43 protein-coding genes are annotated in these 40,841 nt (G+C 45.6%); 25 read left to right on the forward strand and 18 right to left on the reverse strand.

What is annotated here, in order from left to right; all coding sequences use genetic code 11:
* Nucleotides 1–615: 615 nt before the first annotated feature.
* A complete protein-coding gene (purL, locus tag OGH69_RS17160; protein ID WP_265175726.1) occupies nt 616–4,272 on the forward strand; it encodes a phosphoribosylformylglycinamidine synthase in 3,657 nt (1,218 codons plus the stop codon).
* 91 nt (nt 4,273–4,363) lie between these two features.
* Nucleotides 4,364–5,131, forward strand: a complete 768-nt coding sequence (locus OGH69_RS17165; RefSeq protein ID WP_265175727.1) for a hypothetical protein — start codon at nt 4,364–4,366, stop codon at nt 5,129–5,131.
* A 378-nt stretch (nt 5,132–5,509) separates the two neighbouring features.
* Here OGH69_RS17165 and OGH69_RS17170 read toward each other — a convergent pair whose 3' ends face one another.
* The 4 genes from OGH69_RS17170 to OGH69_RS17185 form a co-directional block, all read right to left on the reverse strand.
* Nucleotides 5,510–7,036 carry a T9SS type A sorting domain-containing protein gene (locus OGH69_RS17170; RefSeq protein ID WP_265175728.1) on the reverse strand — a complete coding sequence of 509 codons (1,527 nt, stop codon included), beginning with the start codon at nt 7,034–7,036 and terminating at the stop codon, nt 5,510–5,512.
* 417 nt (nt 7,037–7,453) lie between these two features.
* Nucleotides 7,454–7,936, reverse strand: coding sequence for a hypothetical protein (locus tag OGH69_RS17175; protein WP_265175729.1), 483 nt, complete (start codon nt 7,934–7,936; stop codon nt 7,454–7,456).
* 12 nt (nt 7,937–7,948) lie between these two features.
* Nucleotides 7,949–8,440, reverse strand: coding sequence for a zinc-ribbon domain-containing protein (locus OGH69_RS17180; protein WP_265175730.1), 492 nt, complete (start codon nt 8,438–8,440; stop codon nt 7,949–7,951).
* A gap of 9 nt (nt 8,441–8,449) precedes the next feature.
* A complete protein-coding gene (locus OGH69_RS17185) occupies nt 8,450–8,743 on the reverse strand; it encodes a hypothetical protein (RefSeq protein ID WP_265175731.1) in 294 nt (97 codons plus the stop codon).
* 118 nt (nt 8,744–8,861) lie between these two features.
* Between OGH69_RS17185 and OGH69_RS17190 the strand changes: the two genes are divergently transcribed.
* The 4 genes from OGH69_RS17190 (at nt 8,862) to OGH69_RS17205 (ending at nt 12,115) form a co-directional block, all read left to right on the forward strand.
* Nucleotides 8,862–9,047 (forward strand): hypothetical protein, encoded by a 186-nt coding sequence (locus tag OGH69_RS17190; protein WP_265175732.1) that lies wholly within the window; start codon nt 8,862–8,864, stop codon nt 9,045–9,047.
* Nucleotides 9,048–9,097: 50 nt separating this feature from the next.
* Entirely contained in the window at nt 9,098–10,012 is a 915-nt protein-coding gene (locus OGH69_RS17195; protein ID WP_265175733.1) for an alpha/beta fold hydrolase, read from the forward strand.
* A 71-nt stretch (nt 10,013–10,083) separates the two neighbouring features.
* On the forward strand, nt 10,084–10,935 hold the full coding sequence (locus tag OGH69_RS17200; protein ID WP_265175734.1) for a hypothetical protein: 852 nt from the start codon (nt 10,084–10,086) through the stop codon (nt 10,933–10,935).
* A gap of 73 nt (nt 10,936–11,008) precedes the next feature.
* Complete coding sequence (locus tag OGH69_RS17205; RefSeq protein WP_265175735.1) at nt 11,009–12,115, forward strand: hypothetical protein; 1,107 nt, start codon at nt 11,009–11,011, stop codon at nt 12,113–12,115.
* Nucleotides 12,116–12,119: 4 nt separating this feature from the next.
* Here the strand turns inward: OGH69_RS17205 and OGH69_RS17210 are convergent, their stop codons facing one another.
* On the reverse strand, nt 12,120–12,701 hold the full coding sequence (locus tag OGH69_RS17210; protein ID WP_265175736.1) for a dual specificity protein phosphatase family protein: 582 nt from the start codon (nt 12,699–12,701) through the stop codon (nt 12,120–12,122).
* Nucleotides 12,698–14,623, reverse strand: coding sequence for an LTA synthase family protein (locus OGH69_RS17215; protein ID WP_265175737.1), 1,926 nt, complete (start codon nt 14,621–14,623; stop codon nt 12,698–12,700). Before OGH69_RS17215 ends, OGH69_RS17210 begins: the two co-directional genes overlap by 4 nt.
* 137 nt (nt 14,624–14,760) lie before the next feature.
* Here OGH69_RS17215 and OGH69_RS17220 point away from each other — a divergent pair, with 137 nt between their 5' ends.
* A complete protein-coding gene (locus OGH69_RS17220) occupies nt 14,761–16,542 on the forward strand; it encodes an AMP-dependent synthetase/ligase (protein ID WP_265175738.1) in 1,782 nt (593 codons plus the stop codon).
* 86 nt (nt 16,543–16,628) lie between these two features.
* On the opposite strand, the gene OGH69_RS17225 is transcribed toward OGH69_RS17220, so the two are convergent.
* Nucleotides 16,629–16,979: a hypothetical protein gene (locus OGH69_RS17225; protein ID WP_265175739.1), complete on the reverse strand. Its 351-nt coding sequence runs from the start codon at nt 16,977–16,979 to the stop codon at nt 16,629–16,631.
* Nucleotides 16,980–17,133: 154 nt separating this feature from the next.
* Between OGH69_RS17225 and OGH69_RS17230 the strand changes: the two genes are divergently transcribed.
* The 4 genes from OGH69_RS17230 (at nt 17,134) to OGH69_RS17245 (ending at nt 19,266) form a co-directional block, all read left to right on the forward strand.
* Nucleotides 17,134–17,457 carry a hypothetical protein gene (locus OGH69_RS17230; protein ID WP_265175740.1) on the forward strand — a complete coding sequence of 108 codons (324 nt, stop codon included), beginning with the start codon at nt 17,134–17,136 and terminating at the stop codon, nt 17,455–17,457.
* An 84-nt stretch (nt 17,458–17,541) separates the two neighbouring features.
* On the forward strand, nt 17,542–18,408 hold the full coding sequence (locus OGH69_RS17235; protein WP_265175741.1) for a bestrophin family protein: 867 nt from the start codon (nt 17,542–17,544) through the stop codon (nt 18,406–18,408).
* A 142-nt stretch (nt 18,409–18,550) separates the two neighbouring features.
* Nucleotides 18,551–18,718 carry a hypothetical protein gene (locus OGH69_RS17240; RefSeq protein ID WP_265175742.1) on the forward strand — a complete coding sequence of 56 codons (168 nt, stop codon included), beginning with the start codon at nt 18,551–18,553 and terminating at the stop codon, nt 18,716–18,718.
* Between the two features lie 50 nt (nt 18,719–18,768).
* Nucleotides 18,769–19,266 carry a metallophosphoesterase family protein gene (locus OGH69_RS17245; protein ID WP_265175743.1) on the forward strand — a complete coding sequence of 166 codons (498 nt, stop codon included), beginning with the start codon at nt 18,769–18,771 and terminating at the stop codon, nt 19,264–19,266.
* Here OGH69_RS17245 and OGH69_RS17250 read toward each other — a convergent pair.
* The 5 genes from OGH69_RS17250 to OGH69_RS17270 all read right to left on the reverse strand — a co-directional run bounded on the left by OGH69_RS17250 (nt 19,263) and on the right by OGH69_RS17270 (nt 22,390).
* Complete coding sequence (locus OGH69_RS17250; protein ID WP_265175744.1) at nt 19,263–19,892, reverse strand: porin family protein; 630 nt, start codon at nt 19,890–19,892, stop codon at nt 19,263–19,265. The two genes, OGH69_RS17245 and OGH69_RS17250, sit on opposite strands and share 4 nt — an antisense overlap.
* Nucleotides 19,893–19,894: 2 nt before the next feature.
* Complete coding sequence (locus tag OGH69_RS17255) at nt 19,895–20,596, reverse strand: hypothetical protein (RefSeq protein ID WP_265175745.1); 702 nt, start codon at nt 20,594–20,596, stop codon at nt 19,895–19,897.
* 17 nt (nt 20,597–20,613) lie between these two features.
* Nucleotides 20,614–21,222, reverse strand: a complete 609-nt coding sequence (locus tag OGH69_RS17260) for a hypothetical protein (RefSeq protein ID WP_265175746.1) — start codon at nt 21,220–21,222, stop codon at nt 20,614–20,616.
* 1 nt (nt 21,223) lies between these two features.
* Nucleotides 21,224–21,853 carry a transthyretin-like family protein gene (locus OGH69_RS17265; protein ID WP_265175747.1) on the reverse strand — a complete coding sequence of 210 codons (630 nt, stop codon included), beginning with the start codon at nt 21,851–21,853 and terminating at the stop codon, nt 21,224–21,226.
* Between the two features lie 114 nt (nt 21,854–21,967).
* A complete protein-coding gene (locus tag OGH69_RS17270; protein ID WP_265175748.1) occupies nt 21,968–22,390 on the reverse strand; it encodes a DUF4293 domain-containing protein in 423 nt (140 codons plus the stop codon).
* Nucleotides 22,391–22,577: 187 nt separating this feature from the next.
* Here OGH69_RS17270 and rho point away from each other — a divergent pair, with 187 nt between their 5' ends.
* On the forward strand, nt 22,578–24,419 hold the full coding sequence (rho, locus tag OGH69_RS17275; protein WP_265175749.1) for a transcription termination factor Rho: 1,842 nt from the start codon (nt 22,578–22,580) through the stop codon (nt 24,417–24,419).
* Between the two features lie 80 nt (nt 24,420–24,499).
* Here rho and OGH69_RS17280 read toward each other — a convergent pair whose 3' ends face one another.
* The 3 genes from OGH69_RS17280 to OGH69_RS17290 all read right to left on the reverse strand — a co-directional run bounded on the left by OGH69_RS17280 (nt 24,500) and on the right by OGH69_RS17290 (nt 26,441).
* Nucleotides 24,500–25,117, reverse strand: coding sequence for a hypothetical protein (locus tag OGH69_RS17280; protein ID WP_265175750.1), 618 nt, complete (start codon nt 25,115–25,117; stop codon nt 24,500–24,502).
* Between the two features lie 69 nt (nt 25,118–25,186).
* A complete protein-coding gene (locus tag OGH69_RS17285; RefSeq protein WP_265175751.1) occupies nt 25,187–25,831 on the reverse strand; it encodes a hypothetical protein in 645 nt (214 codons plus the stop codon).
* Between the two features lie 85 nt (nt 25,832–25,916).
* Entirely contained in the window at nt 25,917–26,441 is a 525-nt protein-coding gene (locus OGH69_RS17290) for a GNAT family N-acetyltransferase (protein ID WP_265175752.1), read from the reverse strand.
* Between the two features lie 186 nt (nt 26,442–26,627).
* On the opposite strand from OGH69_RS17290, the gene truA reads away from it, so the two are divergent.
* From truA to OGH69_RS17320, 6 genes are all read left to right on the forward strand, one after another.
* Nucleotides 26,628–27,362 carry a tRNA pseudouridine(38-40) synthase TruA gene (gene truA / locus OGH69_RS17295; RefSeq protein ID WP_265175753.1) on the forward strand — a complete coding sequence of 245 codons (735 nt, stop codon included), beginning with the start codon at nt 26,628–26,630 and terminating at the stop codon, nt 27,360–27,362.
* A 16-nt stretch (nt 27,363–27,378) separates the two neighbouring features.
* Complete coding sequence (locus OGH69_RS17300; RefSeq protein ID WP_265175754.1) at nt 27,379–29,148, forward strand: ABC transporter ATP-binding protein; 1,770 nt, start codon at nt 27,379–27,381, stop codon at nt 29,146–29,148.
* A gap of 19 nt (nt 29,149–29,167) precedes the next feature.
* The gene (locus tag OGH69_RS17305) at nt 29,168–29,455 is read left to right on the forward strand and encodes a hypothetical protein (protein ID WP_265175755.1); all 288 of its coding nucleotides are present in this window, start codon (nt 29,168–29,170) and stop codon (nt 29,453–29,455) included.
* 73 nt (nt 29,456–29,528) lie between these two features.
* Entirely contained in the window at nt 29,529–30,917 is a 1,389-nt protein-coding gene (gene lpdA / locus OGH69_RS17310) for a dihydrolipoyl dehydrogenase (RefSeq protein ID WP_265175756.1), read from the forward strand.
* A gap of 90 nt (nt 30,918–31,007) precedes the next feature.
* A complete protein-coding gene (locus OGH69_RS17315; protein ID WP_265175757.1) occupies nt 31,008–31,712 on the forward strand; it encodes a hypothetical protein in 705 nt (234 codons plus the stop codon).
* A gap of 70 nt (nt 31,713–31,782) precedes the next feature.
* Nucleotides 31,783–32,322, forward strand: a complete 540-nt coding sequence (locus tag OGH69_RS17320; protein WP_265175758.1) for a nuclear transport factor 2 family protein — start codon at nt 31,783–31,785, stop codon at nt 32,320–32,322.
* A gap of 73 nt (nt 32,323–32,395) precedes the next feature.
* Here the strand turns inward: OGH69_RS17320 and OGH69_RS17325 are convergent, their stop codons facing one another.
* Nucleotides 32,396–32,638 carry a hypothetical protein gene (locus OGH69_RS17325; protein ID WP_265175759.1) on the reverse strand — a complete coding sequence of 81 codons (243 nt, stop codon included), beginning with the start codon at nt 32,636–32,638 and terminating at the stop codon, nt 32,396–32,398.
* A gap of 273 nt (nt 32,639–32,911) precedes the next feature.
* On the opposite strand from OGH69_RS17325, the gene OGH69_RS17330 reads away from it, so the two are divergent.
* Nucleotides 32,912–33,112, forward strand: coding sequence for a hypothetical protein (locus OGH69_RS17330; RefSeq protein WP_265175760.1), 201 nt, complete (start codon nt 32,912–32,914; stop codon nt 33,110–33,112).
* Nucleotides 33,113–33,130: 18 nt separating this feature from the next.
* The gene (locus OGH69_RS17335) at nt 33,131–33,568 is read left to right on the forward strand and encodes an SRPBCC family protein (RefSeq protein ID WP_265175761.1); all 438 of its coding nucleotides are present in this window, start codon (nt 33,131–33,133) and stop codon (nt 33,566–33,568) included.
* On the opposite strand, the gene OGH69_RS17340 is transcribed toward OGH69_RS17335, so the two are convergent.
* Nucleotides 33,565–34,836 (reverse strand): retropepsin-like aspartic protease, encoded by a 1,272-nt coding sequence (locus OGH69_RS17340; protein ID WP_265175762.1) that lies wholly within the window; start codon nt 34,834–34,836, stop codon nt 33,565–33,567. The two genes, OGH69_RS17335 and OGH69_RS17340, sit on opposite strands and share 4 nt — an antisense overlap.
* A gap of 159 nt (nt 34,837–34,995) precedes the next feature.
* Between OGH69_RS17340 and OGH69_RS17345 the strand changes: the two genes are divergently transcribed.
* From OGH69_RS17345 to OGH69_RS17365, 5 genes are all read left to right on the forward strand, one after another.
* A complete protein-coding gene (locus OGH69_RS17345) occupies nt 34,996–35,850 on the forward strand; it encodes an aldose 1-epimerase family protein (RefSeq protein ID WP_265175763.1) in 855 nt (284 codons plus the stop codon).
* 69 nt (nt 35,851–35,919) lie between these two features.
* Nucleotides 35,920–36,327 (forward strand): hypothetical protein, encoded by a 408-nt coding sequence (locus OGH69_RS17350; protein ID WP_265175764.1) that lies wholly within the window; start codon nt 35,920–35,922, stop codon nt 36,325–36,327.
* A 101-nt stretch (nt 36,328–36,428) separates the two neighbouring features.
* Complete coding sequence (locus OGH69_RS17355) at nt 36,429–37,577, forward strand: ABC transporter ATP-binding protein (RefSeq protein WP_265175765.1); 1,149 nt, start codon at nt 36,429–36,431, stop codon at nt 37,575–37,577.
* Between the two features lie 12 nt (nt 37,578–37,589).
* Nucleotides 37,590–39,209: an MraY family glycosyltransferase gene (locus tag OGH69_RS17360; RefSeq protein WP_265175766.1), complete on the forward strand. Its 1,620-nt coding sequence runs from the start codon at nt 37,590–37,592 to the stop codon at nt 39,207–39,209.
* A gap of 154 nt (nt 39,210–39,363) precedes the next feature.
* Nucleotides 39,364–40,341 (forward strand): hypothetical protein, encoded by a 978-nt coding sequence (locus OGH69_RS17365; protein ID WP_265175767.1) that lies wholly within the window; start codon nt 39,364–39,366, stop codon nt 40,339–40,341.
* Here the strand turns inward: OGH69_RS17365 and OGH69_RS17370 are convergent.
* Nucleotides 40,336–40,569, reverse strand: coding sequence for a VF530 family protein (locus OGH69_RS17370; protein ID WP_265175768.1), 234 nt, complete (start codon nt 40,567–40,569; stop codon nt 40,336–40,338). The genes OGH69_RS17365 and OGH69_RS17370 overlap by 6 nt on opposite strands.
* Nucleotides 40,570–40,841 lie beyond the last annotated feature (272 nt).

Genomic DNA, 40,841 nt, shown 5'->3' on the forward strand with positions numbered 1-40,841 from the left:
CAGGCAGAGGACTAATGCGGAACATAGTTATTACAACTAGCAAAGTCTGTAGTTCACCTCTGCTCTCCTTTGAAAATTAATCAATTTATATCACACTTCAAAGTAAAGGCAAAGTCTCCCGACTTTGTGGAGGTGTTGAAAGGTCTCCGACCTTTTGTTTGCATGTCAGAGACATGCCATCGCTTCCGCAAAGTCGGGAGACTTTGCAGAGCGTGCCATCCGGGTGAAGCTCGCGTGAGGGATAGTAGTGGAAAGCCTTTATGGAGCTTGCGGAATAAAGCTTGCAGCGGATAGCCCGACGCGTAACGCAGTGGAGCGGCACGCCCAAAAGAAGTTTTCAGTCGCAGTCGCAGTTTTCAGTTTACAGGGAAAGATCGCTTCGTGCCCTGCCTTTGCCGGCAGGCAGGCTCGCGATGACGATGCGGAGAGAATTCGTGTCATCCCAGTCCCTTTTCATATTACAGGACAGAAAATGAGATTTCTCCACTCCGCAAGCTACGGTCGAAATGACACAGAATCACGTCATCCGCGTTCCAAATTCATGCAAAATATTATCTTGTCACTTTGGTAACAATTGCCTAATTTTGCACCTCACAACTACAACACGACGACACAATGATCCATTTCTTCGGAAACCAGACCAATACGGTTTTTGCGGTACAGGCGCAAGGCGAACTTTCGGCAGAAGACACATCAAAATTAAACTGGCTTTTTGGCAACGCACATAAAATAGAAAAATCCGCACTGACGGATTTTTTTGTTGGGCCCCGTGCCACCATGATCACCCCGTGGAGCACCAATGCCGTGGAAATTACCCAGAACATGGGCATTCAGGGCATCATCCGCATTGAGGAATTTGAGAAAACGGAGGAAGCCGATGCTAAGTTCGACCCGATGCTTTCGCAGAAATACAACGGGCTTACGCAGGATATTTTTACCATCAACATAACGCCGGAGCCTATACTCGAGGTAACCGACATTGCCGCCTATAATGACAGTGAAGGGCTCGCCTTAAATGCCGAGGAAGTGGATTACCTGCGCAACCTTGCGATAAAGCTGGGCCGTAACCTGACCGACTCGGAAGTGTTTGGATTCAGCCAGGTGAACAGCGAGCATTGCCGCCACAAGATATTCAACGGCACGTTCGTGATAGACGGTGAGGAGAAACCTTCGTCGCTTTTCAAAATGATCAAGAAAACGTCCCAGGAAAACCCGAACGACATCGTTTCGGCCTACAAGGATAATGTGGCGTTCATTAAAGGGCCGCGCGTGGAGCAGTTTGCGCCAAAGAGCGCCGACAAGCCTGATTTCTACGAGATAAAAGAATTTGATTCGGTGATATCCATCAAAGCCGAGACCCATAACTTTCCCACCACGGTAGAACCTTTCAACGGTGCCGCGACGGGTTCGGGCGGTGAGATCCGTGACAGGCTTGCGGGTGGGCAGGGTTCGCTTCCGCTAGCGGGAACAGCCGTGTACATGACGTCCTACTCGCGCCTTGAAGAGAACCGCCCCTGGGAAAACGGTATGGACGAGCGCAAGTGGCTCTACCAAACCCCGATGGACATCCTGATAAAAGCATCTAACGGTGCCTCTGACTTTGGGAACAAGTTCGGGCAGCCGCTTATTACGGGTTCTGTATTGACCTTTGAACACGAAGAGGACGCCCGCAAACTGGGCTTCGACAAAGTGATCATGCTTGCAGGGGGCATCGGTTATGGGAAAGAAAACCAATCGAAAAAACAAAAGCCGCAAACCGGCGATAAAGTCGTAATACTTGGTGGTGAGAACTACCGCATCGGGATGGGCGGCGCAGCCGTTTCATCGGCTGATACAGGTGAGTTCAGCAGCGGTATTGAGCTGAATGCCATACAGCGCTCCAACCCCGAAATGCAGAAACGCGCTGCTAATGCCGTTCGCGGACTGGTAGAGAGCGACAGCAACCCCATCGTTTCGATTCACGACCATGGCGCGGGCGGGCACCTGAACTGCCTTAGCGAACTCGTGGAGGAAACGGGCGGAAAAATAGACCTTGACAAGCTGCCGGTGGGCGACCCTACACTTTCGGCAAAAGAGATCATAGGCAACGAATCGCAGGAGCGCATGGGCCTTGTGATCGGCCAAAAGGACATCGACACCCTGAAGCGCATTGCCGACCGTGAGCGTTCGCCGATGTATGAAGTGGGCGATGTAACAGGCGACCATAGGTTTACTTTTGAGTCGGCCACCACGGGTGTAAAACCGATGGATTTTGCCCTCGAAGACATGTTCGGCAGTTCGCCAAAAACGATAATGACGGATAAAACGGTTGCCGCAATCTACAGCGCACCGGAGTATTCGCAGGAAAAAATACATGAGTACCTTGACCGGGTGCTGCAATTGGAAGCCGTAGCCTGTAAGGACTGGCTTACCAACAAGGTAGACCGCTGCGTGGGTGGAAAAGTCGCCAAGCAGCAATGTGCCGGGCCACTGCAATTACCATTGAATAACGTAGGCGTTATGGCGCTGGACTATGCCGGGAAAGAAGGCGTTGCAACGACCATAGGCCACTCCCCTATTGCCGCGCTGGTAGATCCTGTTGCGGGCAGCCGCACTGCCATTGGCGAAGCGTTGAGCAACATCATCTGGGCACCGATGAAGGACGGCCTGAAAAGCGTATCGCTGTCGGCTAACTGGATGTGGGCATGCAAGAACGAGGGCGAGGATGCAAGGCTGTACGAGGCCGTGCAGGGCTGTTCGGAGTTCGCCATTGAACTGGGCATCAACATCCCTACGGGTAAGGACTCGCTTTCGATGAAGCAGAAATACCCTGATGGCGACGTGATTGCGCCGGGAACGGTGATCATATCGGCGGCGGGCAACTGCAACGACATCACCAAAGTGGTGGAGCCGGTTCTGAAGCGCAATGGCGGAAACATTTACCACATCAACCTTTCGGGGGATGCTTACCAACTGGGCGGTTCGTCATTCAACCAGGTGCTGAATAAAGTGGGTAATGAAGTACCGGGCATAAAAGATGCGGCTTCGTTTAAAAATACTTTCAACGTTATACAGGACTTAATAAAAGCAGGAAAAATAGCGGCAGGCCACGACATCGGAAGCGGTGGGCTTATTACTACCCTGCTGGAGATGAGCTTTGCCGAAGTGAACCTTGGCGCGGAGTACGACCTTACCGGACTGGGCGAGGCCGATACCGTAAAAGCCCTTTTTGCCGAGAACATTGCCATCGTGATACAGGCAGATGCTTCGGTTGAGGCAGAACTGGCTGCACAAGGCGTGGCATTCACCAAAATAGGCCAGCCGAAAGAAGGTAATACCGTTACCGTGAAGAACGGGGATACCTCACTTGAATTTGACATTACCAAAACACGTGATACGTGGTTCAAGACCTCATACCTGCTTGACCAAAAGCAAAGCGGGAAAGAGAAAGCGACTGAGCGTTACAACAACTATAAGAGCCAGCCATTGGTGTATGAGTTTCCGGCTCACTTTACCGGAAAAGTCCTCACCCCCGGCAACATCAAAAGGCCGAAAGCGGCAATCATCCGTGAGAAGGGTTCGAACTCAGAGCGTGAGATGGCGAACGCCATGTACCTTGCCGGCTTTGACGTAAAGGACGTACACATGACCGACCTCATCTCAGGCCGTGAGACACTCGAGGACATCCAGTTCATCGGTGCGGTGGGTGGTTTCTCGAACTCGGATGTACTAGGGTCAGCCAAAGGATGGGCAGGCGCGTTCCTGTATAATGAAAAGGCTAAGACAGCGCTTGAGAACTTCTTTAAGCGTGACGATACATTGTCGGTGGGGATATGCAACGGGTGCCAGCTGTTCATCGAGTTGGGCCTCATTAACCCTGACCACGAGCAGAAGCCGCGCATGCTGCACAACGACAGCCGTAAGCACGAGAGCGGCTTCACCTCGGTAACAGTGCAGGAAAACAGTTCGGTGATGCTGTCAACCCTTGCGGGAAGCACACTGGGCGTATGGATATCGCACGGCGAAGGGAAATTCGACCTCCCTTACTCCGAAGACCGTTACGATGTGGTTGCCAAGTATGCCTACAACGGCTACCCGGCCAACCCGAACGGCTCGCACTTCGACATTGCCATGATGGCCAGCAACGACGGCCGCCACTTAGTAATGATGCCGCACATTGAGCGCTCGATGTTTCAATGGAACTGGGCCTACTACCCTGAAGGCAGGAAGGATGAGGTGAGCCCGTGGCATGAGGCGTTTGTGAATGCACGTTTATGGTTGGAAAACCGTTGATTTGTTGATAGGTTGATTTGTTTATTCGATATAGGAAACGCTCTCAGGAATGGGGGCGTTTTTTTATTATATTTGAAAAAATTAAGGCACTATGTCAACTGATGTTTACTTTGTAAAAATGAACAAAACCCTTTTAAAGTCAAGAATTCCTGATTTTAAAGTCGAAGAGGGAAGTTTCATTTCATTTCAACAATATGTATTACACAGTAATGAAGTACTCGGAAGAAGAGATTATTTTAAACTTGATTTCACAACTATTATAACAAAAATCGATTCCGACCCTAACAGTCTGACTGAAGAAGAAATTGATGACATTATAGGATGGATACATACATCATATTTTAAAGAATATCTTCACTATAGCTGGTACGATGATGATGTCCTGCCAATTTTAAAAAACTTCGGTTTTGAATTAATAGAAGAATTCAGGGACAATAATCATTCTTTCCTGTTTCCGTTTGGTGATTTTATGTATTACTGTTACAACGATTTTGAAGGACAGAAACGTAATACTCATAATTTGACAGCAGAAGAATTTTATACTATGCTCGATTATATGCTTTACTTTTATAGCTTGATCCTCGTACATGAGAAAGAAAATGATGATTACGGAGATTATGAACAAATTCAACATAACATAAATAGTGTTACAGATGAAAAAATAAAAGATATTGCAACGACTAACTTCAAACATTATATTGAACAGGCAATCATAGACAAAGATGGGTTTAAAAATTTTGATCCAAATAATACAAGAGGTATATATTCAGGTGACATTTGGCAGAGGAACTTCTACTGCGAAAATCTCAAAAAAATCAAACTTGAAGAAGATGACAATGTAGCGATAATCGTTGGATAATAAGATTTGAACAATACATTTCACCTTGCTAGCGCGAGCTTCCAGCTCGTGCAGGCAGGAGTAAGCCCATTTTCATCGGCACAAGCAAGACACAGCTGTTGTGAAGTGTAAAGATTGCTTCGTCGTTCCCCCGCTCGCGCGAGCTTCAAGCTCGTGCAGGCAGGGCTAAGCCAGACATTACCGGCACGAGCAAGATGCTCGCGCTAGCCTGAAGAGTCCATGATCCCGTTCGGCCAATATGAAGATTGCTTCGTCGTTCCTCCTCGCGATGACAGTGCGTGTAGCTTACTCATCCCAACAAAAGTCAAAACCATTCACTCCAAAAATAAAAAAACACCTGCATTGCTACAGGTGTTTCCCTTATCATCTAATCCGGAATTACATTTTTACGAATTTGGCCGAAGCGCCTGTCGCATCCATTTTCAGTATGTACATGCCTGACTGCAGGCTGCCGATGTTGATAGACGCTGCTGCGCTTTTCAGTACGGGGCGGCCATTCATGTCGTATATCGTGTAAGCTCCCAACTCCTCTACTGAAATGTTCAATATATTGTTAGCAGGGTTCGGACTCAGGCTGATGGCATTTTTACCAAAATCAGCAACACTGTTTGTCGCGGCTGTCCCTAAATAACGGGCAACGGCAAAGTCGTTACCGGTATACCCTACTGCCACAATCTTGTTGTCGGGCTGGATAACAGCATCAAAAGCTTCGTTCATCGTATTGGCACCAAACGTTGTGGTCACCTTGCCATCGGTATCAAATGAATTGTCGATGGTATAATCGGCATTAACCCGCGATATGGCAAAAGTCTTTGCTGTAGCCATTCCGTTTGAACCGGCCATTACAAATTTACCATTAACGTCAAATTCAACGTCATAAGCAATCGCATCGTTCAATTCTGCATAAGCAATGTTTTCCTGGCTGGAAGTCCCGGCTGCCGCACCTGCAGGGGTCATTTCGAACAGGGTCATTGAATAGTTCAGGTCGGTTACATAACCGCCACCCGCGACTACCATACTATTATCATCTTTCAGTACCAGGCCGTAAGCCCTGTCATGCCCGTTGAAGGTACCATTGAGCGTATTTTCACCATCGGTTGAGAAGGTAGTGTCCATAGAGCCGTTGCTGTTAATCCTGTACAACCTGTAATCGCTGTCCCAGGGCAGGCTCGGGAAATCAAGCCATCCCACGGCCGATATCTTTCCGTTGGTTTGCACGGCAATATCTTCTATCGTCATCAGGTATTGTTGGTCGTTTGTGCTAAGCCAAAGGGGTTTTATGCCGGTTGTATTAAAATTGGTATCCAACATGCCTGCAGCCGTATAACGCGCTACAACCGGTTTCGCCTTTGTAGAACTTACAGCAGCATTACCACCAACCACAAGGTTTCCCGTAGCCGTATGGATTTTTATTACTTTGATCTCGCTTGCTAGCGTGCCTTCAAACGAAGTGTAAACCTTACCGTTAGTCCCAAAATCTGTATCAACAGCACCGGTAGAAGTATAGCGCACCAGTGCCGCCTTTTTTTGCGAGCCATCGTCGCTGTAGCCCGCAAGTATGATCTTTCCGTCGGCCTGAAGCGCCATGCTATAAGCAACATCATCGCTGCCGCCCTGAAGGTCGGTAGTTACAATACCGTTTGTACCGAAATTGGCATCAAGGGAACCGTCTGCATTGTAACGTACAATTGCGAAATCCTTCCCGGTTGCACCGCTTGTAGTAAGTCCGGCAACCAGTATTTTGCCATCGGACTGCAACGCAGTTGAATATGCCTTGTCAGCACCGGTGTTTATCGAGGTTACTACTTTACCGCCTGTCCCGAAAGAAGTGTCCAGGGAACCCGGGTTTTGTGCAAACGCAAAAAGGGAAAAGAGCATCATGCCCGTAAGTACAATTTTTTTCATATTCTTTATTGGTTTTTTTAACGCCACTAACTTATTGATTTTTTAGAAACAATTCTAACAATATTTTTCTGAAATTTTATAAAATTGACTGCATGGTTAGTAAAATCAAGTTTATTCACAAAATACCTCCCTTCAACATCACAGATCGTTTCGAGTCTCTCAAATAACAAACGTCTAGTCCAACGTTCCAAACGCACTCCATCTCTACACTTTGGGCCCTGAATGCAGCGGCATCCCGCGCCTTTTTCGGCGCTGATAGAGCGAGAAGCACGAATTACGATTGCTGAAAAAGCCCAAACCGTTCGCTCCTTAAAGATTGCTTCGTCGTCCCTCCTCGCAATGACTCTGCGGGTAGCTTACCCGAAACCAACAAACTCCACCATAGCCGAGCACTGAAAATCTACATTCATTCCTTAATTACCTCAACACCCTTTTGCAGTCATCCATCCAAAACAATATCAGGAAAATGATGGCCGGGATGATAAATATAGAAGAAATGATCCATACCAATATGCGGTCGCTGTCAGTAACATCGTCCAGGTAAACCGATGTGGCCCAAAAGCACGTAAGGAGGTAGATGGCCTGCCCTGCGGTATATACATACAGCCCTTTCAGCTGTTTTTGGAACATCATTATGGCGCCGATGATGGTCACAACGGCGGTAATTGAATAAATCCATCCGCGGATATATTCGTTATTATTATCGGCATTGGCTACCATTTCATACAACATCCCGCGGAACATTTGGAATACCGACCCGATAACCGTCAGGATGCACAGCACCATCAACAGTGTGCTGCTCTCTTTTTCCCTGCTGCCGAAACGCTGGTCGGCTCCGCAAACAGGGCAAAAATTGGTTTCATTTTCAAGGGTAGCGTTGCAACGGTGGCATACTTTCATAAGCGGTAATTTTTAAGACAGCTGTCCCCTGTTCACTTTCAGCCAGTACATTACCAGGAAAGCCACAGAGATGGCAAGGGCAAATATAAAAGATAAAACAAGTAAGCCTTCGGGCAGTGACTCGGTAGTGGCAATGCTTGCCATCCCAAAGGCCGTCCAGGCGGAAAGTCCGATGTTGGTTACTGCTGCTACAGTGTATATGTACAGGCCCGTCAGCCGCTTTTGCAGCATCAGTATGGCGCCTGTCATTTTGCCTATGGCTACCAGCACCGCGAGGATCTGCAGGATTCTGAAAACATTGTCAATAGCGATTTCTCCCATCGTAAGGGCAGCCGAAAGCAGGCTTATGGACGCACCGGTTATGGTGAGTATGCACAGTACTTTAAGAAAAGTATCGTCCTTTCGTTCAGGGAGGCTTTTGGCAAAACGCTGGTCGGCACCGCATGACGGGCAATATTCAGTATTTTCAGAAATGGCGTGGCCGCACTTGATACAGGTTTTCATGGCTTTTATTTATCTTGATTTTTTAGTGAGAAGTTTCATGATCAGGGAAATTACGCTAATGCCTCCCATAATATAACCGACGGCCTGCATCACTTCGCCATTCATATCGACTATTTTTGGCATTATCCATGCAAATAGCAATAATAAAATCACGAAGCCCGCTATGATGAAGCCATAGTATTCGGAATATTTTTCCGGTTCAAAACCCGGCCTGGGAGCGGCTTCGCCCACGTGGGTATGGCATACGTTGCAAAAAGTTGCAGTATCTGTAAGCAGATTGTCACAGCATTCACAGTTTTTCATTCAGGTGTAAGGTTTAAGCAGGCAATGTAAAAATATGTAAATTCTGACAAAAAAGGTTATTTAGATTTGAAATAAATTATAGCCATTAAAAATAGTACATTTGCAGCTACTTCAGCCTATGTTATACAAATATCTTCCGCTTCTCGGCATTATATTTCTCCTGACACTGCTGCTTTCGGTAAAACAGAGCAGGAAAAACCTGTGGCGGCAGGACACTTCACGCAACAGCCGCATGTACACCTTCAGGGCTGTATTTGTGATTGTGGTGCTGATTGTGTTTTTATTTTTTTCGATGGTGCGCTGACCTATTGGAAAAAATCTTAATTTGCAGCATCATCAATCAAATCATCAATCATGAAAATCAGCGCATTACTCATTTGCTGCATGCTTTCCGTTACGGCATTCGCACAGCAAACGCAATTTGCTACAATCGGCAAAACCAAATTAGCCTTTAAAACCTCTTCGCCTGAAAAAAGGAAACCCGGATCCCCGATCATAGTGTACGAAGCGGGGTTTGGATCGGGTGGCGGCAGCTTTGCCCCGTTGACACAGCTCCTGCCGGACATTCCTTATTTCATTTATGACCGCAACGGCCTCGGCGAGTCGGCCATCGACCCCAATGTAAAAACCGATACCGATGTGGTGGTACAGCTCCATAACCTGTTGGCTGCTGCCACAATACCGCCGCCTTATCTACTGGTGGGGCATTCACTGGGCGGCCCTTACATCAGGCTTTATGCCGCCACTTATCCGGAGGAAGTTTGCGGACTGCTGTTTAGCGACCCGACCGATTTTATGCTTACAACCGCAGAAGATGAAGCCGCTAAAAAAGCAAGCAACAGCAAAACAGGCTACATAGAAGTTATGAAGGCAATGTTCGGGCAAATGTCTGGCGATAGTAATCCTGATGCAGGCGTAAGGAATGAAGCAAAAAGGACATTAGCCAATATGACGGCGGTTTTTTTCAGGGAATACCGTAACCTGCAGCCGCTAAAAGACATACCTGTAACCCTATTCATATCGTATGCCAAGAAGGTAGAATACAACGAAGAGCAAATGAATAAGGACTTAAACCTTGGCATTAATATTTTACCCTGGTGGAAGGAATATGATAAAATACGAATTGCCCATTATGCTGACATGATAGCCCATAACCGTGAAAGCCGTTTGATACTCCTGCCCGGCTACAGTCACGGCATACACCACCAGGACCCGGAACTTGTAGCAGGGGAATTGCGTGAATTGTATCAGCGCTGCCTGAGTAAATAAGAGAATGGTATAAAAAGTTCGCATTGCAATATTAAGGATTGAGGCTGCGTTGGATAATAAACACATCAACTATGGCTTTCAACAGGTTTAAAACAGCTTTTGCCGCGGCTGTAATCATTATTTCATTCGGGTGCAGGAAAGATGAGGCTCACAAAAAAACGCTTGCTTCAGCCACCCCGAAAAAAGCCCTGGCAGGACAACCCGTACCTTACGACACGCTTACCAAAACCATCCACATTTTCGTGGCATTGTGCGACAACAAATACCAGGGCATCGTCCCGGTTCCGAAAGGCATTGGCAATGGCCAGGACCCCAATACCAACCTGTACTGGGGATGCGGCTACGGCATACGCACTTATTTTAAGAAGAGCAAAGAATGGAAGTTCCTTAAGTCGGCCAAACCCGGCGGGCACATACTGGAGCGCATCGTTTTTAAGCACGCCACCAAACCCAACCAATACCTGGTTGCCGATGCGTATGACGGGCAATACATAAAACAATGCACCCAGGACTTCCTGAGCAACAGTGCCGGCAACCGCAAAGATGCCATTACCGTTGATGACAAAACTATCGGCATTGGCGGGAATGCACAGCTTTTAGGCTACATCGGCCACGACGGGCTGATGGATTTTGAATTGGCTGAAACTTTTAAAAACATCGACAACATGAAAAGGGATGTCATTATACTGGCGTGCTACAGCAAGATGTATTTCGGGCCGCACCTAAAGGATGCCAACGTAAACCCGCTGGTGTGGACGTCACACCTGATGGCTCCCGAGGCCTATACCGTCCACGATGCCATTACGGGCTATCTTGCCGGCGAAAGCAACGAGCAGGTACGCAGCCGTGCGGCAAAAGCGTACAACACCCACCAGAAATGTGGAGAAAAGGCGGCGAGGAAGTTACTTATAACGGGGTGGTAAACTGGTGCAGGGTTCAATGTTTTGCGTTTGAAGGAAGTTCTAAAATAATTATTTTAGCCAAAAAGAGATTGACATGAAGCAATTAGTTACAATTACTGCATTATTGATTTTTGCCATTGCTTTTCCACAGAAGCCGGGTACCTGGTATTCATTCGATGAAAAAGTTCAGGGCGAGTCGCTTCAGGGATCATTGCGGGGATTTAAAGATGGAATTGGCAACGTGAAGATCGAACCGAAATTTACTGGGTTTACCATGGCAACCCGGTTTGATGACCTTATAGCAGTTACAGAGGAGACAGATGGCAAATGGGACAGCTACTACCTCCTGAAAGATGGTACTAAATTTGGCAAGGACAGCCTTTTCGTATTCGACTTTTCATTTGATTGCGAAAGCGAGGGCTTTATAAAATTCCATGATCGTAAAAATGACAAAGTGGGCATGTTTGGTAAAAATGGAAAGGTTGCAATCCCTGCTGTTTACAATGCCATGTCCAAATTTAAAAATGGTATTGCGGTAGCTTTGGCTGGTGCCGAAAAGGTACATATGAAGCATGACCACAGCGATTGCGACCACTGGTACTATGACGGCGGTATTTATTACCTTATCAATACAAACAATGAAATATTAATTGAAAATTTTAAACCTGGCGAAGAAATCGATTACCATTCTATGCAGGTTTCTACAGAAGAAAGCACTGATGAAACAAGGGTCAGCTTCGAGGGTATCGACGGAAACTATTATTCTTTTACCAATAATAAAAAGCTGTTTGAGAAATTCCTGTTGGAAGAGATCATTAAAAACATCAGCCACAATAAGCTTATCGAACATTCCTGGCCAGAACTGATCCACTCTAGCCCGGAAGGATGGGTATCTGAAGACAGCCGTGAATTTATAAATAATAACTTTGATGTTATTGCAGAAATTTTAAATTCGACAAACGATAAAAGTTTTGAATATTCGATAGAAGTTGATGACAATATATTGTGTCCTGATAGAATGGATAGTCAGTTTGACCATTACCGGGACAACTGTGGCGAATTAGATGTTGCACGATATCCGTTGATGGAAATTTATATAAATTATAAAGGACACTATGAAACCCAAAAAAGTTTTACTTTCCTGAAGACAGAAGAGGGATTTAAGCTGCTTAGTCTGTCGTTAGGAAGCGAATTAAAATAATAAGCTACCTCTTGCCAGCTTCCTTCTGTTTCCTTGTCTTATACTCCAACAGGTATTTCCCTTTTGATTTTTCGGCATTGAATACGCACAGGTCGGCGAACCAGCGGGCTTCCTTGCGGGCCTGCTCGTTGTCGGTGCCTTCATATTCTATCTTGTAGATGGCCCCAAACAGCGGCGCCCTCCCCTCACCGTGGTAGCAGTGTACCAGCACGGGATAGTTATCCGGGTTGTCCATTACGGCAAAGTACTTGTCAAGCACTGCCTGGTCCGGGATCTGCTCAGAGCCTACGTCGAAATAGTTCGTGCCCGGAACGCTTTCAACGGCTTTTTTTTCGGCAAGCAGCTCAGGGCTTACCTCAGGGTTATTCACAAGGTCTTTGGTACCCGGCCTGCGCAGGTCGACAACGCTCTTGATGTTGTATTTTTTGATATAATCCGGCAGCTCGTCGGGCGGTATGGTACCCGAACGGTACACTTTGCCCTCTACCACCGGCTCAAAGTTATGGTCGATGTTCACGTCATACACATACTTGCCCACACCAATGAGGACAATCACACCTACTACGATCAGAATCTTCTTTATCATTTTTTATAATATAATTTTTTGTCCATTATCCTTTCGAAATAATCTTGCAAAAACGCCTTGCAGGCTATCTCGGCTTCTGCCATTTCCCTATTCTTCTTATCGATGAGGTTTTTCTCCAAACCTTTGTCGTTAATATCGTAAAAACCAATGGCTTTGCTGCCATCGAAAGCACAAATATAGTTACCCCGCTGGAATAAATACCTGTTTCCGTTAAAACTTATCACATATGGCTGTACCTGCTTGTCGCCCACCAGGCTCCTGCCCCAGCTCAGGAACGGCTTGTCGTAGCCAATGAGGTCCAGCACAGTCGGATAGATGTCGATCTGCTGGCTGAGCGAGCTGTCCACACCTTTCAGGCTGCCATCCGGTTTGAATATCAGTATCGGCGTGGCGTGGCGGTTGAGTACTTTGCGGTATTCGTCGTACGCAATCTGGTTGCCGTGGTCGGCCGTAATGATGAAAATGGTATTGCTGTACCACGGCGATTTTTTGGCCGCTTCAAAGAACTTTTTGAAGGAATAATCCGTGTAGCCCACCGTCTGGTGAATCGGCACCGTCCCTTTCGGGAACTTGCCTTTATACTTATCGGGCACCACATACGGCTCGTGCGACGATACTGTAAAAACCGTGCCAAAGAACGGCTGCTGCTTTTTGTCAAGCGTGGTTTTCATGAACTGCAGGAACGGTTCGTCCCAAATGCCCCACGAACCATCGAAGTCGGCATCGTTGTTATATTCGGTTTTGCCGTAATAATGGTCAAAGCCCAATATGTTGCCAAAGCCCTGGAAGCCCATCGACCCGTTCGGGGCACCGTGGAAGAATGAGGTATCGTATCCCATCTCCTCCAGTGTGGACACCAGCGACTGTATCTTCTGCTTCGGGTAAGGCGATGAGGTAAAGGCATCCTTAAACGACGGAATGCCCGCTAATATAGACGACATCCCGTGTATCGACTTGCTGCCGTTGGCATAGCTGTTATCAAAAATGAGGCTGTGCTGCGCCAGTGAATCGAGGAATGGGGTATAGCTTACAAATCCGGGAATGTTGCGGTTTTTATTCATGCAGCCCCAATACTCACGGCCAAGGCTCTCGGTAATGATGAGCACGATGTTCGGCGTGGTCTTCGGGTTGTTGGCATAGTGCTTTATCGGGTGGAAATTTTGCTCCACGACACTTTCATCTACAAAGTGCACTTTTTTGAAGCTTGTTTTGCCAATGGTCCTGATGATGGCAAAGGGTGTATTGAGCACCACATCGGCATGCTCGGGTTTCTCTACGTGGCGGTTGGCATCGATGATGTTTATGGGGCGTGTGCTCTTTTTAAAATCGCCACGGATGCCGCCAACTACCATAAGACCTGTAATGATGAAAGCCACCGCAGAAAGCCCGAAATATTTGAGCTTGTAGGCGGGCATCCCTTCGGGCTTAACCCTCACCCTTTTATACAGCCATACCCATGCAAATGCTGTTACAAAGAACAGCAGGAACACATGCCAGTAGCTCACCAGGAAACGCCCTAACAGGTTGGCCTGGTCTTCGTTCTTTATCACATCGATAACGGCTACGGTAGTGCGTGCATAGATGTACCTGTAGTAAATGAAATCGCCAAAGTTGGTAGCGTACGCAATCAGGTTCGTGATGAAGTACAGCCACATCAGGAAGGTTTGGTAGCCTTTGCGCGTATTGATGGCCAACGGCAGGACCGAAAACAGGATAAAGAGCAGGTTGGTGTACAATATCGCAGTAGTATCAAAAGCCAGCCCATGGTAATAAAGCGAAAGGTAATCGCCCACCGAATCTACCTTCAGCAGTTCATAATTATAAAGGAAAAATAACAGCCTGACTATAAAATAGAAAAAATATGCAAGGAACAGCCGGTATAAAAGCGCTTTGTATTCCTGCAGCCTGAAAGTGTTATTCATTTGAAACGTAGGATTTAACACGAAATTAAGAAGTCGCTAAATTAAGGATTTTAGCATTTTAATCCTTATTAATTTACCTATTTGAATTTTAATATCCATTTTTTTCATAATTTGCAGGGTACAAACATATAAATCACATGCAAGACATAAAGCGTTTATTTGACTTCCCATATTACCAGCTGGAAAAATACAGCCTGCCCGACGCACTGGTTACCAAGTATGGCGACGAGTGGGTAAAAACCTCCACACAGGAGTATGTAGACAAGGCCAATGCGTTTTCGCGGGGGCTGCTACGCATGGGCGTGAAGAAAAACGACAGGATTGCCGTAATATCTTCCAACAACCGAACCGAATGGCATATTGTTGATATAGGCACATTGCAGACCGGCGCACAAAACGTACCGGTGTACCCTACCATATCGGAAGAAGATTATGAATATATCCTCAACCATTCCGAGTCGAAATATTGCATCGTCTCCGACCAGGAACTGTATGACAAAATAATGTCGATACGCGACAAAGTGCCCGGGCTAAAGGAAATCTATTCCTTCAATAGCGTATCCGGCTGCAAAAGCTGGAACGAAATACTGGAACTGGGTAAGGATGCTTCCAACCAGGGCGAAGTGGACAGCATCAAAGACAGCATTACCGAGGATGAACTGGCTACAGTAATCTACACGTCCGGTACTACCGGAAGGCCGAAAGGCGTAATGCTTTCGCACAGGAACATCGTCTCGGACGTATTAATGAGCGCAGAAAGGGTTCCATTCGAATCCGGCAACAGCCGTGCGCTGAGCTTCCTTCCCATCTGCCACATCTATGAGCGGATGATACTGTACCTGTACCAGTACTTCGGCGTATCTACGTACTTTGCCGAGTCGATAGAAAAGGTGAGCGACAACATTAAGGAAGTGAAACCTTTCGTAATTACCGCCGTACCAAGGCTGCTTGAAAAAGTGTATGACAAGATCATTGCCAAGGGTGCCGACCTTACCGGAATTAAGCGCAAACTGTTCTTTTGGGCAGTTGAAGTGGGGCTCGAATATGAACCGTATGGTGCTAATGGGCCATGGTACGGTTTCAAGCTGTGGGTAGCCCGAAAGCTCATCTTCTCGAAATGGAAAGCGGGTCTTGGCGGCAACCTAGGGCTCATGGTATCGGGCAGCGCGGCCATACAGCCAAGGCTGGCACGGGTGTTTGCGGCAGCAGGCATACCGGTTATGGAAGGCTACGGGCTTACCGAGACCTCGCCGGTTATTGCCGTGAACGACGAGCGCAACGGCGGTTTCAGGATAGGTACCGTAGGCAGGCCGCTAAGGGGCGTTGAAGTAAAAATTGCCGAAGATGGCGAGATACTGTGCAAAGGGCCTAACGTGATGATCGGCTACCTTAATGATCAGGAAAAGACCGACGAAGTACTGAAAGACGGCTACTTCCATACGGGCGACATCGGCATTATCGACAAGGACGGCTTCCTGAAAATCACCGACAGGAAGAAAGAGATGTTCAAGACATCGGGCGGCAAGTACATCGCACCCCAGCTGATAGAGAATGCCATGAAGCAGTCGCGCTTCATCGAGCAGATCATGGTGATAGGCGATGGCGAGAAAATGCCGGCTGCCTTTGTACAGCCTGACTTTGAATTCGTAAAGCAATGGGCATCGCGCAAGGGATTGTCCCTTTCAGACAACAAGGCCATTGCCGAAAGCAAGGAAGTAAAAGACCGCATCAAGGAAGAGATTGATGAGGTTAACAAAAAGTTCGGGCACTGGGAACAGGTGAAAAAATTTGAGATCACGCCGGATTTGTGGTCGGTAGACGGTGGCGAAATGACCCCTACCCTCAAGCTCAAGCGAAAAGCCATTAAAGAAAAATACCAGGCGCTGTATGACAAGATATACAGGGAAGGTGAACGATAGAAAATAGAAACTCCCCGGATGGGGAGTTTTTTTGTACGTATCCATTACGTTATACCATCGCGAAGAGGTACGAGCAATGACGGTATTCACGCAGCATCCGCTGTGATGAGGCTAAATTTATCTGTAGCGTCAATTATGATTGCCTTATTCTTTCCGATAAGGCACCGTGCCGCCTTTTTGAGTATGGAAGACTGGCCTTCCCGTTTGCGGAGGCGCAGGTTTAAAAGCACATAGGTTTTGCGCTTTTTTTTCTTCTCAATGTGACTGGCAAGGTCTTCAGAAACTCCCGTATCGCTACGGCGGCTCACAATTTTGGCCTTACCCCGGCCTATTGCCGAAACGGCCTTGTTCCAAAAATTCTTAGAATCCTTAGTATTGGACGCTAATTCAAATCCCCTTTCAGGGAGCTGCAGCACAACAAAGTAATTTTCCATCATGTGAATTTTTTAAATACTTATAGTGAATTTACAAAAAAAATTAATATGTGAATATTTATTTAATAATTAATTTACCATTTTTCTTATTAAAATTATTTTGAAAATATTTTTTGCCCTTTACACTAATTTAGAGTTTTTAAACGTTTAGCATATCATGAAACTACTACTGTATATATTATTTTCAGCAGGCCTGCTCATAAATTCAGCAGCCGACACACAGGAGAGGATTAGGGTAACGGGCATTGCAACCAATGCCAAAGCCGGCGCCGTAGTGCTCGATGACACGGGTACACCCTATTATGTTGACGGCCTCGACCATTGGGAGGAACAATACCTTGACAAGCTGGTAACCGTTACCGGAGAGCTGAAAAAGGTAAAGATAAAAGACGAAAACAAAGGAGCTAAAAAGAAAAAGCAGCAGTCCAAAGGCACGCAGCTGGTGTTGGTGAACCCCGAATGGGAACCGGCAAAGAAATAGTGGCCGGGCATGAGGCTTTCGACCTTTTGACTTTTTAGCTTTTCGACTTTTGACTTTTTTATTTACTTTGCGGAAAAAATAACGATGATATCCTACAACCCTAAAGAGTGGTTTTCGTTCATATTCAACTTCCACAAAGGTGATACGTTTAGAAAACTCATTCCGATAATGATTGGCATCGGGCTGTATTCTGCCGGGATTGCCTGGCTCGAAATCGAATACTGGAGGCTATCGGAAACCAGCCATGTAAAGAACATCACCGTAATGCACACCATGCTGGGGTTTGTAATCTCATTGCTCCTCGTATTCCGCACCAATACGGCCTACGACCGCTGGTGGGAAGGCCGCAAGCAATGGGGGGCTCTCGTTAATAACAGCCGTAACCTTGCCATAAAGATGGCCGTAATGCTTAAAGAGCCTGCCGATAAAGAGATCATGAAAAAGCTGATACCGGCCTTTGCCTCCGTGCTTAACCTGCACCTGAAGAATGCCGACATAAGCCACGAACTGTTTGATGATGCCACACTTCCATCAGATCATTACAAACATAAGCCCAACCAGATCGTAAAGACCATAATGGCACGGGTAGACGAAATGTATAAGGATGGCAAGCTGACCGGCGACCAGCTTATCATCATCAACGACGAGCTGCGCTCCTTCCTTGACATATGCGGGGCCTGCGAGCGCATCAAGAACACTCCCATACCCTACTCGTATAGCGCGTTCATCAAGAAATTCATATTCTTCTACGTTATGACGCTGCCGTTCGGGTATGTATTCCAATTGGGGTACTTTGTCATACCGGTAGTCGTGTTCGTATTTTATGTGCTGGCAAGCCTCGAGCTTATTGCTGAGGAGATCGAGGACCCGTTCGGCACCGACCCCAACGACCTCCCGCTGGAAAAAATTGCCGAAAATATCCGGAAAAATGTTGAGGAGCTCATTTATTAGCCCCTGATATATCATTTTTTCTCACGGCTTATACCCTTTTTTCATATGGAGTGTCACCTTAAATCCGCTCTTATGTACCTTTAAGTCGTCCTTAACAGTGTTGATTTTCAAAAATCCTTACCTTCATTAAAAAATGAAGAACATGGAACACGTAAAAAAAATGCCGGGTAGCACAAGTGCCGATGATAATGTAAACAACAATGCGCATTATACACAATCGGGAGAGATAATCCGCGACGATGAGCGCGACCGCCACAACAGCACAGATGAATGGAATGCAGAAGACAGCAGGACAGGGAGGAATAAGTAGCGTTAGGGGAATATTCTTTGGGATTACTGGGCTTTTGCTAACTTTGACTTATGAAAAAAATCCTCCTCCTTTCTGATACCCATAGCCATATTGACTATACGATCCTGAAATATGTAAGACAGGTCGATGAAGTATGGCACGCCGGTGATATCGGCAACCTTGCCGTGACCGATGCCATTAAGGCTGAAAAAACCTTGCGTGCTGTGTTTGGCAATATCGATGGTAATGAGGCACGTATGGAATTCCCTCTCAACAACCGTTTCTTTTGCGAAGGTGTGGATGTATGGATCACACACATTGGCGGATATCCCGGAAAATACAATCCTGCAGTGCGCGAAGAACTTAACCAAAATCCGCCAAAGCTGTTTATTTGCGGGCACTCACACATCCTAAAAGTACAGTTCGACAACAAGCTTAACTTATTGCACATGAATCCTGGCGCAGCGGGCATCAGCGGCCTGCACAAAGTGCGCACCATGCTGCGATTTGAAATTGACGGTGACAAGATACAAAACCTTGAGGTTGTAGAGATTGGACAGAGGTTTTAGAATTTTACACCGAAAGTGATGTTAAGTTGGTGAAGGGTATCATAAAAAGATTCCAATTCGGGAATTGTGTGGGTCTCAGGTTTGAGCAATGTATAATTCAGGCCCAGAAAAATCCTGGTATGTTCGGTGAATGCATAGTCAATATCCATCCCCGCTCCGTAACCAACACCTTGCTGCTTGCCGTAACTATCGCCATCTTTTCTTTGGTCAATTGTAATCGATCCTACAGAAATCTTTGGGTTGAGCGACATCTTTTTGCCCAATGGCATCCTATACATATAGGCAAGGTAAAAATTGCTTATGTTACTCTGTTCTACATTTCCTGCAAGCGATACATCTTCCACTGTATAAGCCGCAAAATCAATCCCTCCGCAAATGTGGTGCTTTTGGCTGAACGAAAAGAAAGTCACCATTAAACCTGCGCCAATCTTACCTTTGTTGGCCTTCGCCAGGACATTATCCCCAAAGCTGCCCGGTGCTGTAAGATAGAGCCGAATGTATTCCTGCTTTACGTCAAAAGCACTTTTCTCATTTTCATTATTTTTTTCCAGGGGTGCCATGTTCCATTCTTGTCCAAAAGCAGTTAAAGAAGTTGCCATCAATGCTATATAAATAAACTGCTTCATGATTACAGGTTTATGGTTTGGTTTAACGGTTCATTCCCTATTGTTATTGGGATTTCTTCAATGGTGCCAAAAGCGCCGCTAATGCTGTAACGTAAAATAAGTGACTGATTACGCGCAACCTGAAAAGTAGAGGTTATTGTGTCATCATCATAATTAGCCGGGTAAAGTTGATGGGTAGAAGCATTATACACTTCAATGGCGTTATTTATCAATCCTAAAGGGACGGCTTCAAGGCTAAATGACGCATTTGTAAAGGTCACCGTAAGTGTTGTGGTGTCACTTATGCTGTAAAGCCTGCGCTCCCCAAAATCGACAATGTAATCTTCAAGGTCGGTATTTTGAATATTGGTCACATAAATGCTGGATAAATTCTGATCTGGCCGTGCATCTTCAGTATCAGTATTTATGCCCAATGTAATGTTGTCCTGGTTGGTAGGCTTTGGGAAAACCATCCTGTAATGGCCATTACTATCGGATCGCACATAGGAAATAAGGTCGTAGTCGCCCGAATCTCCCGGCAGGCCAATAGCACCTGGTGATCCATTCTTGCTAACGTGTACGCTTACCAATATATCTTCAAGGGGTTGGCCGTTACGGTCTGATAGCCGCCCCTCAAATACATATTTTGTCTCTCCGCTATATTCGAGGCCATCACATGAGAAAAGTAACAGAGTAAAAATTAAAAGGAAGTATGTTTTCTTCATTGTACCTAATTTTTAAATCAAAATTTTATGCCAAGCTGTATATTCAGTTGCTGCAAAGAACCAAAAAAGGATTTATACTCTTCATTGGTATGCGTTTTGGGAAAAGACCATGCATAGCCAAGCCCTGCAAATACCCTGAACCCGCCCGCAATCCTGAAATCGGTATCAAAGCCTGCCGAGAACCCGTATCCCTCCTGCTTTCCATAACTCGAACGGTTATCGCGCTGGTGCAGCGTCATATAAGTCACAGAAAATTTAGGGTTCAGGTCTACCTTATTCACTATAGGAATTTTGTACAATCCCTGGACTCCGTAATTTGCCAGGTTGGTATACTGCACATTGGCAGCAAGCGACCTGTCGGTCACTTCATATTGCATGAATTCATATAAACCTTGTACATGAAGCATATTGTGCTCATAAAAAGTAACTGTTACACCAACAGCCCCTTGCCCGTTGTGGGCTTTTGCCAATACGTTGTTGCCAATCCCGTTTGGAAATATCCTGTAAATGCTTATGTATTCATTCCTTGCTTCCGGCTTTTTACGCAACATAGGCTTCATAAGTGTATCCTGGGCATGACCTACGGTTCCAAGGAATAATAATAAGATAAAAAATATAGTCTTCATATTATTCAAGGGTATAAATTACATCCTCATTCCCTATGATAATGTCCCGCTCGTGCAAGCTTCCGTCCTGCAAAAGGTATCTGAGCAGCACAACCTGGTTTGGGGCGACTGTATAATTGGTATGGTTCAAAGGCCACGAAGGATCCTGCGGGACGACAGGAAAATTGTTATCAATCCAGTTATCCGCTACTAAACCTGTAAGGCCAATTTTTACGGGAAAAACGGAATTGGTATTGATCTGCAGTGAAACGGAATTGGTTTCATCGTATAAGCTGGTAGTACCGAAGTCAATTTTATAGTCCTCCGCCTGGTCAAAACTGATATTTACAATTTCGGAGCGTGAAAATGTTTCCGAAACTTCGACATCATTTATTTCCACCCAAATGGTAACACGGTCTTCTGCTTTTGGAAAAATCATCAGGTAATATCCGTTGCTGTCAGTATGGTCATAGCTTATCTCATCACGGTCATTGCCGTTGGATAAGTTGGTGCTCACTCTGATTCCGGATAAGGGAGCACCGTCGGGGCCAGTAATCCGTCCTTCAAAAATCATTTTAGTAGCCCCATCATATTCGATACCACAGGCACATAAAAGAAATGCTATGAGCATTGCAGGTAGTGTTGTTTTCATGCAGTTGGTTTTACAGGAAAGATACAGAAAAACAATAATGGTTGCTTGGGAACATAAAATAAAAAATCCCGCCGGAGCGGGATTCTTACGCACTAATAAACTAAGTTAAAAGGTTTACCTTAACCTGTCCACAGATTTTACGAGATCTTCATCCTTCTTGATGGCCTTATTGGCAAGGCTCAAAAAAACGATAGAAACAATAGGGAGGATGACCCCAATACCCTTCTCTGAAACCTCCAACGCGGGGTCGGTTTCTCCGGATAGATTTAGTGACTGGTATATAAATAACCCTAATAAAATTAAATTTAATATTATGTTCAGCCTGCCCATGACAAACTGGTTTTTCCTTTTTTTGTACGTCAGTATACTTATTACGCTCAGCGTTGTGCTAAGTCCAAACAAAGCCACATAGGCCAGATTCCTTATAAAATAGTAGTGTTCGCCGTTCTTTGTAGTCCATAATGGGAAAACGAAAGGCAGAACGCCTGTTGCTATGAATGCAATAATAAGGTATATAGTTTGTATTCTTTGTATCATACTGGTGTAATCGCAGCACAAAAATATGTTTTCTTTTTAAAAAATACTATTGTGCAGTAAAAATAAATTTGTAATATTGCAGTACAAAAGCACAAGTACTTCATTCTGCGAAGTATGCTTCTCCCAAACTAGATTCCCTTATTCCATTTTGAGTTACGATATTTAATTTAACCTAGAAAAATCATTCATGTTTGATATTTCCGAATTGAAAGAAATGAAGCTTCCTGAGCTTCAGGAAATTGCAAAAAAAGCAAAGATTAACAAATACAGAGGTTTAAAAAAAGAAGAACTTGTTTACCAGATTTTAGACCACCAGGCTGCAAATCCGGCCGTAATAAAACCACTTTTTGAAGATAACGCCCCTGAAGCGGCAAACGAAAATTCCGCAAAACCTGCAGATAAGGCAAAACGCCAGCGCATAACAAAAAATACGGGCGCAGAGGAAGCTAAACCTGCTCCCGTTCCTGCTAAGGAAACCCCGGCAGCCGAACCTGCAACGGCAGTTAAAGCAGAACCCGAACAAAGTAAAACTGAGCAGCCTGTAAAACCGCGTATAACCAAAGTACCCCGCGAGACCGCTGACAAGGCCGAAAGTGCCGTTCAGGCAGAGCCTGAAGCAGAAGCACAACCTACATCACAGCCACAAAATAACGATAGAAGGCAAAATGCCCAACCCGCTAATCAAAACCAGACAAGGCAGGCCAACCCTGCCCAAAAGGTAAAAAGGGTACTTACTGAAGAAGAGAGGCTCGCGCAAATAGAACGTGCCAACTCCAATAATCCTAACCACCCGAGCTATAAGGGTAATAAAGAAAAGATGCAGCAACCGCAACAGCCGCACCAAAGCGCTGAAGCTGCCGCGGTACAACCCCAACAAAAAAAACAAAACTTCCGCGAACCCGATTATGAGTTTGACGGTATAATAGAAAGTGAAGGCGTACTTGAAATGATGCCTGACGGCTACGGTTTCCTCCGCTCTTCCGACTATAACTACCTTGCCTCCCCTGACGATATTTACCTTTCCAACTCACAGGTACGCCTTTTCGGCCTAAAGACGGGTGATACGGTAAAAGGAGTGGTACGCCCGCCAAAAGAAGGCGAAAAGTACTTCCCGCTTGTAAAAGTGAACAAAATTAACGGCCACGACCCGCAGGTAGTTCGCGACAGGGTGTCATTCGAGCACCTTACACCACTTTTCCCTGAAGAAAAATTCAACCTTGCTGATAAGCAAAGCACCATATCTACCAGGATCATCGACCTGTTCTCCCCTATTGGCAAAGGCCAGAGGGGTATGATTGTGGCACAGCCCAAAACAGGTAAAACCATGTTGCTGAAGGATATAGCCAACTCTATTGCCGCCAATCATCCCGAAGTGTATCTCATCGTACTGCTTATTGACGAAAGGCCGGAAGAGGTTACCGACATGCAGCGAAGCGTAAGGGGAGAGGTTATCGCCTCAACTTTTGACGAGCCTGCCGACCGTCACGTAAAAGTCGCAAACATTGTGCTCGAAAAAGCCAAGCGCCTTGTAGAGTGCGGCCACGATGTGGTTATCCTGCTGGATTCCATTACACGACTTGCCAGAGCATACAACACGGTACAGCCAGCATCGGGTAAGGTGTTGAGTGGTGGTGTGGATGCCAATGCATTGCAGAAGCCGAAACGCTTTTTCGGGGCGGCACGTAACATTGAAGGCGGCGGATCGCTTAGTATCATCGCTACGGCGCTTACCGATACAGGCTCTAAAATGGACGAGGTAATCTTTGAGGAATTCAAGGGTACGGGCAACATGGAACTACAGCTCGACAGGAAGATTGCCAACAGGCGTATCTTCCCGGCTATTGACCTTACGTCGTCCAGTACACGCCGCGACGACCTCCTTCTTGATACCAAGACGATACAGCGCATGTGGATCATGAGGAAGTACCTTTCCGACATGAACCCTGTAGAGGCTATGGACTTCATTAATGACCGCTTTAAGAAGACGAGGAACAATGAGGAGTTCCTTATCTCTATGAATGATGGATAAAAAAGGTGTTTAGCCGCTAAGATGCTTAGCGCCTGAGACTGATCTATAAAACGCAAAAAGCCCCTGTTGGGGCTTTTTTGTTAGTCTTCAAAGTCGCTATCCTGCGACCCTTCAGCGCAAAAGTCGTTGTAGTATTCCACGATCTGCTCAAGATTCTTTAGCATAAATTCTTTGGTTTTAAGCCTTTCCACAATCCCCGGGCAATTGTTGAAATATTCTCCAATTCTCTTTTTGTTGCCTAAAAACATGGTGAGTTTGGATTCATTTGCCCGTTTTACATAATGATGTGTGACTGTCGGGTTTTTCTCAGGTGTAAATACAGTATATCCATCTGTAACACCTGAAAAATCCTGTATACGCGTATAGTTCAGTGGGTTTAGGTAGGAGTCTTTAAAACCGCCTTCAAGGTCGGCATAAAGATTTACTTCCCCTTCACTGAGCAGTTCCAATAATTTGTAGGTAGTCTCACCAGATTCAACTGTCTGTACAAACTGGAACGTCCTGGATTTCGAACTGTATAACTCAATCCTGTCTACTATTTCCCCATCCCACTCATCGGGTTGCTCGTTTTTATCCAAGCGAAACAGGATTACTTCCTTTTTGGCTTTCATTATCTTGTTTTCACGCAAAATTTCGCCATAACCAGTTAAAGAAGTCCCATCCCTGAAGAAAATGGTTGCCTCCTGATCCTGGGCCATTGTTGAAAGTGATAAAATTAAAAAGGTGAGGCAAAGTAGTTTTTTATGCATCGGCAGTAGTATGAATAATTATTCCTTTATTACCATTACCGAGGCTTTAAAGCCGGTAGCCAGGTTCCATTGGTGATTGGATATGACTTCGCCCTTATCGTCAAATACCCTGAATTCGGCGGTATTTGGCCCCGATGTTCCCTGGTTAAGCGCTTCAAAGTCAATTTTATTGAAGCCTTCCTCCAATGTAAGCTGTATCCCACGAAAATCATTGTCAAGCGTAAGGTCGGCCACAACTATGCGGTCATTTACCAGTACTTTTATCCTGTCACCGTCGGCATATTCAAAGTCGCGCGCCAAAACCTGCACGAATTTTGTTTTGGTACGTACCTCACCAAAATACTGGTTGCCCTTGTAGGCCTCGCTCGACTCGCCCCTGCGCTTTATCTCAACACGGTCCTGGTATTCGCTGCTGCGGTTTACAAACTCATCTTTTTGGAACATACTGAAGTTGCTCTGCCTTTCCCCAACCTGCGGTGTAGTGGCATTGGTGGGCGCTTTTTCCTTGTTACGCGAAAAAGGGCTTGCAGCACTCATGGTAGGTGCGGCCTTTGGTACTTCGGATTTGGCACGCGGAATGGCAATGCCACCCGTGCCGCTGTCCATTTGTGCATGGGCGGCGGTAAAGGCAAATCCTGCAAGTACGATAAAGATATATTTCATTGTGAAGCGATCTTTCAAACAAAGTAACAAAAATTTTGCCAGTTTATGTGTAAATGTGTTTATTGATAACGATTTGTGCCAAATTTTATTTTGGGAAAATCTCCCACTGCTTTACAGGCTGCTCAAAAGTTATGGAACCAGGAGTGGTTACATACTCTTTTACAAAAGTAAAGCCCGCTTTTTCGAGGGTTTTGTGCGGTGCAGTATTGTGGGCATAAGGTTCACTGTACACCCGTTCAAGCTTCATGTTTCCAAAATAATAAGGCAACGACAGCCCCACCATTTCAGCCCCGATGCCCAGTGCGCGCATTTCGGGTTTCCAAATGTGCAGATGCATTGCGCCTTCTTTGCCATATGTCACGGGATTGACATTGCTGTGCCCAAAAGGCTCGCCTTCAGCTTCCCAAATTAACGCATAAGCTTTTTTTTCTGCATAAGGAAGCGATAACTGCGTTTGCAGCATTTGGGTAAACTGCTCGCGGGTTGGCATTTTTTGAAGGTCCACACCCATGCCTTTCAGGAAATCATCTGATGCGGTAAACCAGTAATTGGCAAACAGCGGGATGTCTTTTTCCGTCATTTCGCGTACTGATAAGTTATCATTGTCCATATTTGCTTCATTGATAGTGCAATGATAATTAAAAATAGCTCTTGTTAACGGCATTATACTACCAAAACAACTAATCTGCCAGTCGTGTAATCGAACCTTAAATAATACAGCATAGCAATAATTTAATGCATTAGGGGTAAAATCCACACTTGGTGTTTGGGCGCTTTTCGTATCTTTGTTCCTTGTATGAGATACTTTATAGAGTTTGCTTACAACGGGAAAAACTACTGCGGATGGCAGTTTCAGCCGCATAGCCCGTCGGTACAGGAAACACTGAACAAAGCCCTTTCCCTGCTCCTTCGAACAGAAATTGACGTAACCGGTGCCGGGCGCACCGATACCGGTGTGCATGCCACACAGATGTATGCGCACTTTGACCATGAGGAGATTGCCAACACCGATACGCTCGTGCAAAAGCTCAACTCATTCCTGCCCAAAGACATCGTGGTGTACCGCTTTATTCCGCTGCATGATGAGGCACATGCAAGGTTTGACGCGGTAAGGCGGACGTATGAGTACCACATTCACACCTTTAAGGATGCATTTGTGCACGAGGGCAGCTGGTATAACTTTCATCCTCTGGATGTGGAGAAGATGAACGAAGCGGCCAAAGTGCTGTTTGACTATACCGACTTTAAATGCTTCTCCAAGACGCATACTGATGTGAAGACTTTCAATTGCAGGATCATGCAGGCCGAATGGCAGCAGCACGGCACCAGACTGGTATTTACCATTAGCGCCGACCGTTTTTTGCGAAACATGGTGCGCGCCATTGTAGGTACGCTGGTAAACGTGGGACTGGGGAAAATAACGACTGACGACGTACGCGCCATAATAGAAAGCCGCGACCGTGGCCTTGCGGGGTTCTCGGTTCCAGCACACGGATTGTATCTTACCAAGGTAATTTATCCGTACCTTTAAGCCATCAGAATTACAAATGGAAACCAAAGAAAAACACAGGAATAAAACTTCGTTAAAAAAGGTAATGCAGTTTGCCAAACCCTACACAGCGCGCTTTGTATGGGTGGTGGTATTTGCCGTTGCACTTTCCATATTTGCCGCGATACGCCCTTATCTTCTTAAGCAGACAGTAGATGACTACATGCTGGATAAGCACGAAAGCGGACTGCTGAATTTTGTACTGCTCATGGCTGCCGTACTGCTGTTTGAAGTCGCCTCGCAGTTTTACTTTGTGTACTGGGCCAACTGGCTGGGTCAGGACATCGTGAAAGACATCCGGGAAAAGCTGTTCCGCCACATTACCAGCTTCAGGATGAAATTTTTTGACAATGAAGCTGTCGGACGTTTGGTGACGCGTACGGTTTTCGATATCGAGTCCATCGCCAAGATATTCAGCCAGGGATTGTTCATGATCATCAGCGACGTGCTGAAAATGCTGGTCGTACTGGGCGTGATGTTCTACATGAACTGGAAGCTTACAATAGTGGTGATGCTCGCCATGCCGATACTCGTTGTGGCTACCCGCATCTTCCAGAAGAAAATGAAGGGTGCGTTTGAAGAAGTGCGTGCGCAGGTAGCCAACCTCAACACCTTTGTACAGGAACGGCTTACGGGAATGAAAATCGTTCAGCTCTTTAACCGCGAGGATATCGAGTATGAAAAGTTTAAGCAGATCAACAAAAAGCATAACGATGCCTGGCAGAAGAACATATTATACAACTCTATCTTCTTTCCCATCGCCGATACCATTTCGTCGCTTACCCTTGGTTTTATCATTTGGTACGGCAGTGTAAGCATACTGGGCGGCGGCAGCGTAACCTCGTCGGGCGACCTGTTTGCGTACATTTGGTTCATAGGCATGCTCTTCAACCCGCTACGCCAGATTGCAGATAAATTCAACGAAATGCAGATGGGCATTGTGGCCTCCGACCGTGTATTCGAACTGCTGGAAATGCAGGAACTGGTACAGCAGTCGGGAACCAAAACCGCCGGGCATTTTAAAGGAGAACTTGAGTTTGAGAACGTACGTTTCAGCTACCTTGAAGGTGAAGAAGTGATAAAAGGTATCAACCTTACGGTAGATGCGGGCGAAACCATAGCGATTGTAGGTGCGACGGGCGCCGGCAAGTCGACCATCATTAACCTGCTAAACCGTTTTTACGAGATAGACAGCGGGAAAATCACCATTGACGGAACCGACATTAATGAGTTTACACTGGAAAGCCTGCGCAGGCAGATAGGCATTGTGTTGCAGGACGTATTCCTTTTTGCCGATACGATACTGAATAACATTACGCTTAACGATGCCGGCATCTCGCGTGAGGATGTGATTACAGCGGCCAAAGCCATTGGTGTACACGATTTTATAATGACATTGCCTGAAGGCTACGATTATAATGTCAAAGAGCGCGGTGTTATGCTCTCATCCGGGCAAAGGCAACTGATAGCGTTCCTGAGGGCGTATGTGAGCAACCCGAGCATCCTGATACTGGACGAAGCCACGTCATCCATCGATACGCATTCGGAGGAAATGATACGCACGGCTACCGACAAGATCACTGAAGGCAGGACCTCCATTGTCATTGCCCACCGATTGGCCACCATTGTCAATGCCGACAAGATCATCGTTATGGACAAAGGCCATATCGTAGAAGCCGGTACGCATTATGAGCTAATCAATCGTGAGGAGGGATATTATAAGAACTTGTACTACTCGCAATTTGCGGTGGAGAGCCCGGAAAGTTAACAGTCTCAATTTTCAGCAGATGAAGCCTTTTATTAAAATACTTGGGATTGTTGCCATTTCGGAATTAGTGTTGGGTATGGCAGCAATAGTATTACGACAATCTGCAAATACTCCTTTTATACTGACCATATGCAGCCTTGTCATGCAGGTCCTCTCACTGCCTTTAAGCCTTATCAACAGGACATATCCTTATTACAGTACGGAATCCGGATGGCTTATTGCCTTTATGGTGGCTTGCACTTACCTCATACATTCGGTAATCATTTATTTGGTTTATAAGTCTGTTAAAAAGCAGGCAGTCAAATAGCTTTAAACATTTTACTATAAGCAAATAAATACTTATTTTCGTACCACGAATTTAAACAGCAAATTATATACTGATGAAATACGATGTTATTGTTTTAGGAAGCGGCCCGGGTGGCTATGTAGCGGCCATAAGGGCTTCACAACTGGGTTTCAAGACAGCTATTGTGGAAAAAGAAAACCTTGGCGGCATCTGCCTTAACTGGGGCTGTATCCCGACAAAAGCCCTGCTGAAAAGCGCGCAGGTTTTTGATTACCTGAAACATGCTTCAGATTACGGCCTTACCGTAAAAGAATTTGACAAGGATTTTGGTGCTGTAGTGGCCCGCAGCCGTGGCGTTGCCGACGGCATGAGCAAAGGCATCCAGTTCCTGATGAAGAAAAATAAGATCGACGTTATTGAAGGCACAGGCAAACTGAAGCCGGGCAAGAAAATGGACGTTACCGATAAAGACGGCAAGACTACCGAACTTAGCGCCGACCATATCATCATTGCTACGGGAGCACGCTCGCGCGAGCTTCCTAACCTTCCGCAGGATGGCAAGAAAGTGATAGGCTACCGCCAGGCAATGGTGCTTCCTGAGCAGCCGAAGTCTATGATTGTTGTTGGCTCGGGCGCGATAGGCGTTGAGTTTGCACACTTTTACAATTCAATGGGCACGCAGGTGACCATCGTTGAGTTCATGCCGAACATCGTTCCGGTTGAGGATGAGGACATCTCAAAACAATTTGAGCGTTCGTTGAAAAAGTCGGGCATCAACATCATGACCAACTCGTCTGTTGAGAAAGTAGATACTTCGGGCAATGGCGTAAAAGCTACCGTGAAAACTGCCAAAGGCGAAGAGATCCTTGAAGCGGATATCCTGCTTTCGGCGGTAGGCATCAAGTCGAACATCGAGAACATTGGCCTTGAGGAAGTGGGCATCGCTACCGATAGGGATAAAGTATTGGTAAACTCGTACTACCAAACCAACATACCGGGCTATTATGCTATTGGCGACATCGTTCCGGGCCAGGCACTGGCACACGTTGCTTCGGCAGAGGGCATCCTTTGCGTAGAGAAGATTGCAGGCCTGCACGTAGAGCCGCTTGACTATGGGAACATACCGGGCTGTACCTATGCTACCCCTGAGATCGCTTCTGTTGGCCTTACTGAAAAGCAGGCTAAGGAGAAAGGCTACGAATTGAAGATAGGAAAGTTCCCGTTCACTGCATCAGGAAAAGCAAAAGCCGCGGGTACGCCTGACGGTTTTGTAAAAGTGATCTTCGATGCGAAATACGGCGAATGGTTGGGCTGCCACATGATAGGCGCCGGCGTTACCGACATGATCGCCGAGGCAGTTGTAGCAAGGAAACTTGAGACCACGGGCCATGAGATCATCAAGTCGGTGCACCCACACCCTACCATGAGCGAAGCTATCATGGAAGCTGCAGCCGCTGCTTATGATGAGGTGATCCACATTTAATTTCAGATTTCAGATTTTAGATTGAGCTGGAGTCGTAAATAATATAAATCCGCTTTGAAGTTTCAGGGCGGATTTTTTTATTTTTGACTTATGAAGAAGTTTCTCTCAGCTTACTATAATATATGGTATATACCTGTTCTTACCGCTGCTGCTGTTAGTATTGCTGGCATATTTACCCTTATGATTCCTTACGAAGCAGTTGCTTATCTTTCAACAGGGCTACCTTTCTTAGCTCTGTTAGTTTCTTTTATACTTGGTATAATAAAGCTTTTTAAAAAGCAATATCTCAATGGAGTATTACAGTTTTTTTTTACTGCCCTTGTAAGCATAATAGGCATTTTTGCCGCAAGTATTTTCATGCTGTTTTATCCTTATGACTACTATGCAAACAATCTCGAAATTCCCGAGGACATCGATTTAAACATTCCAAGAGACACTTTAAGCCTTACTTGCAGCGATATAACAGATTTTGAAATTGGCAATGAATTTCAGCCGGGGCTTTATACCTATGCTTTCTGCTATTCTACCGGGGAGAACGGAATCATTTACCTGAAAGCTTTTGAAATAAACCATGAAGACCCGCTTAGCACCAAATCATTGCAGCAACGTTCGGCTATAAGCGTTGTACCTTCAGCTAATGTTGTCCGTTATCAGCTTGACGGGCATTTTAGTATTTTCGAAGGCGATTGGGATCATCCTTATGCCGCACGCTTTGAATTGTGGTTCAGGAATGAAAATGGTTCAGAAAGAAAGTTGGCTGAAAAAATATATAAAATAGAAGGTTGGATGCGATAAAGGCTGGTTTGTGCCTGAATGTAAGACTCATCAAAAAAATCACTATTTTAGCTGTACCAAACCCAACACAATGAAAAAAAGTATTGTACTGCTTGCCTTTGCACTTGTTGCCATGACCGGCTGTGAAATAAAAAAGGAAACAAAGGAAAAGGAAACCGCTACAGAAGAAAAAGCTGCCTCTCCAGAAACAGCTATAAAGGAAGTTACCGAACTCATGGACAGCTTCCACAATGCTTTGAAAACCAAGAACGCTGACGAATTCAAGAACCTGCTGGATCCCGAAGGACTATATTGCGGCACCGATCCTTCCGAGATATACAACCGCGATACCTATGCCCAACTGATGGGCGAAACACTTAATAACCCGACCCTGGGTGCTGTAGCGTATACCGTTGACAAGCGTGAGATACGCATCGACGAAGGCAACGAAACGGCGACCATACTGGAACAATACAAAGTAGACCTTTTCAGCCCCGAGATTCCGTGGAGGCTGGTTAGCCATGCCATAAAAAAGGATGGTGAATGGGTTATTGACTTTTTGAGCTTTACGCTGGTACCCACCAATAAACAGCAGGAAGTTATTAATAAAGCGGTAGCTGCTGAAGTGTAGCATTACCGAAATAAATAAATAAAAAACCCGGAGTGTAAACCCGGGTTTTTGCATAAAAAAGCATTATGATATTTCATCGGGCGCTCTTATAATCATAATATTGGCGTATCGTCATGATGCCTTTATAATTGTTCTTTTTCCTGGCAGCAAAGAGCCATGCCATACCCCCGACAGCAATGCACGAGGTAAGCAATATCACCAGTGTTGTAATTAGGTAATTACTGAAGCTGCCATTGTCAAATGTAAAATCGTTAAGCAACATATAACCGGCAAGCAGCATCAGGAAAACAGCAAGGATAATGTATAGTAACTTCATAGCTTTAGGTGATTTAGCTTAAACTTCCGTTCTAATCAGAGTGCTAAGTTCTATAATTAAATCATTCCTTCATAGCAGTTTAATATCGATATAACTTTTATTTAGGATTTCATTTGTAAGCGTAAACTTTCACTTTTATGCTACCTCCAAAAAATACTGGGCTTTTCAAAATTATCTGAAATTAATAAAATTTTAGGTGTTAATATTTTTAAAAACGCTCAGCAATTTTGTGAAATAAGGGTGAAATTTGTAATTCACTTTAAACAACTTACTATGAACCTTAAAAGACTTTTCGGCGCCATCCTAACCTTTTTGGGCGTTATCGGGCTTATCTATGCAGCCTATGTATTTGCAAATACTTCAACCGGCGAGCAAAACATAAAGATAACAGCCGTATACGGTATTGTAGGGCTTATATTTTTCATTGCAGGCATTGGCCTTGTAAAGAAAACGCGTGATGATTCGAATTTATAATCTTTAAAACCGCATACCATGAGCAAATCACTTGTAGTAAAAAATAACATCAGGATAGATGCTCCTGTAACCCGGGTTTGGGAAGTGCTCACCAAACCCGAATACATCCGCCAGTGGGATGAACTGCCGGAAGATTTTGGCGATTATGAGGTACATCCCGCTACAATAATAGAATGGCCCGGACATTCAAGGCTTAGGGTTATAGATTTTGAAATCAACAAAAAACTGCGCTACTCTCTGTATGTTCCGGCCTGGAATGACGAAAACATTACAAATGTAGGCTACACGTATACCCTGTCATCAGACCAGGACGGCAACACGTGGCTGGGTATAGAGATCGGAGACTTTGCCCTACTTACAGAGAGTGTAAAATATTATGATGCCAGCATTGAGTTTGGACAAACTGCATCGCAGAAAATAAAGGAACTCGCGGAAAAAAGGGACATACTGCTTTAATCGAACCGGATGAACATCCCCCTGAAGCTGATAGTCATCTTTTCAAATTGCTTTATAAGGTCCTGCCCAATGTTGCCGTAAAAGAATTTTTCTTCATCGCCCGACTGTTGTATCAAAAGCTGCACATTTTCCAATGAGTGTACTTTTGCATTTATAAGCGGGGCAAATGTTATGACATATCCTTTTTTGGTAGTCATGCCGCCCGCGCCCCCAAACTCAATGTCCGATTCTTTATAGGTGGCAATTATCTCCGGTTTATGTTTTTCGAAATATTTGGGATATAGCGTAGTCCCTACAGCCCCGGTATCAAAAGTGTAATGCTCATCCCCTATTCTGATCACAGGGATCAGGAAATCGAGCGCCATCTCCTGCCCGCTTATGGGAGTTGCGGTGTTTGGTACGATAAAGTCATCGGCTTTGTTAATTTGTATTTCGCCCATTGCCTCAATTACAGGAAAGCCGATTATACCGTTTATTTGATAGTCTATTTGCGGAAATGCCAGCGCTTCATCAGGAAAAACCAAAAACACAGCATTCGTTACTACAATATTACCGATACTGAATTCCGGGCATAGCGCCATTTTTGCTTTCACCGTAGCACCTGTTATCGAGCCAACCTCAATGCTTCCTCCCAGTTGATTCATACCCATTTTTGCTGCAGTTGATTCGGTTATTGTAGAAAGGTTGGCACCGGTATCAAAGATGAAGTCGACTATGACTGCACCCTGCTTCACCGGCAGGTTGGCAAGATTTGCCTTATCCCGGCTCATTTTTACTACCGTAGCCTGATTGATGACCACCTCCTGCTTTGGCTGCTTTTCCAGAAGTGTCCAAATATTGGCCATATTCCCAAAGTCGTCGGCTTCTTCCTTTGTCAGGAACTTTGACCGGCCCGATAAGATTTGATTAGCTGTTTTAAGGGCATCGGCATATTCAAACAAACGGGCGTGGTTGGCGTGCCTGAGCCGCAATAGCCCCAGTCTGAGCGAATCGCCCATCCCCTTTCCAAATTCATTAAATAGCGTGGCTATTTTTTCATTAGAGAGTGCGGGGCTATTAAAAATATTATCCAGATTGGCCTGAAGGACGAGGCTCTCAAACCTGTTGAAATACTTATCATTTTGATAAACGTAATCCTCCGCTTTGAAATAGTCCTTAGCTTGAAGCATTTTTTGAGCTGACCTGTAACGGTCGCTAATTTTATTTTGCTGGGCATTAAGCCGGCTGAAAGCCATACAAACCATCAGGAATACCACAATCTTCTTCATAGTAAGGTTATATTATTACAAACATAACAATTTACTGCGTTAATAAGTTAAGCATTAGAGATATAAAGTTCTGCAGTTTTGATACTATTTTATGCAAAACTTCACACACAAACGGCAAACTATTTATTAAATTAGCCTCCTTCAAATAAATATAATATTGTGGATGTAATTATCAAAAACGGAAAGCTCACAGCAACGATAGATACCCGGGGCGCCGAACTAAAGTCCTTGAAAAACAGCGAAGGTAAGGAGTATATGTGGGATGGGAACCCGGAGTTTTGGGGCAAGCATTCTCCTGTTTTGTTCCCGATAGTAGGCACACTGCGCAACAACAGCTATTTGTTTGAAGGCAGGCAGTATGGCATGACACGCCACGGTTTTGCCCGGGACAGCATGTTTACCGTAAAAGAAGAAGATGAAAGCCATGTAGTATTCCTGCTGTCATCCCATGACGACACCAGAAGGGTATATCCTTTTGACTTTGACCTGGAACTAACGTATATACTCAACGACAATACATTACACATCTATTATACTGTGACCAATAGAGGTACAGGCAATATGCCGTTCTCGATAGGTGCCCATCCGGCCTTTGCGCTAACCGGCAATTTTGAAGATTACAGCCTTATATTTGAAAATGACGAAAAACCCGTGAGTACCCAATTGGAAAACGACCTCCTGTCAACAAAAACAGTAAGCCTGCCGGTAGAGGATAAAACACTTCCCCTTTCCTATGATCTTTTTAAGGATGATGCATTGATACTGAAGGATCACACCTCACGCAGCCTTGAGGTAGCTAAAAATGGTAAGCCATTCCTAAAGGTTGCTTTCAGCGATTTTCCGCACTTGGGAATATGGACCAAAGAGAACGCACCTTTCGTGTGCATAGAGCCGTGGCAGGGCTATTCTGACACACAAAACGCTACAGGTAACCTTGTCGAGAAAGAGGGCATGGTTAATTTATCTGCCGCAGAAAAATACAGGGCCGGGTTCAGCATTATAATTTTAAGTTAAACCGACTTTTCCAACGCAACCAAAACATCAAAAAGGTATCTACAAGAAAACCATTTTTTATTTAAGATCATGAAAACGCTCAAACTAAGATTAATTGCTTTTATTGCTGTCCTCGCAACCGTTGCCGCATGTAGTGTGGATGGAGGTGACAACACGTGTATGTACAGTGCGCAGATGTCCACAACAGCAGTAACAGGACCTGACACGACTCCGATAAACACGCCCATCACCCTGAATGTGACCTTTAGGGTAGGCAACGATTGCGGTGTGTTTAACAGGTTTTTGGAAACCAATGGCTATCCTAAACAAGTCGTAGCCCTTGTCGATTACCCCGGCTGCGATTGTGAAGATACTCCAACCGCAACGGCAACAAAGCCTTATACCTTTACAGCAAACGCCGCAGGTACATATGAATTAAGGTTTTTGATAGACACCAACCTGTTTATTACGAAAACAATCACTGTAACTACAGAATAAGCTAAATGTAAGCTACAATTGATAAAAATCTCCCTTCGGGGAGATTTTTTTGTTTGTGGTAACCTGTAGTTTAATATATTTGATAACTACACCGTTAACCAATGAATGAATTCCAAAGACAATTTCAGGAAGTGCAGGAGCTGCTGCGCTTTGAAGACTACGGCCTGGTACTGAAACGGGCTATCGACTTTACCCTCGATACCGGGGATATATCCTTCTACAGGGAAACTAATGCACTGCTCGACTGGCTGGACAACTATCCGGACAGCCCGGAAGTAAAGGAAAAACTCTCCTCGCTGCTGGGCAGGCTTCATGAGTTCCTTTCCGTTAAAGAGCTTCCGCCAAGGGAAAAGATTCTAGATGCCCTGGCTGTCAAAAAGCAATACTCCCATTCCTCCTTTGCGCTGGGGCCTGTTAACCTCAGCCTCAATTCTGGTGACATTGTGGGGTTGGTAGGGGAAAACGGCAATGGTAAAACCACCCTGCTAAGGGTACTTTGTGGTGAGCTGTATGCGACTTCGGGGGAGGTAAAATATGATTTTAGGTACACCGACAGGTATGACCTGCGTACACAGTTGGTTTACATCCCGCAGCGCACTGATACCTGGTACGGATCGATGTTTGAGAACCTTGTTTTTACTGCATCGATGTATGGCTACCCGCCTGAGGAAAACGAACTGGTGGTCAACCTCATCATTGCAAGGCTGGGATTGCGCAAATTCCGCAGGCACGGCTGGAAACACCTGTCATCGGGCTACAAAATGCGCTTTGAGCTGGCACGGATGCTCCTGCGAAAGCCAAAGGTGCTCCTGATAGACGAGCCACTCGCCAACCTCGACATCATAGCACAGCAAACCGTGCTCGAAGACTTCAGGGCCATTGCCAAGTCGCCGTTCAGGCCCATAGGCATCATACTAAGCTCCCAACAGTTGTATGAAGTGGAAAAAACCTCAGACCAGGTGATCTTCCTGAAGCAGGGCGTACAGAAAAACCTGCACAGCGAAGAAACCGCCACCGAAGCAAAACAGCTTGTCATAGAGTTTGAAACCGAATGGTCCCAAGGCAGGCTGAATGACATTTTTAGCCCTTACGGACTCGTTTCCCTGCAATTTAACGGTGGTACCTATGTCGCTACCTTTACCGGTGAAAGCACCATACACGACTTCATGAAGGTTGCCATTGCCGGAGAGGTGCCCCTTACCTATTTCAGGAACATCTCCAACTCCACCCGACGCTTTTTTGTATCCTAATCCCTGACCGCCATGTTCAAAAACATCCAACATACATTACTGCTGCGCTATCCGTTATTGTGGAATACGCGCATTGTCCCTCTCGCAGCCATAGGGATCCTGCTTAACATCATCTTCTTCGTCTGGGGCTACAACCACGGTGCCGTTGACTTTGGCCCGTTCAATACCTCCTACTACATTGATGCCACACCCGCCATCGTCATCATGCTAAGTATCGTCCTTGCACTGCTTACGCTTATATTATGGCTGGTATTCTACCTGCGCAACAATGCATTCAAGTCTTTTTACCCGCAAAGGGGCAGCGCACTTTATAAGGAATGGCTCATCATCCTGCTGGCATGCATGATCAACTGCAGCTACTCGCTGTCCTTCCTGTACGGTCAGGACGTTCGCGGCAGGGGGTATTTTCCGGAGGAGGAGTTTTCGCACCGCATCGATGTCATCAGCATGGCATCGCTGTTTGCCGACGGCGGCTTCGAAGATGATGGCGTCGACCAGACCTGGGTTAATGATAAGCCGGTGTACAAGCACCGCAACTATACTACCTTCAGGGGTAAAAAGTATCCGTTGAAATCATTGTTGAATAAGGAAACGAGCAGCTTTACCTACCAGCGCGGCAACAGGGATTCCATTACAGAAGACCGCGTAAAAGGCTGGCTGATGGAGAACCGGAAAGACTCGGTGCTCTGGCTTATGAAAGAATTTGACAAGATCGTGAAAAGCCATGCTGCCAAAACGAACGTAACCCCCGAAAAATGGCTTGAGCTCACCTACGATTACCCTGCGTTTGCAAAATACATTACCGTAGGGCGCGTGGAGTTTTATGAAATGCACGAAGAAATGAGGGCTGCAGATTCTGAAGGGTATGTATATGAGGAAACCGCAGTCGAACCTGCTTATGTGGATTCTGTCACCACTTACGAAGACGACTATACAAAGCAAATCGATACGGTTTCGAACAGCATAAAGATCATCGACAGCGTTACGTACATTTACCCGAAATATGTAGTGCCGCTGCGCCAGCTGGAACACGCCTATGCCGACATTTCCGAATCGTACACCAATCCTGAAGTCGATGGAGGGATACTGATCGCCTATTTTGTAACAGCCTCAGGCTTCTCGCTGCTCATATTCTCTTTCAGGGTCACCTCAGGCCGGGCATGGCTCATAGCGCTGGTAGCGTTTGGCCTTTCCGCACTGGTAACGTCATACCTCAACTTCGGGCTGCTGGATGACATCATGAGAATCTATTATTACGAGTTTCGGGAAGAAATATCATTTTTCATTATGTGGCTCGCCATATTGCTGGTGTTGTTCCTTTACTTTTACAGGAAGAAGAACGGCAAAGGCAATTCAGACATTATCCTAAACCTGCTGCTGTGGCTCAGCCCGGCGATATTGCCGGTGCTGATCTTCCTGTCCGGCGAGATTGTAGCGCAATTTACCTGGAAGCGGTATGCCGCTAAGGAAGATGATTACTGGGGTGCCAAGGAAAAATACCAGTCGGCCTACGAAGCGTTTTTGGATGATAACCCTGCACTCATTGCAATGTTTTGCATCGCAGCATTCATAATTTTCATGTATTTCTTTACCAATGCCATCAAAAAGTGGAAGGGTGTAGCGGAGTCATAGCTTTATTTAACGTGAGTTAATAATCACGAAATACTCTTACCGGGAAAATAGTTTGTTTTTGAGCGCAGAGACGTTGCAATGGAACTCTCTGACATGAGACAAAAGTTAAATCCCGTGGAGAATCATTACACATACTCATTATTTATTACCCAAAATGAAAAAACTGCTTACCGCACTATTCCTTACCTGCGCAATTTATACGCATAGCCAGGAAATCAACTACTTCCCGTACTGCTACGAAGGCAAGTGGGGCATTACCGATGTCCATAAAAATGAGGTTCTGGCACCTGTTGCGAAAGACATTGACTTCCTTGAAAAAGAGAAAGGCTTTGTATTTGTCAAAAACGACAACGGGAAGAACTATTTCTTTAACGTTACCGACGGCTCCAAAATGGAAACACGGGGTGAACTGGGTTCCCGCCTTGATATCGGGAAGGAAACTTTTTACCTGATGAAAACCGAAAGCGGCGGTGACTACCTGTATAATTTTGCTTCAAAAAAGGAATACCCACAGCAGCTGAAGTACAAGTTCATGTACAATCAAAAGCTGACAGACGAAAAAGGAAAGGCATACAACTATGTGATAGGCTACCTGGCTACAGGCAAAATTGTGGTTATGGACGGCAACAGCCCGGAACTGAAGCAGGTATTGCCCGAAACGTTTGATGAGGTAACTTATGTCGCAGTAGACAGAGACGATTACGGCATTGTGCTAAAAAAAGGAAAGGACTGCCTGGCCTTCACCCCTGACCTTAAGCTGAAAGGATCATTTACGAGCGATGAAAGCGTTTTTTTCCTTGACGAAATTCCCAGGGACAAGATGAACGAACTGTATGACATGAGAGTATTCATGACCGGTGTACCGGAACTTAGGGGCATAAGGACAGAATCGGAAAACCTGATTGTTGAGACCATGAGTTGGTCGTACATCCTGAACCGTAAAGAGGGTGATACAAAAACGCCGTTGGCGAAGGTAATGCGCGGGCGCGACAATTCGTATGAATTTACCAATTTTAAAGGCCTTGAGCTTTTCTATGTGGACTACCAGTTTAAAGCCAAATTTGCAGGTGTAATAAAAGTAATTAAAGGAAAAAAGGAGCTGATGGTACCCGCAAAATATACGGGGCTATAGCTGCTTTAGCTTTGGCAGGGTACGGATGTACAGCTGCTCCACCTCTTTGCGTGCCCATGGGGTTTTGCGCAGGAATGTCAGGCTCGACTTGATGCTCGGATCGTGATTGAAACAGCGTATCCGGATGAGTTCCCCCAGCGTATCGAAGCCGTAGAAGGCCACGAGGTCCTCGAGAATCATCTTTAATGTAATGCCGTGCATCGGGTCGTTTGAAAGCGGTTTTTCCATGGGGTAAAGATAAGATGTTCAGCTACGAATTACACAAATTGCACTAATTTTTGGAAACCGCTCCGCAAAGTCCCCCGACTTTGTGGAAGCGATGGCATGTCTCCCGACATGCATTGCGAGGGTCGGAGACCCTCAAACACTTCCTCAAAGTCAGGAGACTTTGCCTTTACTTTGAAGTGTGATATAAATTGATTAATTTTCAAAGGAGAGCAGAGGTGAACTACAGACTTTGCTAGTTGTAATAACTATGTTCCGCATTAGTCCTCTGCCTG

This window comes from Flavobacterium sp. MFBS3-15 (assembly GCF_026107645.2).
Lineage (GTDB): Bacteria > Bacteroidota > Bacteroidia > Flavobacteriales > Flavobacteriaceae > Flavobacterium.

Bases quoted from the DNA above. Each gene is read 5' to 3' on its own strand.
- purL (WP_265175726.1), top strand. From the start codon at position 616: ATGATCCATTTCTTCGGAAACCAGACCAATACGGTTTTTGCGGTACAG.
- OGH69_RS17165 (WP_265175727.1), top strand. From the start codon at position 4,364: ATGTCAACTGATGTTTACTTTGTAAAAATGAACAAAACCCTTTTAAAG.
- OGH69_RS17170 (WP_265175728.1), bottom strand. From the start codon at position 7,036: ATGAAAAAAATTGTACTTACGGGCATGATGCTCTTTTCCCTTTTTGCG.
- OGH69_RS17175 (WP_265175729.1), bottom strand. From the start codon at position 7,936: ATGAAAGTATGCCACCGTTGCAACGCTACCCTTGAAAATGAAACCAAT.
- OGH69_RS17180 (WP_265175730.1), bottom strand. From the start codon at position 8,440: ATGAAAACCTGTATCAAGTGCGGCCACGCCATTTCTGAAAATACTGAA.
- OGH69_RS17185 (WP_265175731.1), bottom strand. From the start codon at position 8,743: ATGAAAAACTGTGAATGCTGTGACAATCTGCTTACAGATACTGCAACT.
- OGH69_RS17190 (WP_265175732.1), top strand. From the start codon at position 8,862: ATGTTATACAAATATCTTCCGCTTCTCGGCATTATATTTCTCCTGACA.
- OGH69_RS17195 (WP_265175733.1), top strand. From the start codon at position 9,098: ATGAAAATCAGCGCATTACTCATTTGCTGCATGCTTTCCGTTACGGCA.
- OGH69_RS17200 (WP_265175734.1), top strand. From the start codon at position 10,084: ATGGCTTTCAACAGGTTTAAAACAGCTTTTGCCGCGGCTGTAATCATT.
- OGH69_RS17205 (WP_265175735.1), top strand. From the start codon at position 11,009: ATGAAGCAATTAGTTACAATTACTGCATTATTGATTTTTGCCATTGCT.
- OGH69_RS17210 (WP_265175736.1), bottom strand. From the start codon at position 12,701: ATGATAAAGAAGATTCTGATCGTAGTAGGTGTGATTGTCCTCATTGGT.
- OGH69_RS17215 (WP_265175737.1), bottom strand. From the start codon at position 14,623: ATGAATAACACTTTCAGGCTGCAGGAATACAAAGCGCTTTTATACCGG.
- OGH69_RS17220 (WP_265175738.1), top strand. From the start codon at position 14,761: ATGCAAGACATAAAGCGTTTATTTGACTTCCCATATTACCAGCTGGAA.
- OGH69_RS17225 (WP_265175739.1), bottom strand. From the start codon at position 16,979: ATGATGGAAAATTACTTTGTTGTGCTGCAGCTCCCTGAAAGGGGATTT.
- OGH69_RS17230 (WP_265175740.1), top strand. From the start codon at position 17,134: ATGAAACTACTACTGTATATATTATTTTCAGCAGGCCTGCTCATAAAT.
- OGH69_RS17235 (WP_265175741.1), top strand. From the start codon at position 17,542: ATGATATCCTACAACCCTAAAGAGTGGTTTTCGTTCATATTCAACTTC.
- OGH69_RS17240 (WP_265175742.1), top strand. From the start codon at position 18,551: ATGGAACACGTAAAAAAAATGCCGGGTAGCACAAGTGCCGATGATAAT.
- OGH69_RS17245 (WP_265175743.1), top strand. From the start codon at position 18,769: ATGAAAAAAATCCTCCTCCTTTCTGATACCCATAGCCATATTGACTAT.
- OGH69_RS17250 (WP_265175744.1), bottom strand. From the start codon at position 19,892: ATGAAGCAGTTTATTTATATAGCATTGATGGCAACTTCTTTAACTGCT.
- OGH69_RS17255 (WP_265175745.1), bottom strand. From the start codon at position 20,596: ATGAAGAAAACATACTTCCTTTTAATTTTTACTCTGTTACTTTTCTCA.
- OGH69_RS17260 (WP_265175746.1), bottom strand. From the start codon at position 21,222: ATGAAGACTATATTTTTTATCTTATTATTATTCCTTGGAACCGTAGGT.
- OGH69_RS17265 (WP_265175747.1), bottom strand. From the start codon at position 21,853: ATGAAAACAACACTACCTGCAATGCTCATAGCATTTCTTTTATGTGCC.
- OGH69_RS17270 (WP_265175748.1), bottom strand. From the start codon at position 22,390: ATGATACAAAGAATACAAACTATATACCTTATTATTGCATTCATAGCA.
- rho (WP_265175749.1), top strand. From the start codon at position 22,578: ATGTTTGATATTTCCGAATTGAAAGAAATGAAGCTTCCTGAGCTTCAG.
- OGH69_RS17280 (WP_265175750.1), bottom strand. From the start codon at position 25,117: ATGGCCCAGGATCAGGAGGCAACCATTTTCTTCAGGGATGGGACTTCT.
- OGH69_RS17285 (WP_265175751.1), bottom strand. From the start codon at position 25,831: ATGAAATATATCTTTATCGTACTTGCAGGATTTGCCTTTACCGCCGCC.
- OGH69_RS17290 (WP_265175752.1), bottom strand. From the start codon at position 26,441: ATGGACAATGATAACTTATCAGTACGCGAAATGACGGAAAAAGACATC.
- truA (WP_265175753.1), top strand. From the start codon at position 26,628: ATGAGATACTTTATAGAGTTTGCTTACAACGGGAAAAACTACTGCGGA.
- OGH69_RS17300 (WP_265175754.1), top strand. From the start codon at position 27,379: ATGGAAACCAAAGAAAAACACAGGAATAAAACTTCGTTAAAAAAGGTA.
- OGH69_RS17305 (WP_265175755.1), top strand. From the start codon at position 29,168: ATGAAGCCTTTTATTAAAATACTTGGGATTGTTGCCATTTCGGAATTA.
- lpdA (WP_265175756.1), top strand. From the start codon at position 29,529: ATGAAATACGATGTTATTGTTTTAGGAAGCGGCCCGGGTGGCTATGTA.
- OGH69_RS17315 (WP_265175757.1), top strand. From the start codon at position 31,008: ATGAAGAAGTTTCTCTCAGCTTACTATAATATATGGTATATACCTGTT.
- OGH69_RS17320 (WP_265175758.1), top strand. From the start codon at position 31,783: ATGAAAAAAAGTATTGTACTGCTTGCCTTTGCACTTGTTGCCATGACC.
- OGH69_RS17325 (WP_265175759.1), bottom strand. From the start codon at position 32,638: ATGAAGTTACTATACATTATCCTTGCTGTTTTCCTGATGCTGCTTGCC.
- OGH69_RS17330 (WP_265175760.1), top strand. From the start codon at position 32,912: ATGAACCTTAAAAGACTTTTCGGCGCCATCCTAACCTTTTTGGGCGTT.
- OGH69_RS17335 (WP_265175761.1), top strand. From the start codon at position 33,131: ATGAGCAAATCACTTGTAGTAAAAAATAACATCAGGATAGATGCTCCT.
- OGH69_RS17340 (WP_265175762.1), bottom strand. From the start codon at position 34,836: ATGAAGAAGATTGTGGTATTCCTGATGGTTTGTATGGCTTTCAGCCGG.
- OGH69_RS17350 (WP_265175764.1), top strand. From the start codon at position 35,920: ATGAAAACGCTCAAACTAAGATTAATTGCTTTTATTGCTGTCCTCGCA.
- OGH69_RS17355 (WP_265175765.1), top strand. From the start codon at position 36,429: ATGAATGAATTCCAAAGACAATTTCAGGAAGTGCAGGAGCTGCTGCGC.
- OGH69_RS17360 (WP_265175766.1), top strand. From the start codon at position 37,590: ATGTTCAAAAACATCCAACATACATTACTGCTGCGCTATCCGTTATTG.
- OGH69_RS17365 (WP_265175767.1), top strand. From the start codon at position 39,364: ATGAAAAAACTGCTTACCGCACTATTCCTTACCTGCGCAATTTATACG.
- OGH69_RS17370 (WP_265175768.1), bottom strand. From the start codon at position 40,569: ATGGAAAAACCGCTTTCAAACGACCCGATGCACGGCATTACATTAAAG.